General features: G+C 63.3%; 37 protein-coding genes, 3 pseudogenes and 1 other annotated feature (1 of these 41 cut by a window edge). Of the genes and pseudogenes, 25 read left to right on the forward strand and 15 right to left on the reverse strand.

Going from position 1 to position 40,996, the window contains the following annotated elements; genetic code table 11:
• From F3H26_RS12855 to F3H26_RS12865, 3 genes are all read right to left on the reverse strand, one after another.
• On the reverse strand, positions 1–828 hold the 5' portion of the coding sequence (locus F3H26_RS12855) for an HAD family hydrolase (protein ID WP_149776442.1). Its footprint begins 48 nt before the window's first position; the window shows 828 of its 876 coding nt (coding positions 1–828); it begins with the start codon at positions 826–828; its stop codon lies off the left edge, out of view.
• A 238-nt stretch (positions 829–1,066) separates the two neighbouring features.
• Positions 1,067–1,987 (reverse strand): manganese-dependent inorganic pyrophosphatase, encoded by a 921-nt coding sequence (locus F3H26_RS12860; RefSeq protein WP_149776443.1) that lies wholly within the window; start codon positions 1,985–1,987, stop codon positions 1,067–1,069.
• 109 nt (positions 1,988–2,096) lie between these two features.
• Positions 2,097–3,077 (reverse strand): TraB/GumN family protein, encoded by a 981-nt coding sequence (locus F3H26_RS12865; protein ID WP_149776444.1) that lies wholly within the window; start codon positions 3,075–3,077, stop codon positions 2,097–2,099.
• Positions 3,078–3,182: 105 nt separating this feature from the next.
• Between F3H26_RS12865 and F3H26_RS12870 the strand changes: the two genes are divergently transcribed.
• The 6 genes and pseudogenes from F3H26_RS12870 to F3H26_RS12895 all read left to right on the forward strand — a co-directional run bounded on the left by F3H26_RS12870 (position 3,183) and on the right by F3H26_RS12895 (position 9,034).
• Entirely contained in the window at positions 3,183–3,857 is a 675-nt protein-coding gene (locus F3H26_RS12870; RefSeq protein WP_149776445.1) for a DUF2161 domain-containing phosphodiesterase, read from the forward strand.
• 162 nt (positions 3,858–4,019) lie between these two features.
• On the forward strand, positions 4,020–4,331 hold the full coding sequence (locus tag F3H26_RS12875) for a co-chaperone GroES (RefSeq protein WP_005981538.1): 312 nt from the start codon (positions 4,020–4,022) through the stop codon (positions 4,329–4,331).
• 51 nt (positions 4,332–4,382) lie between these two features.
• Positions 4,383–6,026: a chaperonin GroEL gene (gene groL / locus F3H26_RS12880; RefSeq protein ID WP_149776446.1), complete on the forward strand. Its 1,644-nt coding sequence runs from the start codon at positions 4,383–4,385 to the stop codon at positions 6,024–6,026.
• A gap of 196 nt (positions 6,027–6,222) precedes the next feature.
• Positions 6,223–7,086, forward strand: a pseudogene (locus F3H26_RS12885) (DMT family transporter).
• Between the two features lie 17 nt (positions 7,087–7,103).
• A complete protein-coding gene (locus F3H26_RS12890; protein ID WP_149776447.1) occupies positions 7,104–7,877 on the forward strand; it encodes an alpha/beta fold hydrolase in 774 nt (257 codons plus the stop codon).
• On the forward strand, positions 7,874–9,034 hold the full coding sequence (locus F3H26_RS12895; protein ID WP_149776448.1) for an alpha-D-ribose 1-methylphosphonate 5-triphosphate diphosphatase: 1,161 nt from the start codon (positions 7,874–7,876) through the stop codon (positions 9,032–9,034). The genes F3H26_RS12890 and F3H26_RS12895 overlap by 4 nt, the downstream gene beginning before the upstream one ends.
• Here F3H26_RS12895 and F3H26_RS12900 read toward each other — a convergent pair.
• The 3 genes from F3H26_RS12900 to F3H26_RS12910 all read right to left on the reverse strand — a co-directional run bounded on the left by F3H26_RS12900 (position 9,031) and on the right by F3H26_RS12910 (position 10,885).
• Positions 9,031–10,098: a 5-(carboxyamino)imidazole ribonucleotide synthase gene (locus F3H26_RS12900; RefSeq protein ID WP_149776449.1), complete on the reverse strand. Its 1,068-nt coding sequence runs from the start codon at positions 10,096–10,098 to the stop codon at positions 9,031–9,033. The genes F3H26_RS12895 and F3H26_RS12900 overlap by 4 nt on opposite strands.
• Complete coding sequence (gene purE / locus F3H26_RS12905; RefSeq protein WP_149776450.1) at positions 10,091–10,579, reverse strand: 5-(carboxyamino)imidazole ribonucleotide mutase; 489 nt, start codon at positions 10,577–10,579, stop codon at positions 10,091–10,093. Before purE ends, F3H26_RS12900 begins: the two co-directional genes overlap by 8 nt.
• An 81-nt stretch (positions 10,580–10,660) precedes the next feature.
• Positions 10,661–10,885: a YdcH family protein gene (locus F3H26_RS12910; RefSeq protein WP_149776451.1), complete on the reverse strand. Its 225-nt coding sequence runs from the start codon at positions 10,883–10,885 to the stop codon at positions 10,661–10,663.
• A gap of 165 nt (positions 10,886–11,050) precedes the next feature.
• Here F3H26_RS12910 and F3H26_RS12915 point away from each other — a divergent pair, with 165 nt between their 5' ends.
• The 4 genes from F3H26_RS12915 to F3H26_RS12930 all read left to right on the forward strand — a co-directional run bounded on the left by F3H26_RS12915 (position 11,051) and on the right by F3H26_RS12930 (position 13,538).
• Positions 11,051–11,464, forward strand: a complete 414-nt coding sequence (locus F3H26_RS12915) for an Hsp20 family protein (RefSeq protein ID WP_149776452.1) — start codon at positions 11,051–11,053, stop codon at positions 11,462–11,464.
• A 3-nt stretch (positions 11,465–11,467) separates the two neighbouring features.
• The gene (locus F3H26_RS12920) at positions 11,468–11,692 is read left to right on the forward strand and encodes a DUF1150 family protein (RefSeq protein ID WP_149776453.1); all 225 of its coding nucleotides are present in this window, start codon (positions 11,468–11,470) and stop codon (positions 11,690–11,692) included.
• Positions 11,693–11,787: 95 nt separating this feature from the next.
• Positions 11,788–12,675 (forward strand): PhzF family phenazine biosynthesis protein, encoded by an 888-nt coding sequence (locus F3H26_RS12925; RefSeq protein WP_149776454.1) that lies wholly within the window; start codon positions 11,788–11,790, stop codon positions 12,673–12,675.
• Positions 12,672–13,538 (forward strand): hypothetical protein, encoded by an 867-nt coding sequence (locus tag F3H26_RS12930; protein WP_149776455.1) that lies wholly within the window; start codon positions 12,672–12,674, stop codon positions 13,536–13,538. The genes F3H26_RS12925 and F3H26_RS12930 overlap by 4 nt, the downstream gene beginning before the upstream one ends.
• A 75-nt stretch (positions 13,539–13,613) precedes the next feature.
• Here the strand turns inward: F3H26_RS12930 and F3H26_RS12935 are convergent, their stop codons facing one another.
• The 3 genes from F3H26_RS12935 to trxB all read right to left on the reverse strand — a co-directional run bounded on the left by F3H26_RS12935 (position 13,614) and on the right by trxB (position 18,273).
• Positions 13,614–15,332 carry a bifunctional sulfate adenylyltransferase/adenylylsulfate kinase gene (locus F3H26_RS12935; protein ID WP_149776456.1) on the reverse strand — a complete coding sequence of 573 codons (1,719 nt, stop codon included), beginning with the start codon at positions 15,330–15,332 and terminating at the stop codon, positions 13,614–13,616.
• A 196-nt stretch (positions 15,333–15,528) separates the two neighbouring features.
• Positions 15,529–17,220, reverse strand: coding sequence for an adenylate/guanylate cyclase domain-containing protein (locus F3H26_RS12940; RefSeq protein ID WP_149776457.1), 1,692 nt, complete (start codon positions 17,218–17,220; stop codon positions 15,529–15,531).
• A gap of 111 nt (positions 17,221–17,331) precedes the next feature.
• Positions 17,332–18,273: a thioredoxin-disulfide reductase gene (gene trxB, locus F3H26_RS12945; RefSeq protein ID WP_149776458.1), complete on the reverse strand. Its 942-nt coding sequence runs from the start codon at positions 18,271–18,273 to the stop codon at positions 17,332–17,334.
• 210 nt (positions 18,274–18,483) lie between these two features.
• Here trxB and F3H26_RS12950 point away from each other — a divergent pair, with 210 nt between their 5' ends.
• Positions 18,484–18,984, forward strand: a complete 501-nt coding sequence (locus F3H26_RS12950) for an Lrp/AsnC family transcriptional regulator (RefSeq protein WP_005981568.1) — start codon at positions 18,484–18,486, stop codon at positions 18,982–18,984.
• 121 nt (positions 18,985–19,105) lie between these two features.
• Here F3H26_RS12950 and F3H26_RS12955 read toward each other — a convergent pair whose 3' ends face one another.
• A complete protein-coding gene (locus F3H26_RS12955; protein ID WP_149776459.1) occupies positions 19,106–19,888 on the reverse strand; it encodes a Hint domain-containing protein in 783 nt (260 codons plus the stop codon).
• A 288-nt stretch (positions 19,889–20,176) separates the two neighbouring features.
• On the opposite strand from F3H26_RS12955, the gene F3H26_RS19480 reads away from it, so the two are divergent.
• Entirely contained in the window at positions 20,177–20,410 is a 234-nt protein-coding gene (locus F3H26_RS19480; protein WP_188127764.1) for a hypothetical protein, read from the forward strand.
• Positions 20,411–20,605: 195 nt separating this feature from the next.
• On the opposite strand, the gene pgeF is transcribed toward F3H26_RS19480, so the two are convergent.
• Genes pgeF through lgt form a run of 3 tightly spaced genes read right to left on the reverse strand, consistent with a single transcriptional unit; the run spans position 20,606 to position 23,312 of the window.
• Positions 20,606–21,364, reverse strand: a complete 759-nt coding sequence (gene pgeF / locus F3H26_RS12960) for a peptidoglycan editing factor PgeF (RefSeq protein WP_149776460.1) — start codon at positions 21,362–21,364, stop codon at positions 20,606–20,608.
• On the reverse strand, positions 21,361–22,428 hold the full coding sequence (locus F3H26_RS12965) for a class I SAM-dependent methyltransferase (RefSeq protein ID WP_149776461.1): 1,068 nt from the start codon (positions 22,426–22,428) through the stop codon (positions 21,361–21,363). Before F3H26_RS12965 ends, pgeF begins: the two co-directional genes overlap by 4 nt.
• On the reverse strand, positions 22,425–23,312 hold the full coding sequence (gene lgt / locus F3H26_RS12970) for a prolipoprotein diacylglyceryl transferase (RefSeq protein WP_149776462.1): 888 nt from the start codon (positions 23,310–23,312) through the stop codon (positions 22,425–22,427). The genes F3H26_RS12965 and lgt overlap by 4 nt, the downstream gene beginning before the upstream one ends.
• Before the next feature lie 97 nt (positions 23,313–23,409).
• On the opposite strand from lgt, the gene F3H26_RS12975 reads away from it, so the two are divergent.
• The 5 genes from F3H26_RS12975 (at position 23,410) to F3H26_RS12995 (ending at position 26,632) form a co-directional block, all read left to right on the forward strand.
• The gene (locus F3H26_RS12975; protein WP_005981581.1) at positions 23,410–23,658 is read left to right on the forward strand and encodes an accessory factor UbiK family protein; all 249 of its coding nucleotides are present in this window, start codon (positions 23,410–23,412) and stop codon (positions 23,656–23,658) included.
• Positions 23,659–23,995: 337 nt separating this feature from the next.
• Complete coding sequence (locus F3H26_RS12980; RefSeq protein ID WP_149776463.1) at positions 23,996–24,496, forward strand: type III secretion system chaperone family protein; 501 nt, start codon at positions 23,996–23,998, stop codon at positions 24,494–24,496.
• Between the two features lie 39 nt (positions 24,497–24,535).
• Positions 24,536–25,351, forward strand: a complete 816-nt coding sequence (proC, locus tag F3H26_RS12985; protein WP_149776464.1) for a pyrroline-5-carboxylate reductase — start codon at positions 24,536–24,538, stop codon at positions 25,349–25,351.
• Positions 25,344–25,682 (forward strand): tRNA-binding protein, encoded by a 339-nt coding sequence (locus F3H26_RS12990; RefSeq protein ID WP_149776465.1) that lies wholly within the window; start codon positions 25,344–25,346, stop codon positions 25,680–25,682. Before proC ends, F3H26_RS12990 begins: the two co-directional genes overlap by 8 nt.
• On the forward strand, positions 25,682–26,632 hold the full coding sequence (locus F3H26_RS12995; RefSeq protein WP_149776466.1) for a 2-hydroxyacid dehydrogenase: 951 nt from the start codon (positions 25,682–25,684) through the stop codon (positions 26,630–26,632). The genes F3H26_RS12990 and F3H26_RS12995 overlap by 1 nt, the downstream gene beginning before the upstream one ends.
• Here F3H26_RS12995 and F3H26_RS13000 read toward each other — a convergent pair.
• The gene (locus F3H26_RS13000; protein ID WP_149776467.1) at positions 26,629–27,207 is read right to left on the reverse strand and encodes a thymidine kinase; all 579 of its coding nucleotides are present in this window, start codon (positions 27,205–27,207) and stop codon (positions 26,629–26,631) included. The genes F3H26_RS12995 and F3H26_RS13000 overlap by 4 nt on opposite strands.
• A 366-nt stretch (positions 27,208–27,573) precedes the next feature.
• Between F3H26_RS13000 and F3H26_RS13005 the strand changes: the two are divergent.
• A pseudogene (locus F3H26_RS13005) lies at positions 27,574–28,035 on the forward strand (hypothetical protein).
• A gap of 81 nt (positions 28,036–28,116) precedes the next feature.
• On the opposite strand, the gene F3H26_RS13010 reads toward F3H26_RS13005, so the two are convergent.
• Positions 28,117–29,250: a beta-ketoacyl-ACP synthase III gene (locus tag F3H26_RS13010; RefSeq protein ID WP_149776468.1), complete on the reverse strand. Its 1,134-nt coding sequence runs from the start codon at positions 29,248–29,250 to the stop codon at positions 28,117–28,119.
• A gap of 165 nt (positions 29,251–29,415) precedes the next feature.
• On the opposite strand from F3H26_RS13010, the gene F3H26_RS13015 reads away from it, so the two are divergent.
• The 7 genes and pseudogenes from F3H26_RS13015 (at position 29,416) to F3H26_RS13045 (ending at position 40,714) form a co-directional block, all read left to right on the forward strand.
• A complete protein-coding gene (locus tag F3H26_RS13015) occupies positions 29,416–29,883 on the forward strand; it encodes a MarR family winged helix-turn-helix transcriptional regulator (RefSeq protein WP_149776469.1) in 468 nt (155 codons plus the stop codon).
• On the forward strand, positions 29,880–30,917 hold the full coding sequence (locus tag F3H26_RS13020; protein ID WP_149776470.1) for an efflux RND transporter periplasmic adaptor subunit: 1,038 nt from the start codon (positions 29,880–29,882) through the stop codon (positions 30,915–30,917). Before F3H26_RS13015 ends, F3H26_RS13020 begins: the two co-directional genes overlap by 4 nt.
• Before the next feature lie 11 nt (positions 30,918–30,928).
• On the forward strand, positions 30,929–33,976 hold the full coding sequence (locus F3H26_RS13025; protein ID WP_149776471.1) for an efflux RND transporter permease subunit: 3,048 nt from the start codon (positions 30,929–30,931) through the stop codon (positions 33,974–33,976).
• A 311-nt stretch (positions 33,977–34,287) separates the two neighbouring features.
• A pseudogene (locus F3H26_RS19670) lies at positions 34,288–34,639 on the forward strand (IS3 family transposase); the annotation flags it as partial.
• Positions 34,514–34,630: a sequence feature (AL1L pseudoknot), on the forward strand. (Overlaps the previous pseudogene by 117 nt.)
• A 792-nt stretch (positions 34,640–35,431) precedes the next feature.
• Positions 35,432–35,737: a PIN domain-containing protein gene (locus tag F3H26_RS13035; RefSeq protein ID WP_149776472.1), complete on the forward strand. Its 306-nt coding sequence runs from the start codon at positions 35,432–35,434 to the stop codon at positions 35,735–35,737.
• 703 nt (positions 35,738–36,440) lie between these two features.
• The gene (locus F3H26_RS13040) at positions 36,441–38,921 is read left to right on the forward strand and encodes a hypothetical protein (protein WP_149776473.1); all 2,481 of its coding nucleotides are present in this window, start codon (positions 36,441–36,443) and stop codon (positions 38,919–38,921) included.
• Positions 38,918–40,714 carry a nuclease domain-containing protein gene (locus F3H26_RS13045; protein ID WP_149776474.1) on the forward strand — a complete coding sequence of 599 codons (1,797 nt, stop codon included), beginning with the start codon at positions 38,918–38,920 and terminating at the stop codon, positions 40,712–40,714. Before F3H26_RS13040 ends, F3H26_RS13045 begins: the two co-directional genes overlap by 4 nt.
• Positions 40,715–40,996: the final 282 nt, after the last annotated feature.

Raw genomic sequence — 40,996 nt, forward strand, 5'->3', positions numbered from 1 at the left:
AATGTAGTCATTTAGCGCATCGTGGTCTGGTTGATGGGTTGTTTTTGTTTCCGCCGCCGCCAGCCCGCCGCTGATGAAAAGGGAATCAATGCCCTCACCCATGGCGCCCGCGATATCGGTATGCGGCCCGTCGCCGATCGCCAGGATCTCGTCGTCTGATATGTCCACTCCGAGCGCGCGAAGGCGGCGCCGTGCCAGATCGTAGATTGGCGGATGCGGTTTGCCGAAATAAAGGCTTTCGCCACCCATTTCGGTATAAAGCTTGGCCAGCGCACCGGCGCACCATTCCCGCACCTCACCCCGGTCGACGACGATGTCGGGGTTGGCGCACAACAGCTTCAGGCCTTTCTGCTTGGCATACAGGAAGTCCGGGCGGTTCACGGCCGGGTCGGCCATCGGATCGAACGGTCCGCAGCAGACGATCCCCTCGGCCTCGTCCAGCGGCACACGTTCGATGTGGATCGGGTGGTCCAGAATTTTCAGCGGCTCGAAAAAGCCCGCGTCCCGGTCCCATTCGCCCATGAAATAGACTTTTTCGCCAACCGCACCGCGAAACATTGCCGAGCGCGCGGAATCGCCGCTGGTCGCGATCGTGTCGTACGCATCCGAAGGAACGTTGAAGTGTTTCAATTGCTCGGCGACGCCGGCTCGTGGTTTCGGTGAATTGGTCACCAAAACCACCCTTCCCCCATTGCCGCGGTAGGCTTTCAACGCGTCGACGGCCTCGGGGAAGGCGGTGATGCCATTGTGCACGCATCCCCACAGGTCCACAAAAAGGGCTTTGTAGCGGTCGGATACCGCGTCGAGAGCGGGGATGATCTGGGTCATGATTGTCTCTTTTGGCTTGGGCCTCGCATCAACCCAAGCCTATGGCAGAGCCGGACCGAATTTGCCAGAGGGGGCTCTGCCCCCGCCGCCTTGGGGCGGCTCCCCCGGGATATTTGCTGCCAGATGAAGGGCGACACCTCAGGTTCATCTGGCCCAAAATATCCCGGAGCGCGAGGCAGAGCCTCGCAAATGAAATGGCACCCGCATAGCGGGTGCCGATCCTTGTGTTTCGGCGAAGTCAGACCTTCAGGTTCGGAATGATCTGTTTCTTGCGGCTCATGATTCCCGGCAGAACGACGGTGTCGCCGTCAACCGAGGCGCCAAAGCTCTTCTCGGCGACGGATTTGACCAAGTCGTTGGGCACCAGCAGGGTGGCCTCTTCATTCAGGATGTCAACGACGAAGAGCAGAACCTGGTCCACGCCATCTTCCTCGGCCACTTTGACCATCGACTGGGCGAGGCTGTCCTTGCGGTCCAGCACCACGCTCGGCGCGGTGGTTTCCAGAACGGAGACACGGAATTTTGTGCCGTCGACCTCGTATTCCTTGCTGTCCATGCGGATCAGTTCGGCGTCCGAGAAAGACGATACGTCGGACTTGGCCGCAAACATATCGGCAGCATAGGCCGAGATGTCCAGACCCAGATCGGCAGCCAGCTTCTCGGCCACTTCGCGGTCATGCGCGGTGGTTGTGGGCGAGCGGAACTCGAGCGTGTCCGACAGGATGCAGGTCAGGGCCGCGCCCTTGACGGCGTCGGGCATCCTGGCGGCATCGTCGCCCATCAGGTCGAACATGATGGTTGCGGTGCAGGCCAGCGGGCGCACGGTGATGTCGATCGGGCCTTTGGTTTCCAACCCGCCGACCAGCTTGTGGTGGTCGATGATGGCGCGGATGTCGGCATTGTTGATGTTGGCCGGCAACTCGGCCGGGTTGTTGGTGTCGACGATGACGACCGGAGCATCGGTCTCGACATCCGCGATGATGCGCGGCTTGGGCAGGTCCCAGCGCTGCAGCATGAAGGCGGCCTCGGTGTTGGGTTCGCCCAGCAGGACGGCCTCGGCCTTTTCGCCTTTGACTTCGTTGAGATACCAGGCCCACAGGATCGGAGATCCGGTCGAGTCGGTGTCGGGGGATTTATGGCCAAATACTTGGATGGTCATTTTGGATTCCTGATGCTGGATGATTGCGCGCCTTATAGAAGGCGGCGCGGGCCTTGTCACCCGGCAGAAAAGGGCCTGCGACCGATGGTCTGACGCCCGCCGCGCCCGATCAGAACGGTGCTCGGGTCAGGCTGAACCCGGCGAGTAAGAGTTGGTTCAGCAGACCGTGTCGCCCGGGCAGGTGTCCGGCACCAACCGCGACCACGGCGGTCTGGCTGTCAAGCGCCAGAAGCTTTTGCATCCAGTTGGCATTGCGCTGGACCAGCATCTGGTCTTCGAAGCCGGCCCATTCGCGGGCAAACACCTCGGGCGGCAGCCCCGAAGCATCGCGCCCCAATATTTTCGCCAGTTGCAGGATTTCGGCGTGTTTCTCCTCGATATACGCGTTGGCCATCGTCGCCATTTGGTCGTCTTCGGCCTGCAATGCATCGGCCATGCGAACCAGAGACTGCACCTGGTCTTCCAGGGGGTGGCTCTGGAAGATTGCGCTCAGGTCCTCGATCCGTTCCAGGGAGTGTTGCGGGATCCCTTCCGCCTGCGCCAGTTCGGCGAGGCGCGCGTCCATACCGTAGTCGGCGTCAGGCATCTGCAGCATGCAAGGCGGCATGCCCAGCAACATCGACAGGAACCAGGGCTGCATCTTGGCGGCCATCCATCCGGGTATGCCGCGCGCGGCAAGAGTGGCCGAGATCCGGGCCCAGTCGGCTTCGCTCATCATCTCGATCAGCGTGGGGCCGGAGGTGATGAGAACCGGGCTGAAATCCGTCGCCAGGGTCTTTTCAAATTCGGCCATGTCGGATTGGGTGATCTCGAAATAGAATGCGTCGGCCCGGCTCAGCGTCGGGGTCAGCCGCTCGACGATCGGGCCCATGCGTGGGTCGTTGATGTGGAGTGTGCCAATCAGGTGCAGAACCGTGTCCCCCTTGCGCGCGATCCAATGGTTGCCTTCGGGAAAAGGCGTCCGGCTGACGGCGGCCTCCAGTTCGGCGCGCGTTTCAGGCGCCATGTCCAGCCGCAGATCGCGCCCGTCGCAGGCGGTGTGGCCCACGACGGGGGACAACAGAAACAGTGCAAACAGGAGTAGGCGCATGGAACAATCCGATTGCTGGAAATCTCGCCCTTCCTTAGACCCCGCGCATGTGCTGCGCGCAACCCATCCGCTGGCATTTCGCGAAATTCACCGTAGCATGATCGCATGAACCGCGAGCAGGACCTCTATCCCCCGATCAAGGCTCTGTTGGAGCGCCAGGGCTATGCCGTCAAGGGCGAAGTCGGCGCGGCCGACATCGTCGCCGTCCGGGGCGCCGAGGCCCCCGTCATCGTCGAATTGAAGCTGCGATTCTCGCTGGCGTTGTTTCACCAGGCGGTGGCGCGGCAGAAGATCACCGATCATGTCTATGTCGCCGTTTGCAAGCCCACAGGCCGGACGGCGCGGCGTGCGCTGCGGGACAATCTGTCCCTGTGCCGCCGGCTGGGGTTGGGTCTGATGACCGTCCGCAGCGACGGTGCGGTTGATGTCCATTGTGACCCAGGGCCTTATGTTCCACGCAAGGCCAAGGGCAGGGCCGTCCGCCTGCTGCGCGAATTCGACCGGCTGCAGGGCGATCCGAATGCCGGGGGCGCCACTCGCCATGGCATCGTGACGGCTTATCGCCAAGACGCATTGAAATGCGCCGCCCATCTGGCCGAACACGGTGCCACCAAGGGCGCCGAGGTGGCCCGCGCCGCGCAGGTGCCCCACGCCACGCGTCTGATGCGCGACAACCACTATGGTTGGTTCGAAAGGGTCGAAAAGGGCATCTATGCCTTGTCGGCAGCGGGGCAGGTCGGATTGAAACATTGGGCCTGCAGCTGGGAACAGGATAACTGATCCGGGCCGGGCGCGGGGCCAAATTTTTTCATCGGGATTGTTGACAGCTTCCGGGCGACCGTCTAGCTATACGCCGTTGGCACTCGCCGGGGGTGAGTGCTAATGCCTCGCGGAGCCGCGAGGAGGGGATTAACGAACTTTGAGCCTCAAGGAGCTGCAAAGATGGCATTCAAACCACTTCATGACCGGGTGCTGGTGCGCCGCGTGGAAAGCGAAGAGAAGACCGCCGGCGGTCTGATCATTCCCGACAGTGCAAAAGAAAAGCCCAGCGAAGGTATTGTCGTTGCTTGTGGCGAAGGCGCCCGCAAGGACAGCGGCGAGCTGATCCCGATGGCTGTGTCCGAGGGTGACAAGATCCTGTTCGGCAAATGGTCGGGCACCGAAGTCACCATCGACGGTGAAGAGCTGCTCATCATGAAAGAGAGCGACATTCTGGGCATTGTCGAGGCGTCGTCCGCCGCGAAGGCCGCCTGAACGCCTCGGATCATCTGAGACACGCAATTTACCGAAGATACGGAGAGAGACATGTCTGCAAAGGACGTCAAATTCGATACCGATGCCCGCAACCGCATGCTGAAGGGCGTCAACATCCTGGCTGATGCCGTCAAAGTGACCCTGGGCCCCAAAGGCCGCAACGTGGTGCTGGACAAATCGTTCGGCGCGCCGCGCATCACCAAGGACGGTGTTTCGGTCGCCAAGGAAATCGAACTGGAGGACAAGTTCGAGAACATGGGTGCGCAGATGGTGAAGGAAGTCGCCAGCCGCACCAACGACGAAGCCGGTGACGGCACCACCACCGCAACCGTTCTGGCCCAGGCCATCGTCAAGGAAGGCCTCAAGCAGGTTGCTGCCGGCCTGAACCCGATGGACCTCAAGCGCGGCATCGACATGGCAACCGCCAAGGTCGTCGAAGCCATCAAGGCCGCTGCCCGCGAAGTCAAGGACAGCGACGAGGTTGCGCAGGTTGGCACCATCTCGGCCAACGGCGAAGCTGAAATCGGCCGCCAGATCGCAGACGCGATGCAGAAGGTCGGCAACGAAGGCGTCATCACCGTCGAAGAGAACAAGGGTCTGGAAACCGAGACCGACGTCGTCGAAGGCATGCAGTTCGACCGCGGCTACCTGTCGCCCTACTTCGTGACCAACGCCGACAAGATGATCGCTGAGCTGGAAGACTGCATGATCCTGCTGCACGAGAAGAAACTCTCGTCGCTGCAGCCGATGGTTCCGCTGCTCGAGCAGGTGATCCAGTCGCAGAAGCCGCTGCTGATCATCGCCGAGGACGTTGAAGGCGAAGCGCTGGCAACCCTGGTTGTCAACAAGCTGCGTGGCGGCCTGAAGATCGCTGCCGTCAAGGCTCCGGGCTTCGGCGATCGCCGCAAGGCCATGCTGCAGGACATCGCGATCCTGACCGGCGGTCAGGTCATCAGCGAAGAGCTGGGCATGAAGCTGGAAAACGTCACCATCGACATGCTGGGTTCGGCCAAGAAGGTCACCATCTCGAAAGACGAAACCACCATCGTCGACGGTGCTGGCGAGAAGGCCGAGATCGAGGCACGCGTTGCCCAGATCCGCGCTCAGATCGAAGAAACCACCAGCGACTATGACCGCGAGAAGCTGCAGGAACGCGTTGCCAAGCTGGCAGGCGGTGTTGCCGTGATCCGCGTCGGCGGCATGACCGAGGTTGAAGTGAAAGAGCGCAAGGACCGCGTGGACGACGCTCTGAACGCAACCCGTGCAGCCGTTCAGGAAGGTGTCGTCGTGGGTGGCGGTGTTGCCCTGGTTCAGGCTGGCAAGGCTCTGGCTGACGTCAAAGGCGCAAACGCCGATCAGGACGCAGGCGTCAACATCGTTCGCAAGGCCATCGAGGCCCCGCTGCGCCAGATCGCCGAGAACGCAGGCGTCGACGGTGCCGTGGTTGCCGGCAAGGTCCGCGAATCGACCGATGCGGCCTTCGGCTTCAACGCGCAGACCGAAGAATATGGCGACATGTTCAAGTTCGGCGTGATCGACCCGGCCAAAGTGGTGCGGACCGCCCTGGAAGACGCAGCCTCGGTTGCCGGTCTGCTGATCACCACCGAAGCCATGGTTGCCGACAAGCCCGCCAAGGAAGGCGCAGCGGCCGGTGCCGGCATGCCCGACATGGGCGGCATGGGCGGCATGATGTAAGCAATCGAATTCGCCCCGGCGAATTCGACCTCCCGATCAGGGAGCATCTGCTGAAGATGTTGCGGGGTCGCCTTCGGGCGGCCCCGTTTTTTTCATTGCCCTCCGGGTCGGTGCAGCTTGGACATTCTCGAAAAAAGTGAAGCCAACCGCACCGGAACGGGGTGATCCACGGCATCCAAGCAGCTAAGGGTGGGGGATGCGATTGTTTCTTCTCACCGCCCTGACCATGTGCGCCTTCGCCGCGAATTCGCTGCTGAACCGGGCGGCTGTGGATGGCGGTGCCAGCGATCCAGCCGGATTTGCGGTGGTTCGGGTATTAACAGGCGCGCTGGTTCTGTCGGTGCTGGTCGTGTTGCGCGGCGGCAGGCTGGAGATGCGCGGCAGAAGAAGGTTGTTCGGCGCAGGAGCCCTGTCAGTCTACATGATCGGCTTCTCCGCCGCCTACCTGACTCTGGATGCCGGGCTGGGTGCGTTGATCCTGTTTGCGGTGGTCCAGGTTTCCATGTTCGTTGCCGGCAGCTTGACCGGCGCGTCACCAAGCGCCCGCCAATGGCTCGGGGCAGGGGTGGCCCTGGCCGGGTTGGCCTGGGTTCTGTGGCCAGCCGGTGAAGCGCAGGTGCACCTGCGCGGTGCCGGTCTTATGGCCGCAGCGGGGGTCGGTTGGGCAGCCTATTCCCTTGCCGGCCGCTCCGAACCCGATGCCCTTGCCGGAACGGCGGCGAACTTCGTTGTCGCGTTGCCGATGACTGCAATCGCGCTGTGAGTGATGGGCGGCGGGTGGCATGTGACACCGGGTGGAGTCGGCCTTGCAGCAATGTCTGGTGCCGCGACCTCGGGCCTGGGCTATGCGCTTTGGTATCGGGTTCTGCCGCAACTCTCACCGGCAGTCGCTGCGGTCGTACAGCTGAGCGTTCCGATCATCGCGATTGCAGCGGGCGCGGTGCTGCTGGGGGAACAGATCAATGCGCGGCTGATCCTCGGCGCCTGTCTGGTGTTGGGCGGTATTGCGCTGGCGGTTCTGCGCCTGACGCGCGGGCGGGGCTTTCCTGGAAAGGGATAAGGATTTATCTGGCTGCCATGCGTATTCTGGTTTTCATATGGCTCTGTCTTCTCCCGGCCGTCGCACAATCGAAATGCGTCGTGCTGTTGCACGGGCTTGCCCGGACCGAGGCGTCGTTTTCGGTCATGGAGGAATTGTTCGAACTGCACGGCTACACCGTCGTGCGACCGGGTTACCCGTCGACCGATCTGCCCATTCCCGATCTGGCGAACCAGACCTTGCCGGCCGCTTTTTCAGCCTGCGGAGACGACATGGCGAATGTGGTGGCGCATTCGATGGGCGGCATTCTGCTGCGTTATTGGCTGCAGGATCATCGCCCGAAAAACCTGGGCCGCGTGGTCATGCTGGGCCCGCCCAACCAAGGCAGCCAGCTGGTCGACGAGCTGGGCGATCTCGAGGTGTTCGGCCTGTTGAACGGCCCTGCGGGACTGCAGCTTGGAACCGGTCCCCAAGGCATCCCCCGCCGCCTGCCGCCGGTGGATTTCGAACTTGGGGTGATCGCCGGGGAGAACTCTCTGAACCCGGTGTTTTCGGCGCTGATCGACGGGCCGGACGACGGCAAGGTCGCGGTCGAGGAAACCAGGGTCGCAGGCATGGCCGACCACATCGTCCTGCCGGTGACGCACACCTTCATGATGAACAACCCGCAGGTCATGGCCCAGACGCTGCATTTCATCGAATACGGGTATTTCGACCGCAGCATCACCTGGCTGGACGGTGTGATGGACATCATCGATGAGATCTGCATCGGCCAAGACTGCAGCGAACCCAACTCGGAGCCCACGCGGTGACTGCATTGGAACTGACCTTTTCCGGGGCGCAGGTCCTGCACCCTGACCGCGGACTTGTCGGTGACGACCTCTCGATCGCGGGCGGCCTGATCCAAAAGGGCGGCGGTTCGCCGGTCGTTGATCTGAGCGGCTATCTGATCCTGCCGGGCATCATCGATCTGCACGGGGACGGGTTTGAGCGTCACATCGCCCCGCGCCGGGGGGCCATGAAGCAGATGGACGAGGGCATCCGCGCCGCCGAGGCCGAACTGGCGGCCAATGGCATCACCACCGCCGTGCTGGCGCAGTTCTACAGCTGGGAGGGCGGTGTGCGCGGCCCCAAGTTCGCCGCCGACGTGTTCCGCGCGATCGCGGCGGTGAAGCGCAGCGTGGTCACCGACCTGATCCCGCAGCTGCGGTTCGAAACCCACTTGCTGGACGATTATGCCGACCTGCCGGGGCGCATCGCCGACTGGCAGGTGCCCTATGTCGTGTTCAACGATCACCTGCCTCATGACCGTCTGGCGCAGGGGCGCACCCCGCCGCGATTGACAGGGCAGGCGCTCAAGGCCGGTCGCAGCCCCGAGGCGCATCTGAAGATGCTGCAGGACATGCACGCCCGCACATCCGAGGTTCCCGCCGCGCTTGATGCGCTGTGCGCGGCGTTGGTCCGGCAAGGCGTGCGTCTGGGCAGCCATGACGACGCGACGGCACAGGCCCGTTCCCACTGGCGCGCGCGCGGCGTGCAGATCGCTGAATTTCCCGAGACGCTCGAGGCGGCCGAGGCGGCCAAGGCCGCGGGCGATCACGTCATTCTGGGCTCGCCCAACGTGGTGCGGGGCGGATCGCACAAGGGCAACGTCAGCGCGCTGGACCTGATCGCCATGGGGCTGTGCGACGCGTTGGCATCGGACTACCACTATCCCAGCCCGCGCAGGGCGGCGCTGATGCTGATGAAATCGGGGCTGATGGATCTGGCGGGCGCATGGGCACTGGTGTCGTCGGGGCCCGCGCGGGTGCTTGGCCTCGAGGACCGCGGGTCGCTGCACCCCGGCAAACGCGCCGATCTGGTCATTCTGGACGCTGAAACGCAGCGCGTGGCGGCCACCATCGCCGGCGGCCGGGTCAGTTTCCTGTCGGGGGATGTCGCCGGGCGGTTCGTCGCCGCGGCGCGCTAGCGTTTGATCCGGTTGAAATGGCCCATCTTGCGGCCCGGCTTGACTTCGGCCTTGCCGTACAGGTGCAGGGCCACGTCGCGCTGTTGCGCAAGCTCGGGCACGCGGTCCATGTCGTCGCCGATCAGGTTCTCCATCACCACATCCGCGTGACGCTGCCCGTCGCCCAGCGGCCAGCCGGCCACGGCGCGGATATGCTGTTCGAACTGATCGACCGCACAGCCGTTCTGCGTCCAGTGGCCCGAGTTGTGAACGCGCGGCGCGATCTCGTTCACGATCAGGCCCTGCGGCGTCACGAACAGTTCGACCCCCATGACGCCGACATAGTCCAGCGCGTTCAGGATATTCGCGGCCAGCAGCACCGCGTCGGTCCGCAGGGCAGGGGACAGGCGCGCGGGCACCGTGGTCGTGTGCAGGATGCCGTCGCGATGCACGTTCTCGCCAGGGTCGAAGCAGGCCACCTGGCCGTCCAGCCCGCGGGCGGCAATGATCGACACCTCGTGGCTGAAATTGACGAAGCCTTCCAGAATCGCGGGCACGCCCTGCATGTCGGCCAGCGCGGCCCGGGCGTCCTCGGGCGACTTCAGCCGCGCCTGCCCCTTGCCGTCATAGCCGAAGCGGCGGGTCTTGAGGATCGCCGGCGTGCCGATCCGTTCGATGGCGGCCTGCAGGCTGTCCAGGTCGGTCACATCGGCAAAGGGTGCGGTGTTCAGGCCCAAGCCTTGCAGGAATGTCTTTTCGGTCAGCCGGTCCTGACTAACCCGCAGCGCCTCGCGGCCGGGGCGAATGGGGCGGTGCGATTCCAGAACGTCCAGCGCTTCGGTCGGGATGTTTTCGAACTCGTAGGTGATGACATCGACCGATTGCGCAAAAGCGGCCAGCGCCTCGGCATCTTCATAAGATGCGGTGGTCACGCGATGCGCCACCTGACCCGCGGGCGGGTTGGCGCCCGGCTCGAAGATATGGGTCACGAAGCCCAGCCGCGCCGCGGCCATCGACAGCATCCGCCCCAGCTGGCCGCCGCCCAGAATTCCGATCACCGCGCCGGGCTGCAAGGGGTTACTCATCGCGGGGCTCCTCGGGGATCGAGTCCGACAGCGCCGCGCGCCAGGCGTCCAGCCGGTCGGCCAGGGCTGCGTCCTGCAGGGCCAGAATACCGGCGGCCATCAGGCCGGCATTGGCGCCGCCGGCCGAACCGATGGCCATGGTCGCAACCGGGAAACCCTTGGGCATCTGCACTATGGAATAGAGCGAGTCGACACCGGACAGCGCCCGCGTCTGCACCGGAACGCCGATCACCGGTACCCGCGTCTTGGACGCCATCATCCCCGGCAGATGCGCGGCCCCGCCAGCGCCGGCGATGATCACCTGCAGCCCGCGCTGCACGGCGGTCTTGCCGTATGCCCACAGACGATCCGGTGTCCGGTGGGCCGAGACGATCTTGGCCTCGTAGGCAACGCCCAGTTCGTCCAGTATCTCTGCAGCGCCTTTCATGGTGGGCCAGTCCGACTGGCTGCCCATGATGATTCCGACCTTGATCTCGCTCATCCGCCCTGTTCCCCGCCTGCGTTAGGAAGCGCGCACTATAGTGAAATCCGCTTGCGTGGCAATGCGGTTGACTGCGCCGGATCAGGCGATGATGTCAGGGGTCAGACGATCCTCGATCAGCCGAATGATGTCCTTCAGGCGCAGCTTCTGCTTCTTCAGCCGCTTCACCGTCAGCTGATCGGCGGTGCCGGTCGCCTCGAGCGCCTTGATCGCATCGTCCAGGTCGCGGTGCTGCTGGCGGAAAACCTCGAGTTCGACGCGCAGAACCTCGTCGGTTTTCATCGAAATGTCGGTGGGCGCATTCATGGGCGACTCATTCGTGGCTGGTGGTGCGTCCCCCGCAGAATAGTGCGTTCGGGCGAAATCTCCTAGACCTTGTGGTCGGCCGTGTTTCACCCCATATTCTGTTGTGTGCGGTTGCCGAAATGGGGCCGCGCATCACGTCGCTTTGACAAAGAAGGACGAGAAAACGTGTCAAAACTTACTCTTGGCTCATACCCGCATCTTCTGGGGTTCGAGCAGCTGGAACGCCTTTTGGAACGGTCCGCAAAGGCCGGAAACGAAGGGTATCCGCCCTACAACATCGAACAGACATCCGATCACTCGTACCGCATCACCCTGGCCGTGGCCGGGTTTTCCGAAGACGACCTGTCGATCACCATCGAGGATCGGCAACTGGTGATCCGGGGGCGTCAACGCGACGACAGCGAGGGGCGCGTGTTCCTGCATCGCGGTATCGCGGCCCGTCAGTTCCAGCGCATGTTCGTGCTGGCCGACGGGGTCGAGGTCGGAGAGGCCATCATGGAAAACGGTCTGCTGCATATCGACCTGACCCGAGCCGTGCCGGAAGCCGTGGTGCAGACGATCAACATAAGGAAGGGGTAAGCCATGAATACACCGTATGACTTCAAGACTGAAGGCGATCGGATCGTCTATGTGAAGGCCGTGGACGTGGCCAAGCTGCCGCACGAGGTGCGCGCACAGGCCGGTGATGTCGATCATTTGTATGCCGTTCACGACTCGGACGGGCAGCAACTGGCGCTGGTTGCCGACCGCAAGCTGGCCTTCGTGCTGGCCCGCCAGCATGACCTGTCGCCGGTGGCCGTGCACTGACACGGCCCGCGACGGCGCGGTTCAACCCGCGCGGATGCGAATTTACCACCCGCAGGGCCTGGCCCTGATCACAGACCGACAGGGCACGAGGGTACATGAGCTGGTTCGAATTCGATTGGGTGGATGCCTTCAGTGACCGTGCCTTTGGCGGAAATGGCTGTGCGGTCGTGCATGACGGCGCGCATCTGCCAGAGCCCGTCTGCACCGCCTTCGTCCGCGAAACCTCGTTGGTGGAATGCACCTTCACCGGCCCTTCGGATGTGGCCGACATCCGGGTGCGCTATTTCCTGGCCAGCCGTGAAATTCCTTTTGCCGGTCATCCGACCATTGCCACCGTGGCGGCGATGCGCAGTCGCGGTCTGATCGCGGGCGACGCCCTGACGCTGGAAACCGGGGCGGGGATCGTGGATATCCGCCTGGATGGCGACCGGATCGAGATGACGCAGGTCGCCCCGGAATTCGGCCCGCATGTCGCGCCCGAGCTGGTGGCGGCCGCCATCGGGCTGCCGGCCAGCGCGATCGTTTCGCCGCCGCAGGTGGTCTCGACCGGGCTGCCGTTCTGCATCACCGTCCTGCGCGATCACGCGGCCCTGCGTGCGGCACGCCTGAACGTGGACGCGCTGCGGCAGGTTGCGCAGACGGCGGGCTATTCAGGCGCCGACATGGCCGAGCCGTTCCTGGTGACGCTGCAAGGCGCAACCGAGGCGGGCGACACCTTCTCGCGCCTGCTGCTGGCCCCGCCCAGCCCGCCCGAAGACCCGTTCACCGGATCGGCCACCGGCGCCATGGCGGCGTATCTGTGGAAATACGGGCTGATTGCCAAAGACAGTTTTGTCGCCGAACAGGGCCACGACATGGGCCGCCCGGGGCAGGCCATCGTCACCCGCGTGGGGCCGCCGGATGCGATGACGGGCATCAAGGTTGCCGGGCGCGGGTTCGTCCTGATGCGCGGCCAGACCGACCTGCCGGACAGCCTGCAATGACCGAACCCGCCATTGCGATTCTGCCTTATGGCCACCGTCTGGGGCCGAAACTGGCTTCGGTGCCGTTGTCCGATCTGAGCTGGCCTTTGGGTTGCCCCGAGCGGCTGACGGGCAAGACCGTGGGCGACCTGACGCCATCGGACCATCTGCTCATGTATCCCAACTCGACCGTGCATCTGCGTCTGCGTCGCGGCACGCGGGCTCGGATATCGCTGATGATGGGCGAACCGTCGGCCATTCACGGCAAACATGACCGGATGCTGCGCTGGACCTGGCGGCGGTTCTTCCGGGTGCTCACGTTTCACGAGGTGTTGCTGGACAGCCTGCCGAACGCGGTGTTCCTGCCCTATGGCGTGACTCAGGTGCCCGACTGGCGCGATCTGGACGTGACCAAGCACCGGTCCTGCTCGCTGATCGCCTCGGCCAAGCGTGACCTCGAGGGGCATCAGTTGCGCCACGCAGTGATCGACTGGGCGCGCGAAACGAGGGCCGATGTCGACATCATGGGCCGTGGCTACAAGCCGTTCGAGCGCAAATCCGACGGGCTGGCGCCGTATCGTTATTCGGTCATCATCGAAAACGTGCGCGAGCGGAACTATTTCTCGGAAAAACTGACCGACGCGATCCTCTGCGCGTCCGTGCCGATCTATTGGGGCTGCCCGAATATCGGTGATTTTTTCGATACCTCGGGCATGATCCTGTGCGACAGCCAAGCCGATATCCAGCGTGCGATCCAGTCAGCGTCGGAAGAGGAGTATCAGTCGCGCCTGCCGCATCTGCGGGCCATCCAGGACAAGGCGGCGTGGTACGGCGATTTCGAAACCCGTGCGGCACAGGCCCTGCGTGACGCTTTGCGCGGCTGACGGTCACCTCTGGCGCCGGACAAACAAGAAAGGCCCCCGGAAACCGGGGGCCTCTGAACCTTGTGGCAGCTCGGATCACGACGCCGCGATCAGCCCCATGCTTTCCAGCTTCAGCAGCACCTGGTGGGCGCAGTTGTCCACGTCCACATTCTCGGTTTCGACCCGCAGTTCCGGGTTTTCGGGCACATCGTAAGGGTCCGAAATACCAGTGAATTCCTTGATCTTGCCTTCCCGCGCCAGCTTGTACAGACCCTTGCGGTCGCGGCGCTCGCATTCCTCGAGGCTGGTGGCCACGTGGACCTCGCAGAAGGCGCCGAACTGCTCGATCTCCTCTCGTACGGCGCGGCGCGTGGCCGCGTAGGGCGCGATCGGGGCACAGATGGCGATGCCGCCGTTCTTGGTGATCTCAGAGGCCACATAGCCGATGCGGCGGATGTTCAGGTCGCGGTGTTCCTTCGAGAAGCCCAGTTCCGAGCTGAGGTTCTTGCGGACGATGTCACCGTCCAGCAGCGTGACGGGACGGCCGCCCATCTCCATCAGCTTGACCATCAGAGCGTTGGCGATGGTCGATTTGCCCGAGCCCGAGAAACCGGTGAAGAAGACGGTAAAGCCCTGCTGGCTGCGCGGCGGATAGCGGCGGCGCAGCTGCTCGACCACCTCGGGGAACGAGAACCACTCGGGGATCTCGAGCCCCTCGCGCAGACGGCGGCGCAGTTCGGTGCCCGAGATGTTCAGAATCGTGACGTTGTCGCGGTCCTCGATCTCGTCCGCGGGTTCGTACTGGGCGCGTTCCTGCACATAGACCATGTGTTTGAAATCGACCATCTCGATGCCGATCTCGTCCTGGTATTTGCGGAACAGGTCCTGCGCGTCATAGGGGCCATAGAAATCTTCGCCCTGGCTGTTCTTGCCGGGGCCGGCATGGTCGCGGCCGACGATGAAATGGGTGCAGCCGTGGTTCTTGCGGATCAGGCCGTGCCAGACCGCTTCGCGCGGGCCGGCCATGCGCATCGCCAGATTCAGCAGGCTCATCGTGGTGGTCGAGGCCGGGTATTTGTCCAGCACCGCCTCGTAGCAGCGCACGCGGGTGAAGTGATCGACATCGCCGGGCTTGGTCAGGCCCACGACCGGATGGATCAGCAGGTTGGCCTGCGCCTCGCGCGCGGCGCGGAAGGTCAGCTCCTGGTGCGCGCGGTGCAGCGGGTTGCGGGTCTGGAACGCGACGATGCGGCGCCAGCCCAGCTTGCGGAAATAGGCGCGCAGCTCGTTCGGGGTGTCGCGGCGGGCTTTGAAGTCGTAATGAACGGGCGGCTGGATACCGGTCACGGGACCGCCCAGATACACTTTGCCGGCCACGTTGTGCAGATAATTGACGGCCGGGTGCGCCACGTCGTCCGCACCGAACACCTTTTCGGCCTCGCGCGACTTGTCCGGGGTCCAGCGGTCGGTCACCGTCATGGTGCCCAGGATCACGCCTTCCTGGTCGCGCAGGGCGATGTCCTGACCCAGCTCGATCTGTTCGGCGAATTCTTCGCTGACATCCAGGGTGATCGGCATCGGCCACAGGCTGCCATCGGCCAGGCGCATGTTTTCGACGACGCCGTTGTAGTCCTCTTCGGTCAGGAAACCCTTGAGCGGGTTGAACCCGCCGTTCATCAGCAGTTCCAGGTCGCAGATCTGGCGCGGGGTCAGATCCCAGCTGGTCAGGTCGGCGGCTTCGACCTTCAACTTCTGCGCGGATTCATAAGAAACATACAGCTCCGGGATCGGGGCCAGATTACTCAACATCGTCATCGCAATACTCTTGTCGCAGTGTGGTTGCTTGGTGATTCAGGTGCGTTCCGTGGGGGCATGTGCCTCTGTCGTTGTGTAAAGTCCACACCGTTTATGAAACAAAGGAGGATATGCGCGGTTTTTGCCGGTATTGGAAGAATTTTCCCCGAAAATCCCGCGAACGCAGCCAATTTTCTGATGTTCGCCGACAATCTGCTCAGCCGGCGTCGATTTGTTCCGCGGGCGCCAGCAATGTGTCCAGATCGCTGGCACGTTCTGCGGCCAGTGCAGCCAACGGCTCCGACACGCCACGCAGCCGGAACCTTTGCAGGCGCAGCGCATCGGTCGAAACCCCCGCCGCACGCAACACCGTCTCCGAGGCCAGAAGCTCGACCCCCAAGACCTTGGTTTCGCCCTCCAGGCGGCTGGCCACATTGACCGCGTCGCCGATGATCGTGCGGGCCGCATGTCCGGCTGCGCCGATTTCGCCCAACACAAGGTCGCCCAGATGCAGGCCCATGCCGATGCGGATCTCGGGGCTGTTTTCCGCGGCCAGCTTCTGGTTGAACCGCTGCAGGGCCCGGCTGATATTTGCGGCGGACTTCAACCCGGCCCCGGCCGAACTGGCCGCATCCGCCGTTTCGTAGACCGCCAGCAACCCGTCGCCCATGTATTTGTCGACAGTGCCCCCGTCGGCGGTGATGGCCGGAACGATCGCATCGAAGAACCGGTTCAACAGAAACACGATGTCATAGGGCAGTTGCCCGGTGGTGCGCGCCGTAAAGCCGCGCATGTCCAAAAATAACACGGCCAGTTTCCGTTCCTGGCCCTGGCTGGCATGGGCGCGTTGCCGCCCGCCGTCGGGCCGGAACACCCGGAACACGGTCAGCGGATCCTGGGGGCGGACCTGGCAGGCGAGGCGCGTGCGGTCGGCGGCTCCAACGGCCTTCAGGCTGCGCGCTTCGGCCGTGCTGGGCGCGGGCAGCCGATCCGCCCCGTCTTCGACGATCACCCGGCAGGTGGTGCACCGCCCCTTGCCGCCGCACAGCGCGGTATGGGGTACGCCGTTGGCCCGCGAGATTTCCAGCAGGGTCAGCCCTTTTTCCGACACCACCTCGGGGCCGTCCACATAGCGCACCCGGACCGAATGCCGCCTGCGCCAGATCTTGCGCCCGAAATGCACCGCGAGCGCCGTGCCCAGCGCCAACCAGAACACCATCAGCGCGTTGTCCTTCACGCCGAGCATGGTTTCGAAGGCTTCGGGGCGGGGCCAGTTGTAATGTTCGATATACTGCTCGCGCAGGTCGGGAACGGCGAAATCGGCCCAGATGCGCCGCCCCTCGGTCAGCAGGCCGGCCAGGGCAAAGCCGGGAATGAACACGGCGACACCGATCAGATAGGGCACCAGCTTGCCCCACCAGCGGGTCAGCCTCAGCCACATGTGCAGCCCGATGCAGCCGTGGATCCAAACCACCAGCATCAACGTGCTCTGCATCCAGATGGCCACGTTGGGCCACATCAGGATGATGATGTAACCCATCTCGTCATTGACGCCGAAAACCTCATGCGCATAGCGCGTGTGCACGAGATGCGAGATCAACTGAAGCGGGATCAGCAGCCCCAGCATCACTTGCAGGGCGGTATGAAAGGGCATGCGCAGCGTCCGGCGCCGCGCGATCGACACCAGTGCAAGTACGGCATGAACCAGCAACGCGGAATACAGCAGAACGCTGCCCAGAATATGCCGCGTGACCTGTTGCCGCGCATCCTGCATCCCGTGCAGATAGTCGGTGTGAAACAGGCCCAGCCCGATATTCAGGAAATGAAAGAAGGCGAAGACGAACAGAACCAGACCGCTTGCGATGCGCAGGCGGGTCGTCCAACTGCCCTGCCAAAGCGGGTTGCCCAATCTATCACCCGTTTTTTCCGTGCCTGCCACAAGTCTGCGGCGCAGGGGTACCCCGGGTCAAGCGCGGGGCAAAAACGATAAACGCGGCACCTGCGTGCCGCGTTTTCAAGGTCATTCCTGTTCGGCCAGGAACCGTTCGGCATCCAGCGCCGCCATGCAGCCCATTCCGGCCGAGGTCACCGCTTGCCGGTATACATGGTCGGTCAGGTCGCCGGCCGCGAACACGCCGGGGATCGAGGTCTGCGTGGTGCCGGGCTTGGTTTTGACATAGCCGCCCATGTGGGTTTCCAGCACGTCCTTGACCAGCTCGTTTGCGGGCGCGTGGCCGATGGCGACGAACACGCCTTTGCAGGGGATCTCGGTGATCTCGCCGGTCTTGACGTTCTTCACCCGCACGCCTTCGACGCCCAGCGGATCCTCGGATCCGAACACCTCTTCCAGTTCGTGGAACCACAGCGGGTGGATCTTTTCGTTCTTGAACAGGCGCTCCTGCAGGATCTTTTCGGCGCGCAGCTCGTCCCGGCGGTGGATCAGCGTGACTTTGCTGGCGAAATTGGTCAGGAACAGCGCCTCTTCCACGGCGGTGTTGCCGCCGCCGATCACCACGATCTCCTGCCCGCGATAGAAGAACCCGTCACAGGTGGCGCAGGCCGACACGCCAAAGCCCTTGAATTTCTCCTCCGACGGCAGCCCCAGCCATTTGGCGCGGGCCCCGGTCGCCAGGATCACCGCGTCGGCAGTATAGATCGTGCCGCTGTCGCCCTTGGCGGTGAAGGGCCGTTTGGACAGGTCCAGGTCGTTGATGATGTCACCGATCACCTCGCAGCCCATGGCCTTGGCGTGATCCTGCATGCGCACCATCAGGTCCGGTCCCTGAACTTCGGTGTCGCCGGGCCAGTTCTCGACCTCGGTGGTGGTGGTCAGCTGGCCGCCCGGCTCGATGCCCTGCACCAGAATCGGGTTCAGCATCGCGCGGCTGGCATAGATGCCCGCGGTGTATCCGGCTGGTCCCGATCCGATGATCAGAACCTTTGTGTGTCGTGTCTCGGCCATGGAACCCCCACTCGAATTTGCCTGTGCCCGTCGCGGGCGCCGGGCCTCGATATAGCGGCGGCATGGCACGGCTTAAAGCCCCTTCCTGTCACGCCTGCGTCAGGCGGGGCGGTCAGGGACCGCGCGAAAAAGAAAATTGCGCGGATGCGAAAGAATATTGCGCGTAGCCTGGGTGCTGATATAAGAACCGAAAAATTTCAGGAGCACCGAATGGTCACGACACGGCTGGACGAGATCGACCGAAAGATCCTTGCAGAATTGCAGGCGGATGGGCGCATGACCAATGTCGAGCTGGCGAAACGTGTTGGAATTTCAGCGCCGCCCTGCCTGCGTCGCGTACGCACGCTCGAAGAGGCCGGCTACATCCGCGGCTACCACGCCGAGGTCAACGCCCGCGAACTGGGGTTCGAGGTTCAGGTCTTTGCGATGGTCGGGCTGGAAAGCCAGGCCGAGGCCGAACTGCGCGCCTTCGAGGACCGCTGCCGCGACTGGCCGCTGGTGCGCGAATGCCACATGCTGAACGGTGAGGTGGACTTCATCCTGAAATGCGTGGCCCCTGACCTGAGCAGTTTTCAGCAGTTCCTGACGGGCGAGTTGCTGACCACGCCGAACGTGGCCAGCGTCAAGACCTCGCTTGTCATCCGCGGCGCCAAGGACGAACCGGGCGTCCCGTTCGACGTGCTCGAAGAGCGGATGAACCGGACGGCGTAGCCCCGGCCTGCGCGGTTTGCGGCGCGCAGGGCGGCAAGATGGCGGCGATGGCCAGCGAAATGGCCCAACTGATCAAGATCTGCATGTTTCCCCCACTTAGATGCAGTTTCCGGTAGATGGTTCAGGCGATGATCGAGTCCATTTCCCCGTCTCGCGCACGTTCCATGGCCAGCGGTCCGAAGTCGTTGATCGAATGGACATGCGCGAACAGATTGAGATAGACCGCCCGCAGGGCGGGGGTCATCATCCGTAAAGCCGTCAAACCGGGGTGGTAGGTTTCGAACTGCAGGCCGTCCACGTTGATCACCGCGTGGCGCTTGAGGCAGATGTGGAACAGCTCGACCGGAGTCGGCGGCAATGTTTCGATCACGTTAATACCATCCTGGAATTCGTCCACCGGGGTCAGCATCGGCTTGCCGCTGCTCAGGTGCCGCAGTTGCGCGGGCGTGGCCAACAGGCGCGCCGCAGGGCCGGCGATCACGCCGGATTGCGGTTTTTGCAACCCGAAGGCGTCAGCCATGATCCGCGTTAGCGGGCGGGTTCGGCCCCGTGCGTCAGGCCGCCCCGGGATCAGGGTGACCGACCCTTTCCACAGAACGGTCTGCGAGGTTCCGTCATGCGTCAGCACCGTGTCGCCGGGCAGCAGATCCTCGATCGCCACGGGGCCGTGTTCGGTCTCCAGCAGCGACCCGCGGGAAAACGCGCAGAAGGCGTCTTCGAAGACCGGCAGGGCAGGCGCGATATGGCGGGATTGCGAAACGTCGCCATTTGCAAGCAAAGCGCTGACTTCGTAGCGACGCAGCTGCGGCCGGGGGCCGTGGCAGGGCTGATCGCCTCTCTGCGTCAACGGTGCTGTTTCAATTGCGTTTCTGGCCGCGCGTACCAGAGAATTTGGAAAAGTCATGAAGTCTTGATCCTCTCAAGTGACCATCCGGGCGACTGCAGCGTGGCCGCATTCGCGTCTGACGGTTCGGGTTCCTGTCTCGAGGAGTGGTACGTGGCCCGGCAACAACCCGGGCAGGCAGTGCAGAAAATACACGTCATACATTCGGTCAAATCATTGACCCCCCAGACACACTCGTAAATCGCGGACGAAATTGTCCACGCACTCATGCCCCAAGCACAATTCTCCGCGCGTTCAGTGCGCGGATGGCGCATTCGGTCGGGGCAGGCCCGAGATACGCCAGCAACCATGGGCAGGCAGCTTGCCCAAGACCGCTATCCGGATCAGGATTGCCGTGCCAGACGGCGCGCAACCCTGACGGATCTGCTGGATACCCGCTTCCAGGGCATCTCCAGCTTTGGGTTCGAAGTCGCGGCTATGACGCCGCGCAGAAAACGCGATTTCGACTTCATGTCACATCCTGCTCGGTTTTGTGGGGATTACCCGATTCCCGAGGAAAATTCCGCACCATTGCGGCACTGATATGGCCGCACTGGGATCAATTGGAGATAGGATGTGTTCGGTCTTGGCGCGCCTCTTCGTCTATCGGCCGGTCACCCTGACGCGGAGCTGCGCCCAAAGCGTTGATAACCGTCCGAAAACTCTTCTGATTCCATCATTGATGTTTTCATGGAATTGTGGCGAAAAGGGGGCGGCGGAACAAATTCCCGCCAAATTCTACAGCCGGATCGCCGAGATCAGCCGCCCGTAATCGGCTTCGCCCGCATGGGTTGCGCGTCGATAGGAATAGAACCGCTCGGGGTCGGAATAGGTGCAGTGGCGCGTCCATTCGGCATGTCCGACGCCGGCCCGCCGCAGACGGTGCAGCCCAAAGGCCGGCAGGTCGAACAGCATTCTGTCGCCTTGGCCATTCGCGAAAAAGCGGGTGTTGTCAGGATCATCCGCGATGAAATCGTCCAAAAACTCGGGGCCCACCTCATAGGCACGTTGCGAGATCGTGGGCCCGATCGCCGCCCGGACGTTAGCTCGCCGTGCGCCCAGCGTCTCCATTGCGTCGAGCGTCGCCTCGAGCACGCCTTCCAAAGCGCCGCGCCAACCGGCATGAGCGGCGCCGATCACGTTTGCGTCAGGATCGGAAAACAGGACCGGCTGGCAATCGGCGGTCAGAACGGTCAGGGCCAGACCCGGCGTGGCGGTCACGATCGCGTCGGCCTTGGGCTTGTCGCCCTGGATCGGTCCGTCGATCGTGACGACGGCAGGCGAATGCACCTGGTGGACACCGATCAGCGCCTCGGGTGCGACCTCCATCGCCTCGGCCACGCGGCGGCGGTTCAGGGCGACCGCCTCGCTCTGGTCCGAGGACCCCAGCCCGCACTTCAACCCCGCAAATATGCCTGACGATGCGCCGCCGCGGCGGCTGAAGAAACCGTGCCGAACAGGTGACAGCAAGTCCGAGGTCAGAATTTCCAGTGTCATGGCTCGAGTCCCGGTGGCGGTGCCGCAGGCTTGCAGTACAGGCCCAGCACCTTGAACAGGTTTCCCATTTCCTCGGGATGCGTCAACCGTCGATGTGCGGCGACCAGCATGTTCAGCGCATCGCCCGTCAGCGGGCCAGCCAAAGTCTGCGCGCGCTGGGTGATGCCCAGCCGTTCAAGGAACACGCCTTGCGGCGTCAGCCGGGTATGGGCGCAACCCGCGGCTTGGGCGGCCTGGGCCAGCAGCTCGAAGTCAACATGCGCCGTCAGATCGGCCTGGCCGGGGTTGGCCAGCGGGTCGGTGCGCTCGTGTCCCTTCAGGGCCTGGAGCGTGTCGCCCAGCGAATGCCAGTCGCCATAGTCGATGATCAGGCCCACGCCGCCATGGGTGCGGATCCGGCGGGCGATCTCGGTGGCGACAGGAACCGCGGCGGCACAGAGTTCGACCAGATCGCCATCCCGCGTGTCCTCGAACCGTGCGGTCAGCGCCGGCTGCACTGTCCGTGCGCCAAGGCCAAAGGCGAGGTCGTCGCCCTCAAGCCCTACCAGGCGTTCGCGCCAGCCGTCGCCATCGCGCAGGAACTGGCGGATGGGCAGGGCGTCAAAGAACTCGTTGGCCACAAGGTACAGCGGCAGGTCCGGCAATGCGCCGACCTGGACGATCCAGTCCGGCGCGTGCCCCGCCAGCGCCTCGGCCTGCAAACCGCGCAGTACGGGCGACGCCTCGAGCAGCACCACCTGCGCCGCGTCGTGAAACCCCGGCACACCCTTGGTGGCGCGCAGGATGTCGGCCATCAACGTGCCGCGCCCGGGGCCAAGCTCGGCCAGTGCGAAGCGTTCGGGCTTGCCCTGGTCGATCCAGGCTTGGGCCAGGCACAGCCCGATCAGTTCTCCGAACATCTGGCTGATTTCGGGTGCGGTGACGAAATCGCCCTGCGCGCCCAGAGGGTCGCGGGTGGTATAGTAGCCGTAAGTCGGATGCAGCAGGCACTCGGCCATGTAGTCGGCGATGCTCATTGGCCCGTTCTGCCGGATGCGGGCGATCAGATGGTCACGCAGGCTCATCCCGCCCTCCGGGCGCGCAACGCGAACCACAGGCCGAGCGCGATCATCGGCAGGGACAGCAACTGGCCCATGGTCAGGCCATAGCCGCCCACATGCCAGGCCAGACCCAGCGGGTTGCCGGGCGCGACGAACTGCGCATCGGGCTGGCGAAAGAACTCGACGATGAAGCGCGCCGCGCCATAGCCCGCCAGGAACACACCCATCACGCGGCCCGGCCAGTGAAACGCCCCGCGCCGATAGACCAGCCACAACAGCAGCGCGCCCAACATCAGACCCTCGAGCGCGGCCTCGTACAGTTGCGAGGGATGGCGGGCGCACAGCCCGGCGGCCGCGTTGGCACAATCCTGCGCCGCCGCGCCCGGAAAGATCACCGCCCAGGGCAGGTCACTGGGTCGGCCCCACAGCTCGGCATTGACGAAATTGGCCAGCCGCCCCAGCAGCAGCCCGGGCGGCACGGTGTGCGCGATCAGGTCGGCCAGTGGCAGAATCGGCACCGTGTTGCGCCGCGCATACAGATATGCGGCGGTCACCACGCCCAACAGCCCGCCATGGAACGACATGCCGCCCTGCCACACTTTCAGAATGTCCAGCGGATGGCTCAGATAATATCCCGGCTGATAGAACAGCACGAAACCCAACCGTCCGCCCAGGATCACGCCCAGGATGATCCAGGTGATCAGGTCCTCCAACTGCCCGGGGCGCATCGGCGGGGTCTGATCGGGCCACAGGGCCGGGCGCCGCAGCGCCGTCAGCGCCATGCGCCACGCGATCAGGATGCCGGCGACATAGGCCAGCGCATACCACCGCAGCGCGAATTCCATCCCGAAGGCGGAAATCGAGAACAGCTCGGGCGACAGATCGGGGAAGTTCAAAACAGCCTGCATGTGCGTCTCATTGCCCGGGGTTCGTGGGGCAAGTCAACCTTGAGCCCGCGCCCCTGATCCCCCATATAGGGGTCAACCGCGATACCGGAGAAGTGACATGCAGACCCGCAACAAGTTTCTGGACGATATGTCCCAGTTGATGACCAACGCGATGGGTGTGGCTCAGGGCGCGCGGGAAGAGGCCGAGAATGCGATGAAGTCGCTGCTGGACCGCTGGCTTGCCGATCGCGATTTCGTCACGCGCGAGGAATTCGACGCCGTCCGCGCCATGGCCCAGAAGGCGCGCGAGGAGAACGCCGCGCTCGAGGCGCGCATCGCCGCGCTGGAGGCCAAGCTGGACAAGTAAGCCCGGCCGGGGCGCGCCGCGCCCGAATCCCTGATCAAAATTCCGGAAAAACACGTCCTTTCGCAGGTTCCGGGCCTGGAGCCTGCGGTGAGGTGAATTTTGCCGTCTGCGGTGCATAAATCAAGACAAACCTGCGAATGCCGCCAATATTTTGATCGCCGTTGCCATCCATCCACAACTTATTGCCGTTATCCCCAAGTTTAGGGGTTGTCAGAGTCCGGCCTGCAGCGCACCATATTTAGTGCAGGCCCAAGGGGGAAGCCCGGCTTGTAGAGCAGGCAACTAGCGCTGGGGCGCTGCCAGCCCCTAAATGCTAGATTTTCAGTGAGGTGGCATCATGGCCCTGTCCGAGCATTTTCTGGAAGAAGACCTTCATCCGATCGACATCGTCGAACATCTGGCCGAGCATCACGACTGGGATTTCGACCGGATCGGCGATGACCAGATCGCCATGGCGGTCGAAGGCCAGTGGCGCACCTATTCGATCACCTTGGCGTGGTCGAATTATGACGAAACGCTGCGCATGGTCTGTTCGTTCGAGATGGAGCCGCCATCCGACCGAATTGGCGACCTATTCGAACTGCTGAATCACATGAACGATCAATGCTGGGCCGGGGCCTTCACCTATTGGGCCAACCAGAAGCTGATGGTCTATCGGTACGGTCTGGTTCTGGCGGGTGGCCAATCGGCCAGCCCCGAGCAGATCGATACGATGATCACCGCCGCCGTCCTCAGCGCCGAGCGGTATTATCCGGCGATCCAGCTGGTGACCTGGGGCAACCGCAGCGCCGAAGAGGCAATGCAAGTCGCCATTGCAGAGGCCTACGGCCGCGCGTAAAGCTTTGCCCTGAACCGCAAAAGCAGGGGAGGGGCGATCATGGACATGTCGCGCGTCGCGGACCGGGGGCTGGTGCTTCTGGGATGCGGCAAGATGGGGTCGGCCATGCTGGCCGGCTGGCTGGACCACGGATTGCCCGCCGCCTCGGTCTGGGTGATCGATCCGAACCCGTCCGAGTGGCTGAGGGCGCAGGGGGTCAACCTGAACACCGCGCTGCCCGAATCCCCGGCGGTGGTTCTGGTGGCGGTCAAGCCGCAGATGATGGGCGAAGCGCTGCCGGCGATCCGGGCGCTGGGCGGGGGCGGCAGCCTGTTCATCTCGGTCGCCGCGGGGACCCAGATCGCCAGTTTCGAAAAGGCTTTGGGCGCGAATACGCCGATCGTGCGCGCCATGCCGAACACGCCGGCGGCGATCCGGCAGGGCATCACCGCCCTGATCGGCAACAGCCATGCTTCGGAGGACGACATGGCTCTGGCCGAGGGCCTGCTGTCGGCCGTCGGTCAGACGGTGCGCCTTCAGAACGAAGGCCAGATGGATGCGGTGACCGGTCTCAGCGGTTCGGGTCCGGCCTATGTGTTTCACCTGATCGAAACCATGGCCGCCGCCGGCGAGGCGCAGGGCCTGCCAGCAGACCTGTCGATGCAGTTGGCCAAGGCCACGGTGGCCGGGGCGGGGGCTCTGGCCATGGCGGCCGAGGAGGACCCGGCGCAACTGCGCATCAACGTGACCTCGCCCAACGGCACCACCCAGGCCGCGCTTGAGGTTCTGATGGATCCGGAAACCGGCTTTCCGGCGCTGCTGAACCGCGCCGTCGCCGCCGCCACCAACCGTTCCAAGGAGCTGTCGCATGAGTGAGATTTCCTTCGACGACTTCCTCAAGGTCGATATCCGCGTGGGCGAGGTGATCCGCGCCGAACCTTACCCCGAGGCGCGCAAGCCTGCGATCAAGATGTGGATCGATTTCGGTGAAGAGATCGGCGAACGCAAGACCTCGGCCCAGGTCACGGCGCACTACACGCCCGAGGCGCTGGTGGGCAAACAGGTGCTGGCGGTGGTGAATTTTCCGCCGCGCCAGATCGGCCGGTTCATGTCCGAGGTTCTGGTGCTGGGCCTGCCCGACGAAAACGGCGAGATCGTTCTGATCGGGCCCGACGGCAAGGTGCCGCTGGGCGGGCGGATGCACTGATGAAATTGTGGATCACCCGCCCCATGCCGCCCGCCGTCGCCGATCGCGCCCGTGCCGAGTTCGGTGCCGAGATCCGCGACAGCACTGCGCCGTTGGACCCCGACGAGTTGCTCTTTGCCCTGCGCGCGTTCGACGTGGTGATCCCGACGCTGGGCGATCTGTTTTCCCACGGCGTGTTCGCGCAGGTGCCCCAGCCGCGCTGCCGGCTGCTGGCCAATTTCGGCGTGGGCTTCAACCATATTGACGTGGCCGCCGCGCGTGCGGCCGGGGTGCGGGTCACCAACACGCCCGGAGCGGTCACCGACGCCACCGCCGACATCGCGATGACCCTTCTGCTGGCCACCGCGCGCCGCGCGGGCGAGGGCGAACGGCTGGTCCGGTCGGGTGCCTGGCAGGGCTGGCACCCGACACAGATGCTGGGCCACCACGTGACGGGCAAGCGGGTCGGCATCGTCGGCATGGGCCGGATCGGGCAGGCCATCGCCCGGCGCTGCCATTTCGGCTTCGGCATGCAGGTCGCCTATCATTCGCGCAGCCCGAAGGCGTTGGATTTTCCCGCGGATCATGTCTCTGATCTTGCAGGGCTTGCCTCGGGGGTCGATTACCTGGTGATCGCGGTCCCCGGCGGGGTCGAGACATTCCACCTGATCGACGGAGCGGTGCTGGCGGCGATGCGCCCCTCGGCCATCCTGATCAACATCGCGCGCGGCGAAGTGGTGGACGAGGCCGCGTTGATCCATGCGCTTCAGGCGCGTCAGATCGCGGGCGCGGGGCTGGATGTCTATGAGTTCGAGCCCGCCGTGCCGCAGGCCCTGCGCGACATGGAAAACGTGACCTTGCTGCCGCATCTGGGGACCGCGACCGAAGAGGTGCGCACCGACATGGGCCACATGGCGCTGGACAACGTGGCGGCTTTTGCTGCCGGTCGCCCTCTGCCGAACCCGGTCTAGGCGCCGACCGCCTCGCGCCAGTGTCTGCGGCACAGCGAGACATAGGTCTCGTTGCCGCCGATCTGCACCTGCGCGCCTTCGGTAATGGCGCGGCCGTTTTCGTCCTGGCGGATCACCATCGTCGCCTTGCGCCCGCATTTGCAGATGGTGCGCACTTCGCGCATTTCATCCGCCAGCGCCAGCAGGGCGGCCGAGCCGGGAAACAGCTTGCCCTGGAAATCCACCCGCAGCCCATAGGCCAGCACTGGCACGTTCAGGTCATCGACAGCGCGCGCCAGTTGCCAGACCTGGGTTTCGGACAGAAACTGCGCCTCGTCCACGAAGACACAGGCCACCGGACCTTGGTCCAGCCGGTCGCGAATCATCGCGAACACGTCATCCTCGGGGCGGAACGTGTCGGCCTGGGCCGAGATCCCGATCCGCGAAGCGATGCGCCCCTGCCCGGCGCGGCCGTCGATGGCCGCGGTCAGCAGATAGGTGTCCATGCCGCGCTCGCGATAGTTGTGCGACGCCTGCAGCAACACGGTCGATTTGCCCGCGTTCATGGTGGAGTAGTTGAAGTACAGCTTGGCCATGGCCCGGGTCTAATCCGACGCGTCGGCGCGGGCAAGCGGTCAGTTCCGGCCATGATGCCGGGGGAAGGTCGACGCCGCCGTTGCGGTTGCAGAGGCAGAGCTTGGCTCTTGGGGATGGATTGCCTCGTGCATGCAACAGCGGCACCGCCGGTCGAAATCCGACCGAACCTTGTGCAATGCGTCTAGACCGGCTTTGCACGTGCTCTTTACCGGCCAAAATTGCCGCCACTCACTCACAGATCCCCCGGCAAACCGAAGGATGGCAAACTTATGGCATTCCTACGATTATTCCTGTATGGGAATTATTCCTACCCTTTCCCCGGAGCGGACGGCCGGGCGGGGATTGTCGAAGACTCGGGGATGAACATGGCGGATATCGGGCCTTATCTGAAGAAACACACCGAAGCCCTGGTCAAGGATGTCGGGATCGAGGCGGCATGCGAGATCACCGGAAAGTCGAAGGCGACTCTGGGCCGGTATTATTCGGACAATCCCGATCACGCCGACAGGTTCGTGCCCGTGGATGCGGTGGCTCGGCTCGAGGCGGTCGCGACCTATCCGCATGTGACCTCGGCGCTGGCCGATCTGAAGAACATCACCCTGTCCTATGACGAGCGCAATTCACAGCGCAGCCGCACGGGCGGTGTCAACTCGGACGTGATCGCGCTCAGCCAGCGTTTCGCCATGCTGATGACCGAATATCAGTAGGCGATCGAGGATGGGATCATCACCGTGAACGAGGCCAAGCGCCTGCTGAAGGAAACCTCGATGCTGCAGCAGGTGCTGATCGAGATGAAGCTGCATCTGGAAGAAGAAAGCGTCAGCTGACACCCCCTGCGGCAGGTCGCGCCCGGCGGCCTTCGTGTTCCTGACGTGACGAAGCGGCCCGCGTGGGCTGGCCTGGCCGGGTCAGGCAGCCTTGGTGTGGCGTTTGACGATGACGGACCCTACCGAATACCCCGCCCCGAACGAGCAGATCAGGCCGATGTCACCGTCCTGCAGGTCGTCCGAGTATTTCGAGAAGGCAATGATCGATCCGGCCGACGAGGTGTTGGCGTAGTCCTGCAGAATGTTGGGCTGTTCGCCCGGCTCGGGTTCGCGGCCCAGGACCTTCTTGCCGATGAAGTCGTTCATCGTCTTGTTGGCCTGATGCAGCCACAGGCGGCGCAGATCGCTGCTTTGGATTCCTTCGGCGGCCATGTGGTCGCTGATGTGTTTGCTGACCATCGGCAGCACTTCCTTGAACACCTTGCGGCCGTTCTGCATGAACTGCATGTCGCGGCGGTCCTTCAACCCGTCGGGCCGGGTGCGTCGCAGAAAACCGTTGTTGTTGCGGATGTTGTTGGAAAACTCGGTCGCGCAGCGGGTCGACAGGATCTCGAAATGCGGGCCTTTGGCATCCTCGATCCGTTCGATCAGAGTCGCCGTGGCCACGTCGCCGAAGATGAAATGGCAATCCCGGTCGCGCCATTCCAGGTGCCCCGAGCAGATCTCGGGGTTGACCACCAGCGCCGCCCGCACGGACCCGGACCGGATCATGTCGGCCGCGGCCTGGATGCCGAAGGTGGCCGAGGAACAGGCCACGTTCATGTCAAAGCCGAAGCCGGTGGCGCCCAGTTCCTTTTGGATCTCGACGGCGACGGCGGGATAGGCCCGTTCATGGTTCGACGCGGCACAGATCACCAGATCGACATCCGCCGCCGTCCGCCCCGCCTGGGCCAGCGCCTTGTGGCAGGCGTCCAGTGCCATCTCGGTCATGATGCCCGGCTCGTCATCGCTGCGCTGGCGCAGCAGGGGGTGCATCACGTCGGGGTCCAGCACGCCGGTCTTGTCCATGACATACCGGTTCTCGATGCCGGATGCCTTGACGATGAACTCTTCCGAGGAATGCTGCATCGGCTCCATCTCGCCCGCAGCGATGGCCTCGGCGTTGGCGGCGTTCATCTTGTCCGCATAGGCGTTGAAGGCTTTGACCAGCTCGGCGTTGGTGATGACGTTTTCGGGCGTGAAAACCCCGGTACCGGTGATTGCGGGCGTGTGCATGTCGGGTCCTGAACGTTTCGGATTCGCCCAAAATGCAGTCACAACGCCCCCAGATCAAGAGAGGTTGACCCAAGGGAACCGAGCGAGGAAACCAAATTTCAACTTCAGGTCTTGAATAGTTCGAATTGTGAAGTATGTCAGCGCCCGATCCGCGCGGAGAGGAACATGACGAACGAAATCGGCCAGCGGCTGTCCAGCCTGACGCCCGAAATTCAGGCGATGATGGGCGTTTATGCGCTGTACTGGAAGCTGGAGGAAAGCTTTGCCAGCATCGAAACAGATCTCAGCCAGCAAGAATGCCACATGCTGGTCAAGCTGGACCAGCCCAAGCGTATGGGCGTGCTGGCGGCCGACATGCTGACGGTGCCGTCGACGATCACCGCCACGGCCGATGCACTGGAAGGCGCGGGGTATCTGACCCGGCAGTCCGACCCCAACGATCGCCGGGCCTGGCTGTTGGTGCTGACCGACAAGGGCACCGAAGCCCGCAACATGCTGGTCGCCACCGCCGGAGAGCTGTTTCGCAGCGCCTCGGGCCTGAACGATGCCGAAACCGCCGAATTCGCCCGGCTTGCCTGCAAGATCCGGGACAACATCTTGAAAACGGGAATACCCGAGGGACTGACGAAATGAAGCTGCTGACTTCTCTGGGCCTTGCTCTGGCCGTTCTGGCCACGCCGATTGCCGCGCAGGATTCTGCGAAACCCGTGAAGCTGATGGTGGTGCAGGAAACCGCACCCGGTTTCTCGCGGCAATTCTTCGGGCGGGTAGCTGCGCGTCAGACCGTCGATCTTGCGTTTCAGGTTGGCGGACAGATCGTGGAACTGCCCGTCAACGAAGGGTTCGAAGTTCCCAAGGGCGGCCTGATCGCCCGGCTGGATCAGGAACCGTTCGAGCTGGCGCTGGAACGCGCCAAGCTTCAGAAGGAACAGGCCGACCGCACGCTTGCGCGCCTGTCGCGTCTGCGCGGCACCACGGCCAGCGAGGTCGCCGTCGATGATGCCGAAACCGCCGCGCAACTGGCGGCCATCGCCGTGCGCGACGCCGAATACAACCTGGAGCACGCCACCCTGACCGCGCCGTTCGATGCGTTGGTCTCGCGGCGCGAGGTCGAGAATTTCACCACCGTTTCGGCCGGCACGCCGATCGTACGCATCCATGACATGTCGGAACTGCGCATCGAGGTGGACGTGCCCGAAATCCTGTTCCAGCGCACCAGCCAGGAGGATGGCTTCACCATCACCGCGAAATTTCCGGTCAGCGATCAGGTGTTTCCGCTGGAAATCCGCGAGTTCGACGCCGAAACATCCAGCGTCGGTCAGACCTTCCGCATCCAGTTCGGCCTGACGCCGCCCGAAGGGCTGCGGATCCTGCCCGGCTCCTCGGTCACGGTGAACGTCAAGGTCGATGACAAACGCACCGGCATCATCGTGCCGCCCACCGCCATCGTGCCCGACGCCGAGGGCAATCTTGGCGTGATGGTGTTTTCGCCCGTGGGCGCCGACGAAGGCACTGTCAAATGGGTTCCGGTCACGATCGAACCCACCCAATCGGGGGATGTGCGGGTTCTGACCGGCCTGTCGGACGGCGATGAAATCGTGGTTGCCGGCGGTGCGGTTCTGACCGACGGGCAGACCGTCCGGCGCTTTGCCGGCTTTGCCAACTGAAGGGGGCGACGATGAATATCGCACGCGCCTCGATCGACCGGCCGATCCAGACCTGGCTGATCATCCTGGTCACCCTTCTGGGCGGCATCTGGGGCTTTTCCGCGCTGGGCCGGCTGGAAGACCCGGCCTTTACCATCAAGAATGCCGTCATCATCACCAGCTATCCCGGCGCAACCGCCGAACAGGTGGCCGAAGAGGTCTCGGAGCCGCTGGAATCCGCCATCCAGCAGATGGGCGAGGTCGATGTCATCACCTCGGTCAACCGCCCCGGCCAGTCGCTGATCGAGGTCGAGATCAAATCCACCTATGACGGGTCCGAACTGCCCGACATCTGGACTCGCCTGCGGGCCAAGGTCCGGGACGCGGCACGCGGCCTGCCCTCGGGGGTCAGCACGCCGTTCGTCAATGACGGGTTCGGCGACGTGTTCGGCCTGTTCTATGCCGTTACCGCCGAAGGGTTCACCGACGCGGAAAAACACGAACTGTCCACCTTTCTGCGCCGCGAATTGCTGACGGTCGAAGGCGTGGCCGATGTCGAGGTGCAGGGTCTGCCGGACGAGGCGATCTTCATCGAGCCTGACCTGGCCATCTCGGTCAACCAGAACGTTCCGCTGACCGCGATCAACGAGGCCATTGCCAATGCCAACTCGGTTCAGGAATCGGGCACCCTGCGGGCCGAGGATCACCGCACCACGATCCTGACGGCGGACGGGTCCGACAGCGTTTCGGAAATCGCCGGCCTGTCGGTCGGCTCGCAAGGGCAGGTGATCAACCTGTTCGACATGGCCAATGTTTATCGCGCCCGCCAGACCGATCCCGACATCCTGATCCGTTTCAACGGGGTCGAGGCCTTCACCTTGGGCATCGCCGGCCTGTCGACCGAGAACATCGTCGAGGTCGGCAAACGCGTCGACGCCAAGCTGGCCGAACTGGACGTGGAAATCCCCGCCGGGGTCGAAATTCTGCCCATCTACCAGCAGCATGTGGTGGTCGAGCAGGCCTCGAACGACTTCCTGGTCAACCTTGCCATGTCGGTGGCCATCGTGGTGGCGGTGCTGGGCATCTTCATGGGTTGGCGCGCGGCCGTCGTCGTGGGCTCGACCCTGCTTTTGACGGTGGTGGGCACGCTGCTGTTCATGGCGGTGTTCTCCATCGAGATGGAGCGCATCTCGCTGGGTGCGCTGATCATCGCGATGGGGATGCTGGTCGACAACGCCATCGTGGTGGCCGAGGGGATGCAGATCGCGATGCTGAAAGGCAAGAACTCGCGCGATGCCGCGGACGAGGCCGCCTCCAAGACCTTGATCCCGCTGCTTGGGGCCACGGTCATCGGCATCATGGCCTTTGCCGGGATCGGGCTCAGCCCGGATGCGACGGGTGAATTCCTGTTCTCGCTTTTCGCGGTGATCGGCATTTCGCTGCTGCTCAGCTGGGTGCTGGCGATCACGGTCACACCGCTGTTGGGGCACTATTTCTTCAAACAGGGCAAAGCGGGCGAGGTCGATGCATATGGTGGCCTTCTGTTCCGCCTGTATGGCGCGACGCTGGCCTGGGCGCTGCGGTTCCGCTGGCTGGTGGTGGCCGGGCTGGTGGGCATCACGGTGGCCTGTTATGCGGGCTTCGGACTGATGAAGCAGCAGTTCTTCCCCAACTCGAATACGCCGCTGTTCTTCGTGCATTACAAGCTGCCGCAGGGCACCCCGATCGACCGCACCGCCGCCGACATGGCCGTGTTCGAGGACTGGCTGGCCCAGCGCGATGACGTGGTCTCGGTGGCGACCTTCGTGGGGCAGGGGGCGACGCGTTTCATGCTGACCTATTCGGCCGAAAAGCCGAACCCCAGCTATGGGCACATGATCATCCGCACCGAAACGCTCGAGGACATCCCCGCGCTTCAGGCCGATCTCGAGGCTTTCGGCTCGGCCCGGTTCCCCGAGGGCGAGTTCCGCACCAAGCGCCTGGTCTTCGGCCCCGGCGGCGGCACCCCGATCGAGGCGCGGTTCTCGGGCAGCGATCCGGTCGTGCTGCGGCAACTGGCCGACGAGGCGGTGCGGCGCATGTCAGAGGCGTCGCCCAACGCGCTGGACGTGCATCACGACTGGCGCGAGCAGGAACTGGTGCTGCAGCCGATCTATGCGACCGAACGCGCCCAGACCGCCGGTGTCACCCGCGAGGACATTGCCGCGACGCTGCAATTCTCGACCGACGGCATCACCGGCGGCGTGTTCCGGGAACGCGACCGTCTGATCCCGATCATCCTGCGCCGCCCGGCGGACGGAGACTATTCGATCGTCGATCAGGTGGTGTATTCGGACCAGTCCCGGAAATTCGTACCCATCGAACAGATGGTGGACGGGTTCCAGTACAAGGCGCTCAACACTCTGGTGCACCGGCGCGACCGGGTGCTGACCATCACCGTGGGGGCCGACATCCCCGCCGATCTGACCGCCGCGCAAGTCCATGCCGAGGTGCGCGACGCCATCGAATCGATGGACTTGCCGCTGGGCTACAAGATGGAATGGGGCGGCGAGTTCGAGGATTCCGGCAAGGCACAGGCCAGCCTGGGCAAGCAATTGCCGCTGAGCCTGCTGATCATGGTCCTGATCTCGGTGCTGCTGTTCAACGCGATCCGACAGCCGATCATCATCTGGCTGCTGGTGCCGATGTCGGTGAACGGCGTGGTGATCGGGCTGCTGGGCACGGGGCTGCCCTTCACCTTCACCGCGCTTCTGGGTCTGCTCAGCCTGTCGGGGATGCTGATCAAGAACGGAATCGTGCTGGTCGAGGAAATCGACCTGGTCCGTGCCACCGGCAAGCCTCTGCGCGAGGCGATCATCGAGGCTTCGGTTTCGCGACTGCGTCCGGTCATGCTGGCGGCGATCACCACGATTCTGGGCATGGCGCCTTTGCTGACCGACGCCTTCTTCGTGTCGATGGCGGTCACGATCATGGGCGGCCTGGCCTTCGCGACGGTTCTGACCATGGTTGCCGCGCCGGTTTTCTACCTGTTGTTCTTCTCGCGCGAAGAACAGCGCAGGTTGGCGGCGCAGGCGGCATAGATCGCAATCGAAGGGACCTCGGGCGCAGTTCAGGCGCCGATCGAGAGGGCCCACGACGGATCAGCCGGCCTTCGGGCTGGCTGATCGCAGCGCGACACTCTGCTTGGCGTGTTGGGTGCAAACGCCCGGCGACGTCTGGCAAGGAGTGTCCGGATCGCACCCGTCCCAGACGACAGGAGCATTGCTGAAACCTGGGACAACTGAACCGATCCGGTTTTCCGGCGGGTCCAAATCGAGGAAGAATTGGAGCCCTTGAAAGAGACAACTGAGAAAACCGCCATTGACCTGAGACAAGTGCGAGGGCCACAGGGATGGCGCCCGACAATCGGGGCGGCTGCGATAGTCCGGCGGCGGCAATCAAGGCGATTGCACCGAAGATCGGCTGTGTCCGGAACTCGCTGCGGCGTTGAGTTCAGCAGGAGGAAACCGACACCGGTCGTCGTGATGGCGTGAGGTCGCAAGAGCGCGCCAGGATCAAGCAATTGCGGCGCGAGCTTGGGGGCTTAGGCAAGCCAATGAAATCTTGAAAAAGGCCAGCGCGCATTTTGCCCGGGCGGAGTTCGACCGCCCACTGAAACGATGATCGGGTTCATTGACGATCACCGGGTCGAATATGGGGTCGAGCCGGTCTGCCGGGTTCTCCCGATCGCCCCGTCGACCTTTGTCGGATGCACAGGGGCATTTTCCCGGCGCGCCGGTCGGGGATGATCGTTCACGCAAGCAAGGCCGCTGCACTGTTGACGCCATCGTGGAGCGCGAAGAGCTTGCTTGGCTTGTCTGCTCAACACGCGGGCGCATCGAGGACGCGGACGGGTAGACCCGCAGCCTGAACGTTCGTCGCGTGGTTCCTCCGCCTGTAATTTCATTCTGGGAGCGCCGGCGCAGAGAAGGTCCAGCGTCGCTGTCTGGAAACGTTGAATTCAACAGCGGTGGGGTAAGTACGCGGTTCCCTCCGGACGATTTGCGTCGGCTGGCGGGCGGAACGCGCGACCTCGCCGGCGAACGGATCCCTTTTTGAGCAGTCCACCCGAATCCATTTTCAACTCAGCTTGATAGCGTTTCAATCAATGCATAATCTCGATTCAACCTGATGGAGAATCCCATGGCCAGAATCACGTTTGGCAAACGAGAAGACGGGCTCAAACGCCGCCTGCGTATCCGCACGGCCGAGCATAGCCGGTAGATGGAGGAAGAAGTGCGCGAAATCCTGCGCCAGCCTTCAGGGGGGGCGGCGGCGCCAGCGAACCTTGGTGAGGCCTTCCCTCGCCGGTCTGCGGCACTTGGCGGAGTGGACCTGGATCTGCCGCCGCGCGAGCCGATGCCCCAGACGCCGCGGTTCGACTGAGGCGGCGGCAATGATCATGGTTGGCACCAACGTCATATCGGAACCGATGCGCACGACCCCCGCCCCCGAGGTGATGGCGCGGGTCGGCAACCACGTTTCCATGGCGCCGCATGTTCGTGCCCTGCCGGAGACCGGGTTGCGGCGCGGCGTTCCGGTTCGACGGCAAACGTCGCAGCCGTGTGATCGCGGGGGATGTCGCGGGCCGAGTCCTGCCTTTCGGCTGCGCCGCCGCCGTGGCCTTGACGGCCATCTTTGTGGATCCCTGCAATGCGGGCCGGCCCATCAGCTTCGCCGACTGTCAGGTCGCCGCGGCAGCTCGTGTCCACGGTGCCGCCATTGCGACCCGCAAGGTTGTCGATTTCGAAGGTCGCGGGATCGAGGTTATCGATCCTTGGACGACCGGGGGAGGAACCTGAACGGAGTGGACAAACTTAGCGTCTCGGAAAGCTACATCTTCACCAACGTCGTCACCTCGGCCCGTCGAAAGGCTGGCGGGGACGAGATGTTGCAGATCCGGGAGGAGGTGAGCATCACCAAGGTGCGGATCATCGTGCCGGGCAAACTGGTCACGCTTGGTCAAGGGAAGTGGGTCGATTACATCCTCTGCTACAAGCCTAGCATTCCGCTCGGCCTGATCGAGGCGAAGGACAACAATCTCAGCGCCGGTGGTGACATCCAGCAGGCGCGCGATAGCGCGGAGACGCCGAACTTCCCGTTCGTATTTTCCTCGAACAGCGATGGCTTTGTCCGCTGCGGTCGAACCGGAACCGGCAAGCCACGCAAAACGGCGCGGGCACTTGGTGCCTTCCCGACGCCGACTGAACCGTGGGCTCGGTTTCGCGCATGGAAAGATTTCGACGATGACGCGGAGCGATTTGCCGCACAGTACCGCATCGCGGCGAAGGCCGATACCGTCATGGGCCTCGGCGACCCGCTGGAGGCCGCCCTCTCTGCGCGCGACTTCACACGCGGCAACGCTGCCACAAGGTGCTGGAGCCCGCCGCCTAAGCGGTCACGTAGGCCTCAGAATGAGAGCGTACTTTCCGCAATCAACGCATTACACTGCCTGGCGAGTGCCTCACGCCGCCGGCATCGAGCAGACGATCAAGGAGTCCCCCAGTGGCTGACAAAAACAAACGATATTTCTTTGCGGTCGGGCAGAAGAGCTTCGAGGCCGGAGCGAGCGCGAATCATTTCTCGACCGTCGTGCCGATTGCCGACGCCAACGGCGAGATCATCGACGACCGGCCGGCTGAATTCCCCAATCGCGGCCGGGCCTGGTGGATGCTGCGCGGCGAGGCCCGAGTCACCCATGCGCCGCCGGGCTGTCTCATCATGTCGGGGATCGAGGATGCGGTGGATATCTCCTCCTCGCCCGACAAGGACATCTACCAGCTTTTGCAGCCTACGCTGCCTGGCCCCAAGGATCTGATCGAGATTCTGACGCCCGGCGCCGAGGTCACCGATCCGAACGCCTTGCTTGACGGCTTCCGGATGCGTTGCGATCACGAGCCGACGCGGCATGTCCTCGTGCGGATCGGCGATTACCTCTACGGACCGCTGAAGGTCGAGTTGGGCCGTCCCGAAAATGACCGGCTTATCGAGGCGGAAATCCGATTCAGCAAACCGGTCGCGCCGCATATCGTCTATCGGATCGCTGCGAGCGAGGCTGAGGGTCGGCCCGGCCATATTCGGCACAAGGTTGTCGTGCAACGCGATGCCAGCAAGCCGAACGATCAGAGCGGGCACACGGTTCGCTACGAGGCGATCACCGGTGCATTGTATGAAGACCTGCGGGAGGGGGCACAGGAGATCGACCTCGTTTCCCTGCAAGATGCCGTCCGACAGGTTTCGCGAGACTTCCTGTCTCGAAAGGAGCGGCGCGAGTTCCTCGAACAACTCGGCCGATTTGCCGAGGACGGGCAGTCATCCTCTACCGTGATCGCGCGCGTTCAGAGCTTTCTGGGCGAACAGCGTCAGGAACTTGATGCGCTGGATCAAATTTTCGACGCGGTGCTCTCGGACGAAGGCTTCAAACCCAGGATCGACAAGGCCGTCGCTGCAGAGGTCGAGAAGCGAGTGGACGCCCAAGCGGCTCAGATCGACGCGCGCGCCAAGGAGCGCATCAAGGATCTCAGCACCCAGTTGGAGAATCTCAGGGCCGACTACGCTGCTGAGAAGGAAAAGTTCGATTCCGAGAAGGCCCGCCGCCACAAGGCACTCGACGAGGAGCTGGCTGCGAAGAAGAAAGCTGCGGAACAGGAACTCAAGGCAAAACGGGAGGAGCTGAGCCAACAAGAAGAACTGATCAGCCGAAGGCTTGAAGCGGTTGCCGAACGGCTGTCATCAGACCGCACAGGCGTGCTCAACGATTTCCTTGCGATCGAACCCCTTCTGCGGCGCCTGGGTCTTGGCGGAGCGCCAAAATCTGATGCCGCGTCAGAGCAGGCCTCGGCAGCAGGACTGTCGGCGCCCGCGTTGAACCTGCCTGATTTCTCGCCATCCGAGACCGATCGGGCGCCCATATCCGAGGAAGCATTTTTCGAGCGGTTTGTTTCGCATGTTGGGGAATGCGGCTTCATCTTCGATCGCGAAGACCTACTGGCATTTCATCTTTCCGCGAAAGAGCGATCGCCTGTCATTCTGGGTGGTGTCTCGGGGTCCGGCAAGTCTTCTCTGCCCGTCCTTTATTCGGAAGCCCTGGCAGGCGAGGAAGCCGACAGAAACTATCTGGCCGTGGACGTGAACCCTTCCTGGACCAGCCCCGCGGACCTGCTCGGCTATACCGACGCGCTGGAACACCGTTTCATTCCGGCCGCGTCGGGCATGCTGAACCAAATGATCCTCGCCTCCCATGCGCGCGAGGCTCTCGGAGCGTCCGCGCATGTTTTCGCCGTCTGTCTCGAGGAAATGAACCTTGCGCAGCCCGAGCACTATCTCGCGGATATCATTCAGGCGATTTCAAGGGCGCCGGGGAGCCAGTTCGTCAGCGTCTTTGATCCCAGCGCGGTGCGGGAAGATGATCCCTTCCGGCCATACGCACGCCTTGAACTTTCGCCAAACCTGATTTTTTTCGGGACGGTGAATTTCGACGAAACGACGCGCCCCTTGTCGATGCGCCTTCTTGATCGGTGCAACCTGATCGAGTTCGCCGCAGATGAACGTCTTCCCGTTCTCGGAATGACTGCACAAACCGGCACGCGGGTGGTTGAAGGCCCAGCCGTGTTGCAGGCGGACCGGGACCGGTGGACACGGAGCACCAGCGTACCTGCTCGAGCAATTGAGATCTTGGGCGAAATACAGCCCGAGCTCAGTGTGCTTGGCTGCGGGCTCACCCACCGGCGCCAGACTTCGATCTGCCGTTTCATCGCAAATGCTCCGGCAGATCTTTGCACCTTCGATCAGGCGCTGGACATGCAGTTGCGCCAGCGTATTTTGCCGCAGATGCGGGGGTTGTACCGACACGGGGCGTTGGACGCCTTGGGGCGCCTCGCGGAGAAGCTCGAGAGGGTATCCGATGTTCCTCGAGCTCTCCGATTGCTCGCGCGCCTGGAGGCTGACGCACGTGCGTCTGACGATATGTTCATCGGTGAAGAATGACACATTTCATCATCTTCTCCGGGCGCTCGACACTGCTTGAAGTCCCGCTTGGCAAGTCTCAAACCGTGCACAGCTTCGAAGTGCAGGAGACTGCGCGCATCGGGTTCGAGGTCGAAGATTACGACGAACGCGTGACCTACCAGATTTCGATCGGGGACATTCCGATCACCGAAGAGCCGCAGGAGCGTCGATCGCGCCTGGAGTGGCCCGCATCGCCTTGTCTGGATGGCGCCTCCGGTGTGACCCCTATCAGCCTTCGGGATGTCGCAACCGGGGATGTGCTTGCGCGCTCGCTCGCGCTGGTCGAACCCAGTAAACTGTCTGCAAGCGCCTATGAGGCCATGTACGCGGATATGCGGCGCATCAGCGTCGAATTGTTGCTCGACCTGATCTCGAAGTCCCGTCTGGCGCTTTCACAGCGCCCATCGTTGCGCAGCGACAATGTGCAGCCGCTCACCGCACGTTTGGAACTCAGCCAGATCAGGTGGTTCTGGAACCGCTTCTCTCCGATCCTTGCGGATATCCTGGAGGATCCGCACAAGGAATTGCGTCATCGTCGGTCGGTGCGACCGCTGAGACCTGGAGAGCGTCTGTTGCCGGATGTCTTGCGCCGATTTGCAAACCGCGGGCTCGGTGCTCGCGAAGCGGTGCGGTCCGGAGCGCTCGTCGAACTTCCCACGGTGATGTCGGACCGGAATACCCGGGAAAACAGTGTGATCGTAGCGTTCATGGACCTGCTTTGGCGGCGGGTCGACCGCAGCCTGAAGCGAGCTCGAGCGGAACGCGACATGCGCTTTGCGCGCATGCGCAGCTTCAGATCCGACGATGCAGCGCTAGCGCGATTCACCCAACTGCGCGAGGAGCCAAAAGTCGCCAGGCTGCAAGAAATCATCGATGCTGGCGAAGGTATCGTGAATGAGATCCGCAGAGGGATTCGCAGTTTTGCCATTCCTGTCGCCCGTATGGGGCGACAGGATATTCTCGACAGCTTCAACAGCCCGTTTTTCCAGAGCCAACCGCACTATGCGCGCGCCGCGAGACTGATGCGCGCATTCTTGGATGCGACCGCAGTCGTCGTCGAGCAAGGTGACGCTGAGGGCGCCAAGTCGATCGAAACGATCTTCGAACAATGGGTATTTTTCCGGATTTCCGCAGCACTCCAGGCTGCCGGGTTGAGATGCATTTCCCACAAATCGGTATTCGAACCGATCGCGCGGGATCGATTTTCAGTGGATCTCGATCGCAATGCCGCGGTTGATTTTGAAGCGAAGGATGGGCGTATCGTCCGAATACGGTATGAGCCAACAATCCTGCCGCGATCAGCTGCGCAGGGCATAGATTCGCTCTACCGAGGGCATTCAGAATCGCCTTGGACGCCGGACATAGTTCTCGAAATACTGGTTCCCGGCAACGGTCCGCGAGATTACCGGCTAGCATACGCTGCTGTGGTCGATGCAAAGTACACGAGAATGAACCATGTACGGAAACGGCTCCAGAAGATTGAAAAATATCGCGAAATTCGAAGCGTTGATTCGGATAGCCAGATAGCTCGACAAGTTTGGGTAGCAGCACCCATAGAGGCATCGATTCAACCGCGTGATGAAGCAATTACCTGGTCATCAGGTGGTGAAGTCAACGCTGACCCTGGCGATGTTATTCTAGGTGTTGTTGGCGCCGATCCCACAGACCCTGATGGAACCGGCCGGACTCTGAGAGCTTTGGTGCTCGGCATTCTAAATCATGCCGAAGCATACGCACTTTCCAGTCGCTCGACGGTGGCTCAGGGAGCTTGATAGCCGCAACGTTCAGGGTCAGGGCTTCGGGAACGGGGGCGCCTCAGCCAAGCGATTTTCCGCAGTCAATTCGATCCGCCAAGGCCGTGCGCTCGGATCAGGGGGCCTGTGTCTACTTTTTGGCTGCCTTCGGATGAGGCCCTTTGGGTCCATGCTTCGGTTCGTGGTCGTTGTCCGTCGTCAGAGTTTTTCGGACAGCGCAAGCAGTTTCGTAACGGAGGCTCTGGTTCGGTTTCTGTCTGAGTTTAGGCGGCAGCGGCTTGATGTTGCAACCGGCGTTTT

The organism is Ruegeria intermedia (assembly GCF_900129345.1).
Lineage (GTDB): Bacteria > Pseudomonadota > Alphaproteobacteria > Rhodobacterales > Rhodobacteraceae > Ruegeria > Ruegeria intermedia.

What these genes read in the sequence shown, in the direction of transcription:
- purE (WP_149776450.1), bottom strand. Translation starts at nt 10,579, where the DNA reads ATGAGCGAGATCAAGGTCGGAATCATCATGGGCAGCCAGTCGGACTGG.
- F3H26_RS12995 (WP_149776466.1), top strand. Translation starts at nt 25,682, where the DNA reads ATGAAATTGTGGATCACCCGCCCCATGCCGCCCGCCGTCGCCGATCGC.
- F3H26_RS12860 (WP_149776443.1), bottom strand. Translation starts at nt 1,987, where the DNA reads ATGACCATCCAAGTATTTGGCCATAAATCCCCCGACACCGACTCGACC.
- F3H26_RS12955 (WP_149776459.1), bottom strand. Translation starts at nt 19,888, where the DNA reads ATGACTTTTCCAAATTCTCTGGTACGCGCGGCCAGAAACGCAATTGAA.
- F3H26_RS13015 (WP_149776469.1), top strand. Translation starts at nt 29,416, where the DNA reads ATGACGAACGAAATCGGCCAGCGGCTGTCCAGCCTGACGCCCGAAATT.
- pgeF (WP_149776460.1), bottom strand. Translation starts at nt 21,364, where the DNA reads ATGACACTGGAAATTCTGACCTCGGACTTGCTGTCACCTGTTCGGCAC.
- F3H26_RS12930 (WP_149776455.1), top strand. Translation starts at nt 12,672, where the DNA reads ATGACCGAACCCGCCATTGCGATTCTGCCTTATGGCCACCGTCTGGGG.
- F3H26_RS13000 (WP_149776467.1), bottom strand. Translation starts at nt 27,207, where the DNA reads ATGGCCAAGCTGTACTTCAACTACTCCACCATGAACGCGGGCAAATCG.
- proC (WP_149776464.1), top strand. Translation starts at nt 24,536, where the DNA reads ATGGACATGTCGCGCGTCGCGGACCGGGGGCTGGTGCTTCTGGGATGC.
- groL (WP_149776446.1), top strand. Translation starts at nt 4,383, where the DNA reads ATGTCTGCAAAGGACGTCAAATTCGATACCGATGCCCGCAACCGCATG.
- F3H26_RS13010 (WP_149776468.1), bottom strand. Translation starts at nt 29,250, where the DNA reads ATGCACACGCCCGCAATCACCGGTACCGGGGTTTTCACGCCCGAAAAC.
- F3H26_RS13020 (WP_149776470.1), top strand. Translation starts at nt 29,880, where the DNA reads ATGAAGCTGCTGACTTCTCTGGGCCTTGCTCTGGCCGTTCTGGCCACG.
- trxB (WP_149776458.1), bottom strand. Translation starts at nt 18,273, where the DNA reads ATGGCCGAGACACGACACACAAAGGTTCTGATCATCGGATCGGGACCA.
- F3H26_RS12920 (WP_149776453.1), top strand. Translation starts at nt 11,468, where the DNA reads ATGAATACACCGTATGACTTCAAGACTGAAGGCGATCGGATCGTCTAT.
- F3H26_RS12975 (WP_005981581.1), top strand. Translation starts at nt 23,410, where the DNA reads ATGCAGACCCGCAACAAGTTTCTGGACGATATGTCCCAGTTGATGACC.
- F3H26_RS12875 (WP_005981538.1), top strand. Translation starts at nt 4,020, where the DNA reads ATGGCATTCAAACCACTTCATGACCGGGTGCTGGTGCGCCGCGTGGAA.
- F3H26_RS12870 (WP_149776445.1), top strand. Translation starts at nt 3,183, where the DNA reads ATGAACCGCGAGCAGGACCTCTATCCCCCGATCAAGGCTCTGTTGGAG.
- F3H26_RS12900 (WP_149776449.1), bottom strand. Translation starts at nt 10,098, where the DNA reads ATGAGTAACCCCTTGCAGCCCGGCGCGGTGATCGGAATTCTGGGCGGC.
- F3H26_RS12990 (WP_149776465.1), top strand. Translation starts at nt 25,344, where the DNA reads ATGAGTGAGATTTCCTTCGACGACTTCCTCAAGGTCGATATCCGCGTG.
- F3H26_RS12865 (WP_149776444.1), bottom strand. Translation starts at nt 3,077, where the DNA reads ATGCGCCTACTCCTGTTTGCACTGTTTCTGTTGTCCCCCGTCGTGGGC.
- F3H26_RS13045 (WP_149776474.1), top strand. Translation starts at nt 38,918, where the DNA reads ATGACACATTTCATCATCTTCTCCGGGCGCTCGACACTGCTTGAAGTC.
- F3H26_RS12935 (WP_149776456.1), bottom strand. Translation starts at nt 15,332, where the DNA reads ATGACGATGTTGAGTAATCTGGCCCCGATCCCGGAGCTGTATGTTTCT.
- F3H26_RS12965 (WP_149776461.1), bottom strand. Translation starts at nt 22,428, where the DNA reads ATGAGCCTGCGTGACCATCTGATCGCCCGCATCCGGCAGAACGGGCCA.
- F3H26_RS13025 (WP_149776471.1), top strand. Translation starts at nt 30,929, where the DNA reads ATGAATATCGCACGCGCCTCGATCGACCGGCCGATCCAGACCTGGCTG.
- F3H26_RS13035 (WP_149776472.1), top strand. Translation starts at nt 35,432, where the DNA reads ATGTTCGTGCCCTGCCGGAGACCGGGTTGCGGCGCGGCGTTCCGGTTC.
- F3H26_RS12925 (WP_149776454.1), top strand. Translation starts at nt 11,788, where the DNA reads ATGAGCTGGTTCGAATTCGATTGGGTGGATGCCTTCAGTGACCGTGCC.
- F3H26_RS19480 (WP_188127764.1), top strand. Translation starts at nt 20,177, where the DNA reads ATGGGCAGGCAGCTTGCCCAAGACCGCTATCCGGATCAGGATTGCCGT.
- F3H26_RS12980 (WP_149776463.1), top strand. Translation starts at nt 23,996, where the DNA reads ATGGCCCTGTCCGAGCATTTTCTGGAAGAAGACCTTCATCCGATCGAC.
- F3H26_RS12910 (WP_149776451.1), bottom strand. Translation starts at nt 10,885, where the DNA reads ATGAATGCGCCCACCGACATTTCGATGAAAACCGACGAGGTTCTGCGC.
- lgt (WP_149776462.1), bottom strand. Translation starts at nt 23,312, where the DNA reads ATGCAGGCTGTTTTGAACTTCCCCGATCTGTCGCCCGAGCTGTTCTCG.
- F3H26_RS12950 (WP_005981568.1), top strand. Translation starts at nt 18,484, where the DNA reads ATGGTCACGACACGGCTGGACGAGATCGACCGAAAGATCCTTGCAGAA.
- F3H26_RS12890 (WP_149776447.1), top strand. Translation starts at nt 7,104, where the DNA reads ATGCGTATTCTGGTTTTCATATGGCTCTGTCTTCTCCCGGCCGTCGCA.